45 protein-coding genes, 1 tRNA gene and 12 pseudogenes (2 of these 58 cut by a window edge) are annotated in these 57,671 nt (G+C 67.2%); 37 read left to right on the plus strand and 21 right to left on the minus strand.

The window, feature by feature from the left end; genetic code table 11:
* The 3 genes from cydD to ACRRRO_RS18810 form a co-directional block, all read left to right on the plus strand.
* Positions 1-3,144: the 3' portion of a thiol reductant ABC exporter subunit CydD gene (gene cydD / locus ACRRRO_RS18800; RefSeq protein ID WP_424796323.1), read on the plus strand. It extends 237 nt beyond the left edge of the window; 3,144 of the gene's 3,381 nt are visible here — the last part of the coding sequence; the start codon falls outside the window, past its left edge; the stop codon is at positions 3,142-3,144.
* 27 nt (positions 3,145-3,171) lie between these two features.
* A complete protein-coding gene (locus tag ACRRRO_RS18805) occupies positions 3,172-3,981 on the plus strand; it encodes a class I SAM-dependent methyltransferase (protein WP_424796324.1) in 810 nt (269 codons plus the stop codon).
* Positions 3,982-4,047: 66 nt separating this feature from the next.
* Positions 4,048-4,506, plus strand: a complete 459-nt coding sequence (locus tag ACRRRO_RS18810) for a GNAT family N-acetyltransferase (RefSeq protein WP_424785811.1) — start codon at positions 4,048-4,050, stop codon at positions 4,504-4,506.
* A 44-nt stretch (positions 4,507-4,550) separates the two neighbouring features.
* Here the strand turns inward: ACRRRO_RS18810 and polA are convergent.
* Positions 4,551-7,165 (minus strand): annotated as a pseudogene (gene polA, locus ACRRRO_RS18815) (DNA polymerase I).
* A 68-nt stretch (positions 7,166-7,233) separates the two neighbouring features.
* Here polA and ACRRRO_RS18820 point away from each other — a divergent pair.
* Positions 7,234-7,668, plus strand: coding sequence for a PaaI family thioesterase (locus tag ACRRRO_RS18820; protein WP_424796326.1), 435 nt, complete (start codon positions 7,234-7,236; stop codon positions 7,666-7,668).
* A 35-nt stretch (positions 7,669-7,703) separates the two neighbouring features.
* Here ACRRRO_RS18820 and ACRRRO_RS18825 read toward each other — a convergent pair whose 3' ends face one another.
* Complete coding sequence (locus tag ACRRRO_RS18825; protein ID WP_424796327.1) at positions 7,704-8,351, minus strand: N-acetyltransferase family protein; 648 nt, start codon at positions 8,349-8,351, stop codon at positions 7,704-7,706.
* Between the two features lie 66 nt (positions 8,352-8,417).
* Complete coding sequence (locus ACRRRO_RS18830; RefSeq protein WP_424786266.1) at positions 8,418-9,059, minus strand: ANTAR domain-containing response regulator; 642 nt, start codon at positions 9,057-9,059, stop codon at positions 8,418-8,420.
* Positions 9,060-9,243: 184 nt separating this feature from the next.
* Between ACRRRO_RS18830 and ACRRRO_RS18835 the strand changes: the two genes are divergently transcribed.
* The 3 genes and pseudogenes from ACRRRO_RS18835 (at position 9,244) to ACRRRO_RS18845 (ending at position 10,430) form a co-directional block, all read left to right on the plus strand.
* Positions 9,244-9,317 (plus strand) — tRNA-Leu (locus ACRRRO_RS18835).
* A 278-nt stretch (positions 9,318-9,595) separates the two neighbouring features.
* Positions 9,596-9,983 (plus strand): annotated as a pseudogene (locus ACRRRO_RS18840) (recombinase family protein); the annotation flags it as partial.
* A 60-nt stretch (positions 9,984-10,043) separates the two neighbouring features.
* The gene (locus ACRRRO_RS18845; RefSeq protein WP_424796328.1) at positions 10,044-10,430 is read left to right on the plus strand and encodes a hypothetical protein; all 387 of its coding nucleotides are present in this window, start codon (positions 10,044-10,046) and stop codon (positions 10,428-10,430) included.
* Between the two features lie 222 nt (positions 10,431-10,652).
* Here the strand turns inward: ACRRRO_RS18845 and ACRRRO_RS18850 are convergent, their stop codons facing one another.
* The 5 genes and pseudogenes from ACRRRO_RS18850 to ACRRRO_RS18870 form a co-directional block, all read right to left on the minus strand.
* Positions 10,653-11,936 carry an ISL3 family transposase gene (locus ACRRRO_RS18850; protein WP_424796329.1) on the minus strand — a complete coding sequence of 428 codons (1,284 nt, stop codon included), beginning with the start codon at positions 11,934-11,936 and terminating at the stop codon, positions 10,653-10,655.
* 95 nt (positions 11,937-12,031) lie between these two features.
* Positions 12,032-13,229: pseudogene (locus tag ACRRRO_RS18855) on the minus strand (ISL3 family transposase); the annotation flags it as partial.
* A gap of 112 nt (positions 13,230-13,341) precedes the next feature.
* Positions 13,342-13,755 carry a RidA family protein gene (locus tag ACRRRO_RS18860; RefSeq protein WP_434080710.1) on the minus strand — a complete coding sequence of 138 codons (414 nt, stop codon included), beginning with the start codon at positions 13,753-13,755 and terminating at the stop codon, positions 13,342-13,344.
* Between the two features lie 117 nt (positions 13,756-13,872).
* Positions 13,873-14,145, minus strand: a complete 273-nt coding sequence (locus ACRRRO_RS18865) for a beta-propeller fold lactonase family protein (RefSeq protein ID WP_434080711.1) — start codon at positions 14,143-14,145, stop codon at positions 13,873-13,875.
* A 77-nt stretch (positions 14,146-14,222) separates the two neighbouring features.
* Positions 14,223-15,065: pseudogene (locus ACRRRO_RS18870) on the minus strand (lactonase family protein); the annotation flags it as partial.
* Between ACRRRO_RS18870 and ACRRRO_RS18875 the strand changes: the two are divergent.
* From ACRRRO_RS18875 to ACRRRO_RS18945, 15 genes and pseudogenes are all read left to right on the plus strand, one after another.
* On the plus strand, positions 15,041-15,868 hold the full coding sequence (locus tag ACRRRO_RS18875; RefSeq protein ID WP_424798246.1) for an IclR family transcriptional regulator: 828 nt from the start codon (positions 15,041-15,043) through the stop codon (positions 15,866-15,868). The pseudogene ACRRRO_RS18870 and the gene ACRRRO_RS18875 overlap by 25 nt on opposite strands.
* The gene (locus ACRRRO_RS18880) at positions 15,865-16,722 is read left to right on the plus strand and encodes an amidohydrolase family protein (protein WP_424798247.1); all 858 of its coding nucleotides are present in this window, start codon (positions 15,865-15,867) and stop codon (positions 16,720-16,722) included. The genes ACRRRO_RS18875 and ACRRRO_RS18880 overlap by 4 nt, the downstream gene beginning before the upstream one ends.
* A gap of 40 nt (positions 16,723-16,762) precedes the next feature.
* Entirely contained in the window at positions 16,763-17,740 is a 978-nt protein-coding gene (locus tag ACRRRO_RS18885; RefSeq protein WP_434080712.1) for an aspartate aminotransferase family protein, read from the plus strand.
* The gene (locus ACRRRO_RS18890) at positions 17,727-18,116 is read left to right on the plus strand and encodes a hypothetical protein (RefSeq protein ID WP_434080713.1); all 390 of its coding nucleotides are present in this window, start codon (positions 17,727-17,729) and stop codon (positions 18,114-18,116) included. The genes ACRRRO_RS18885 and ACRRRO_RS18890 overlap by 14 nt, the downstream gene beginning before the upstream one ends.
* Positions 18,117-18,355: 239 nt before the next feature.
* Positions 18,356-19,666 carry a hypothetical protein gene (locus tag ACRRRO_RS18895; protein WP_424798249.1) on the plus strand — a complete coding sequence of 437 codons (1,311 nt, stop codon included), beginning with the start codon at positions 18,356-18,358 and terminating at the stop codon, positions 19,664-19,666.
* A 43-nt stretch (positions 19,667-19,709) separates the two neighbouring features.
* Positions 19,710-20,627: a carbohydrate ABC transporter permease gene (locus ACRRRO_RS18900; protein ID WP_424798250.1), complete on the plus strand. Its 918-nt coding sequence runs from the start codon at positions 19,710-19,712 to the stop codon at positions 20,625-20,627.
* A gap of 2 nt (positions 20,628-20,629) precedes the next feature.
* Positions 20,630-21,550 (plus strand): carbohydrate ABC transporter permease, encoded by a 921-nt coding sequence (locus ACRRRO_RS18905; RefSeq protein WP_434080714.1) that lies wholly within the window; start codon positions 20,630-20,632, stop codon positions 21,548-21,550.
* Positions 21,547-21,906 (plus strand): annotated as a pseudogene (locus ACRRRO_RS18910) (Gfo/Idh/MocA family protein); the annotation flags it as partial. The gene ACRRRO_RS18905 and the pseudogene ACRRRO_RS18910, both read left to right, overlap by 4 nt.
* Before the next feature lie 3 nt (positions 21,907-21,909).
* Positions 21,910-22,611 (plus strand): Gfo/Idh/MocA family protein, encoded by a 702-nt coding sequence (locus ACRRRO_RS18915; protein WP_434081606.1) that lies wholly within the window; start codon positions 21,910-21,912, stop codon positions 22,609-22,611.
* Positions 22,604-24,208, plus strand: coding sequence for an N-acyl-D-amino-acid deacylase family protein (locus ACRRRO_RS18920; RefSeq protein ID WP_434080715.1), 1,605 nt, complete (start codon positions 22,604-22,606; stop codon positions 24,206-24,208). Before ACRRRO_RS18915 ends, ACRRRO_RS18920 begins: the two co-directional genes overlap by 8 nt.
* Positions 24,209-24,216: 8 nt before the next feature.
* Positions 24,217-24,993 (plus strand): IclR family transcriptional regulator, encoded by a 777-nt coding sequence (locus ACRRRO_RS18925; protein WP_424798254.1) that lies wholly within the window; start codon positions 24,217-24,219, stop codon positions 24,991-24,993.
* A gap of 34 nt (positions 24,994-25,027) precedes the next feature.
* Positions 25,028-26,170 carry an alanine racemase gene (locus ACRRRO_RS18930; protein ID WP_424798255.1) on the plus strand — a complete coding sequence of 381 codons (1,143 nt, stop codon included), beginning with the start codon at positions 25,028-25,030 and terminating at the stop codon, positions 26,168-26,170.
* Between the two features lie 54 nt (positions 26,171-26,224).
* Entirely contained in the window at positions 26,225-27,253 is a 1,029-nt protein-coding gene (locus ACRRRO_RS18935; RefSeq protein ID WP_424798256.1) for a zinc-dependent alcohol dehydrogenase, read from the plus strand.
* Between the two features lie 588 nt (positions 27,254-27,841).
* On the plus strand, positions 27,842-28,270 hold the full coding sequence (locus ACRRRO_RS18940; RefSeq protein ID WP_434080716.1) for a cytidylate kinase family protein: 429 nt from the start codon (positions 27,842-27,844) through the stop codon (positions 28,268-28,270).
* Between the two features lie 64 nt (positions 28,271-28,334).
* A pseudogene (locus ACRRRO_RS18945) lies at positions 28,335-28,946 on the plus strand (IS1634 family transposase); the annotation flags it as partial.
* A gap of 109 nt (positions 28,947-29,055) precedes the next feature.
* Here the strand turns inward: ACRRRO_RS18945 and ACRRRO_RS18950 are convergent.
* The 3 genes and pseudogenes from ACRRRO_RS18950 to ACRRRO_RS18960 form a co-directional block, all read right to left on the minus strand.
* Complete coding sequence (locus ACRRRO_RS18950) at positions 29,056-30,045, minus strand: tyrosine-type recombinase/integrase (RefSeq protein WP_424798258.1); 990 nt, start codon at positions 30,043-30,045, stop codon at positions 29,056-29,058.
* A 238-nt stretch (positions 30,046-30,283) separates the two neighbouring features.
* Positions 30,284-30,997 (minus strand): annotated as a pseudogene (locus tag ACRRRO_RS18955) (tyrosine-type recombinase/integrase); the annotation flags it as partial.
* A complete protein-coding gene (locus tag ACRRRO_RS18960; RefSeq protein WP_434080717.1) occupies positions 30,994-32,268 on the minus strand; it encodes a tyrosine-type recombinase/integrase in 1,275 nt (424 codons plus the stop codon). The gene ACRRRO_RS18960 and the pseudogene ACRRRO_RS18955, both read right to left, overlap by 4 nt.
* Before the next feature lie 106 nt (positions 32,269-32,374).
* On the opposite strand from ACRRRO_RS18960, the gene ACRRRO_RS18965 reads away from it, so the two are divergent.
* From ACRRRO_RS18965 to ACRRRO_RS18975, 3 genes and pseudogenes are all read left to right on the plus strand, one after another.
* Positions 32,375-32,533, plus strand: coding sequence for a hypothetical protein (locus tag ACRRRO_RS18965; RefSeq protein ID WP_434080718.1), 159 nt, complete (start codon positions 32,375-32,377; stop codon positions 32,531-32,533).
* Between the two features lie 58 nt (positions 32,534-32,591).
* A pseudogene (locus ACRRRO_RS18970) lies at positions 32,592-33,936 on the plus strand (IS256 family transposase).
* A 114-nt stretch (positions 33,937-34,050) separates the two neighbouring features.
* The gene (locus ACRRRO_RS18975) at positions 34,051-34,614 is read left to right on the plus strand and encodes an MFS transporter (protein ID WP_424797933.1); all 564 of its coding nucleotides are present in this window, start codon (positions 34,051-34,053) and stop codon (positions 34,612-34,614) included.
* Here the strand turns inward: ACRRRO_RS18975 and ACRRRO_RS18980 are convergent.
* The 5 genes from ACRRRO_RS18980 to ACRRRO_RS19000 all read right to left on the minus strand — a co-directional run bounded on the left by ACRRRO_RS18980 (position 34,598) and on the right by ACRRRO_RS19000 (position 38,598).
* Positions 34,598-35,857, minus strand: coding sequence for an alpha-hydroxy acid oxidase (locus ACRRRO_RS18980; RefSeq protein ID WP_424797932.1), 1,260 nt, complete (start codon positions 35,855-35,857; stop codon positions 34,598-34,600). The two genes, ACRRRO_RS18975 and ACRRRO_RS18980, sit on opposite strands and share 17 nt — an antisense overlap.
* A 198-nt stretch (positions 35,858-36,055) precedes the next feature.
* Entirely contained in the window at positions 36,056-36,196 is a 141-nt protein-coding gene (locus tag ACRRRO_RS18985; RefSeq protein ID WP_424797931.1) for a hypothetical protein, read from the minus strand.
* Between the two features lie 28 nt (positions 36,197-36,224).
* Entirely contained in the window at positions 36,225-36,935 is a 711-nt protein-coding gene (locus ACRRRO_RS18990; protein WP_424797930.1) for an alpha/beta fold hydrolase, read from the minus strand.
* Positions 36,936-36,986: 51 nt separating this feature from the next.
* Positions 36,987-37,523 carry a TetR/AcrR family transcriptional regulator gene (locus ACRRRO_RS18995; RefSeq protein WP_424797929.1) on the minus strand — a complete coding sequence of 179 codons (537 nt, stop codon included), beginning with the start codon at positions 37,521-37,523 and terminating at the stop codon, positions 36,987-36,989.
* The gene (locus ACRRRO_RS19000) at positions 37,510-38,598 is read right to left on the minus strand and encodes an FAD-dependent monooxygenase (RefSeq protein ID WP_424797928.1); all 1,089 of its coding nucleotides are present in this window, start codon (positions 38,596-38,598) and stop codon (positions 37,510-37,512) included. The genes ACRRRO_RS18995 and ACRRRO_RS19000 overlap by 14 nt, the downstream gene beginning before the upstream one ends.
* 186 nt (positions 38,599-38,784) lie before the next feature.
* Here ACRRRO_RS19000 and ACRRRO_RS19005 point away from each other — a divergent pair, with 186 nt between their 5' ends.
* Together ACRRRO_RS19005 and speB are read left to right on the plus strand one after the other, a co-directional pair.
* Positions 38,785-40,149 carry an NAD-dependent succinate-semialdehyde dehydrogenase gene (locus tag ACRRRO_RS19005; RefSeq protein WP_424797927.1) on the plus strand — a complete coding sequence of 455 codons (1,365 nt, stop codon included), beginning with the start codon at positions 38,785-38,787 and terminating at the stop codon, positions 40,147-40,149.
* Positions 40,149-41,158: pseudogene (speB, locus tag ACRRRO_RS19010) on the plus strand (agmatinase). The gene ACRRRO_RS19005 and the pseudogene speB overlap by 1 nt, the downstream one beginning before the upstream one ends.
* An 18-nt stretch (positions 41,159-41,176) precedes the next feature.
* Here the strand turns inward: speB and ACRRRO_RS19015 are convergent.
* Positions 41,177-42,079 (minus strand): Lrp/AsnC family transcriptional regulator, encoded by a 903-nt coding sequence (locus tag ACRRRO_RS19015; protein ID WP_424797925.1) that lies wholly within the window; start codon positions 42,077-42,079, stop codon positions 41,177-41,179.
* A 258-nt stretch (positions 42,080-42,337) separates the two neighbouring features.
* On the opposite strand from ACRRRO_RS19015, the gene ACRRRO_RS19020 reads away from it, so the two are divergent.
* The 5 genes and pseudogenes from ACRRRO_RS19020 (at position 42,338) to ACRRRO_RS19040 (ending at position 48,752) form a co-directional block, all read left to right on the plus strand.
* Positions 42,338-43,174, plus strand: a complete 837-nt coding sequence (locus ACRRRO_RS19020; protein WP_424797924.1) for an MFS transporter — start codon at positions 42,338-42,340, stop codon at positions 43,172-43,174.
* Between the two features lie 43 nt (positions 43,175-43,217).
* Positions 43,218-43,718 (plus strand): MFS transporter, encoded by a 501-nt coding sequence (locus ACRRRO_RS19025; RefSeq protein ID WP_424797923.1) that lies wholly within the window; start codon positions 43,218-43,220, stop codon positions 43,716-43,718.
* A 222-nt stretch (positions 43,719-43,940) separates the two neighbouring features.
* A pseudogene (locus ACRRRO_RS19030) lies at positions 43,941-45,517 on the plus strand (amidohydrolase).
* A complete protein-coding gene (locus tag ACRRRO_RS19035) occupies positions 45,514-47,142 on the plus strand; it encodes a thiamine pyrophosphate-binding protein (RefSeq protein ID WP_424797921.1) in 1,629 nt (542 codons plus the stop codon). The pseudogene ACRRRO_RS19030 and the gene ACRRRO_RS19035 overlap by 4 nt, the downstream one beginning before the upstream one ends.
* Positions 47,139-48,752, plus strand: coding sequence for an amidohydrolase (locus tag ACRRRO_RS19040; protein ID WP_424797920.1), 1,614 nt, complete (start codon positions 47,139-47,141; stop codon positions 48,750-48,752). Before ACRRRO_RS19035 ends, ACRRRO_RS19040 begins: the two co-directional genes overlap by 4 nt.
* Before the next feature lie 84 nt (positions 48,753-48,836).
* Here the strand turns inward: ACRRRO_RS19040 and dacB are convergent.
* Positions 48,837-50,428 (minus strand): annotated as a pseudogene (dacB, locus tag ACRRRO_RS19045) (D-alanyl-D-alanine carboxypeptidase/D-alanyl-D-alanine endopeptidase).
* A gap of 91 nt (positions 50,429-50,519) precedes the next feature.
* A complete protein-coding gene (locus ACRRRO_RS19050; RefSeq protein ID WP_424797918.1) occupies positions 50,520-51,323 on the minus strand; it encodes a UbiA family prenyltransferase in 804 nt (267 codons plus the stop codon).
* Between the two features lie 73 nt (positions 51,324-51,396).
* Here ACRRRO_RS19050 and ACRRRO_RS19055 point away from each other — a divergent pair, with 73 nt between their 5' ends.
* From ACRRRO_RS19055 to ACRRRO_RS19065, 3 genes and pseudogenes are all read left to right on the plus strand, one after another.
* Positions 51,397-52,461 (plus strand): type III polyketide synthase, encoded by a 1,065-nt coding sequence (locus ACRRRO_RS19055; protein ID WP_424797917.1) that lies wholly within the window; start codon positions 51,397-51,399, stop codon positions 52,459-52,461.
* Positions 52,458-52,990 (plus strand): annotated as a pseudogene (locus tag ACRRRO_RS19060) (isoprenylcysteine carboxyl methyltransferase family protein). The gene ACRRRO_RS19055 and the pseudogene ACRRRO_RS19060 overlap by 4 nt, the downstream one beginning before the upstream one ends.
* Before the next feature lie 3 nt (positions 52,991-52,993).
* Positions 52,994-54,016 carry an NAD(P)/FAD-dependent oxidoreductase gene (locus ACRRRO_RS19065; protein ID WP_424797916.1) on the plus strand — a complete coding sequence of 341 codons (1,023 nt, stop codon included), beginning with the start codon at positions 52,994-52,996 and terminating at the stop codon, positions 54,014-54,016.
* On the opposite strand, the gene ACRRRO_RS19070 is transcribed toward ACRRRO_RS19065, so the two are convergent.
* Complete coding sequence (locus tag ACRRRO_RS19070) at positions 53,969-54,220, minus strand: CDGSH iron-sulfur domain-containing protein (RefSeq protein WP_424797915.1); 252 nt, start codon at positions 54,218-54,220, stop codon at positions 53,969-53,971. The genes ACRRRO_RS19065 and ACRRRO_RS19070 overlap by 48 nt on opposite strands.
* 20 nt (positions 54,221-54,240) lie before the next feature.
* A complete protein-coding gene (locus ACRRRO_RS19075; protein WP_424797914.1) occupies positions 54,241-55,332 on the minus strand; it encodes an iron-containing redox enzyme family protein in 1,092 nt (363 codons plus the stop codon).
* 165 nt (positions 55,333-55,497) lie between these two features.
* On the opposite strand from ACRRRO_RS19075, the gene ACRRRO_RS19080 reads away from it, so the two are divergent.
* Together ACRRRO_RS19080 and ACRRRO_RS19085 are read left to right on the plus strand one after the other, a co-directional pair.
* Positions 55,498-57,378 carry an acyl-CoA dehydrogenase family protein gene (locus ACRRRO_RS19080; protein WP_424797913.1) on the plus strand — a complete coding sequence of 627 codons (1,881 nt, stop codon included), beginning with the start codon at positions 55,498-55,500 and terminating at the stop codon, positions 57,376-57,378.
* A 93-nt stretch (positions 57,379-57,471) separates the two neighbouring features.
* Positions 57,472-57,671, plus strand: the 5' portion of a protein-coding gene (locus tag ACRRRO_RS19085; protein WP_424797912.1) for an amidohydrolase. 1,045 nt of this gene lie beyond the right edge of the window; 200 of the gene's 1,245 nt are visible here — the first part of the coding sequence; the start codon lies at positions 57,472-57,474; its stop codon lies beyond the right edge, outside the window.

The following is a 57,671-nucleotide window of genomic DNA, read 5'->3' on the forward strand; positions in this document are numbered from 1 at the left end:
GTCACGGGGCAGAAGGTGGCCGGGATCGTGCGTCTCACCGTGCTGCGGCACTGGTTGACCCATCCGGCGGAGCAGCGCCCCGGCGACGATGAGGCGGTGACCCGCGCCGGGGAGGGCGTGACGACGATCGAGCCGTACATCTCTCGGTACCTACCGGCGCTGGTGACCGGTGTGGTGGTGCCGGTCCTGGCGGTGGCGACACTGCTGTGGGTGGACTTCTGGAGCGCCCTCATCGTGCTGCTCACGCTGCCCCTGCTGCCGGTCTTCGCGGCACTGATCGGTCAGCACACCGCGGCCGAAACCGAACGACGCTGGGCGGCGATGGAGTTGCTGTCCGGCCACTTCCTGGATGTGGTCAAGGGCCTACCCACCCTGGTCACCTACGGGCGGGCCCGCGCCCAGGTGGGCGTCGTCGGCCGTGTCGGTGAGCGCCACCGCCGGGCCACCGGGAAGACGCTGCGCACCGCGTTCATGACCACCACCGCCCTGGAACTGTTGGCAACCATCTCGGTGGCGCTGGTGGCGGTGGCGGTCGGGCTGCGCCTGGCCTACGGAGCGATGGACCTGCAGGTCGGCCTGATGGCGATCCTGCTGGCGCCGGAGGCCTATTGGCCGATCCGTCGCGTCGGTGCGGAGTTCCACAACGCCGCCGACGGCGCCACCACCCTGGACCGGTTGCGCGGGAGTTTGCGCACGAACCGACCGCACCGGGGCGGGTCGCCGGTACCGCAGGTGGGGCCCGCATCCACAGCCACAGTCGGGCTCAGCCACGTCAGTTACGCCCACCCGGGTCGCACCCGAACGCTCGTCGACGTCACCCTGAACACCCCGGCCGGCCCCGGCCTGACCGTACTGACCGGCCCATCCGGTGCCGGCAAGACCACCGTCCTGGAACTCATCGCCGGGCTGCGGGAACCCGCCGGCGGCGCCGTGCGCGGCGGTGATGTGCACCTTGCCGCGCAACGTCCGGTGATCCTGCCGGGCACGGTCCGGGACAACCTGGCCCTCGCCGGTGCGAGACCGGACGAGGCACGCGTCGCTGCCCTGGACCGAGTCGGTCTGTGGCCTGCGCTACGTGACCGGGACGGTCTGGACACCGACCTGGGCGACGACGGGTTCGGCCTGTCCGCCGGACAGTTGGCACGCCTCGCCCTGGCGCGTGCGCTGCTGAGCGAGGCCGACCTGGTGCTCCTGGACGAGCCCACGGCCAATGTGGCCGCGGCTGCGTTGCCGGCGCTGCATGAGGCGATCACCGAACTGGCCAGCACCCGGCGAGTCATCGTGGTCACCCATGATGAGGACCTGGCCGGGCTCGCCGACCAGCGCTGGCGGATCGATCCTGCCCCTCATCCGGCCCCGCCGACGACGCCGGCCCGGCCCGTGACCGAAGCCGATCCTGGAGCAGACGCGGAGGGCGCGCGGGCCGCTACCCCGCGCCCCGGGCAGGTCGCCCCGATCGTCACCCCGGACGGCCGGCGCGGCCTGATCCTGGCCTGCGTCCTGGGTGGACTCGCCCTGACGGCCGGGATCGCCCTGACTGCCACGTCCGGGTGGCTGATCGTGCAGGCCTCCACCCAGCCGGTGATCCTGACGTTGCTGGTCGCGATCGTGGGGGTGCGCGCCTTCGGCCTGGCTCGTCCGGTGTTGCGCTACGCCGAGCGCATCGTCTCCCACGACGTGGCCCTGGAGGACCTGGCAACCCGCCGGGCGGACGTCTTCGCCCGGCTGATCCCGCTCACCCCGGCCCGGTTGGGCCGGCGCAGCCGCGGCCAGTTGCTCACCGCGCTCGTCCGGGACCTGGACGACGTGGTCGATGACCAGATCCGGGTCACCGTGCCCGGGTGGTCGGTCGCCATCGCCTCGGTGATCGGTAGCGGCATCGCGCTCTTCCACTCACCGACCGCAGCCGGGGCGGTGCTGGCCGGGTCCGCGCTCGTGGGGATGATCGGGTGGCTTGCCACCCGCACCGAACTGACCGCCCAGCACCAGGCGGTCACGACCCGGGGTGAACTGCAGCATCGCACGACCGCGGTGGCCGGGCGGATGCTTGCGGTCCAGGCGGCCAGCGGCATCCGGCGCCTGCGCCATGACACCTCAGCGTTGCTGGCCCCGGTGGCCCTGTCCCAGCGTGCGCACCAGCGTGCCGAGCGCCGCCTCATCGGGGTGCGCGCGGGTGCCCTGGCCGCAGTCTGGCTCACGCTCGCGGGCACGGCCGCGGTCGTCCTGATGCTGGCGTGGCAGGCGCACTCGGTCGGGTCACTGTCGGCTCCCTACGCCGCGTTGCTGGCACTGCTGCCGATGGCCCTTGCCGACGTGTGGGGGGAGGTGCCGGACATCGCCGGTGCCCGGGCCCGGGCGCGCGCCGCCGCGAGCCGGGTCTCGGCGCTCCTGGACTCCGAGCCCGCCGTCGCCGATACCGGTGAGAGGCCGGTGCCCGGCGACCAGCGCCACGGCCCGGACCTGGCGTTGGACCGCCTCAGCGCGCGGTGGTCCACCGATCCCTTCCGGCCACCCGCGCTGACCGGACTGGACCTGGACCTGCCCCCGGGCGCCCGGGTCCAACTAACCGGGGCGAACGGGTCCGGTAAGTCCACCGCTCTGGCTGTGCTGGCTCGCCACCTCGATCCATTCGCAGGCCGGTACCTGCTCGGTACGGCGAGCACCACCGACCTGCAGACCGAGCAAGTGCGGGTGCTGCTCGCCGTTGTCGACGACGAGCCGCATGCCTTCGCCGGGCCGCTCCGGGCGAACCTGGGCCTGGCCCGACCCGATGCCGATGACGAGGAGCTGGTCGCCGCGCTCGCGGCTGCGCAACTGAGTGACTGGTACGCCACGCTCCCCCACGGGTTGGACACCACCATCGGCGGCCTCTCCGGTGGCGAGCGTGCGCGCCTGGCCCTGGCCCGTGCCGTGCTGTCCCGGCGCCCGGTGGTGCTGCTGGATGAGCCGGCCGCTCACCTGGATGAGTTCACCGCGCAGACCACGCTGCGCACCGTGCTGGAGGCCCTGATGCCCGGGACCACGATCGTGCTGGTCAGCCACCGCAGGGTGCCCGGCGCGCACTTCGATGAGGTGGCCCTGGGCGGCGCTGGATCCGGGACCGGTGGCACGCAGGCGGCGACGTTGGCTGGAACCAGCGGTTGAAGAAGGCCGGCGGTCATACTGGGCTGCATGGGTGAACTCACCGGAGCCGGCTACGTCGAGGTCGACCGCGAGGCGGCAGCACACGCCAACCGGGACTGGTGGAGTGCCGTGGCCGATGACTATCTGGGCGAGCACGGCCCTTTCCTCGGCGACGCCGACTTCTGCTGGTGCCCGGAGGGCCTGCGCGAGAGCGAGGCGCGGCTCCTCGGTCCGTTGGAGCGGCTGCGCTCCGAGGATGTGCTCGAGGTCGGCGCCGGGGCGGCGCAGTGCTCCCGGTGGCTGCGCGGCCAGGGAGTCAACGCCATCGCCACCGACGTGGCGCCGGGGATGATCGCCGCCGCCGCAGACCTGGACCGACGCACCGGGATCGCCGTGCCGGCGCTGGTGGCCGACGCTCGCGCGTTGCCGTTCGGCGACGACTCCTTCGACGTGGTCTTCACCGCCTTCGGTGCCATCCCGTTCCTGGCCGATGCCGACCGGGTGCACACCGAGGTGGCCCGGGTACTGCGCCCCGGTGGCCGGTGGGTGTTCTCCGTGACCCACCCGATCCGTTGGGCCTTCCCCGATGACCCCACGAGGCACGGCATGTCGGTGGTGCGCTCCTACTTCGACCGGACCCCCTATGTCGAGACCGGACCCGACGGGGAGGTGCTCTACAGCGAGTTTCACCGCACCCTGGGCGATCACGTCGGCGACCTGGTCGGCGCCGGGCTGCAGGTGACCGGTCTGGTCGAACCCGAGTGGCCGCCGGGCAACACCAACATCTGGGGCGGATGGGGGCCCGAGCTCGGGGCCTTCCTCCCCGGAACCGCGATCTTCGCCACCACCCTGCGATGAGTGGTCCCATCGGCGGGCGGCGGAAAATGAGGGTGACATTCCGCCGGCGGCTCGTACCGTACTTCCATGGCTTCCACGACATTCATTCCCGTCGGATTCAACCCCCCAACTTCCCTGGTCACCGACCAGTTCCGGCTCGAGCCCCTGGGCCCCCAGCACAACGATGCCGACCTGGCGGCATGGACATCGAGCGTGGAGCACATCCGGAACACCCCGGGCTACCCCGATGGCCGCTGGCCTCCGCATGAGGGGATGTCACCCGAGGACAATCTTCGGGATCTGCAACGCCACGCGGACGACTTCGCCGCCGGAAAGGGATTCACTTTCACGGTCCTGGACCCAGCAGGCGGCGACGTCATCGGCTGCGTGTACCTCTACCCCGCCGCCTCGCCGGACTACGACGTCGACGTCCAGTCGTGGGTGCGGGCCGACCGCGCCGATCTGGACACGCCGTTGGCCGACGCCTTGCACTCCTGGCTCCGCGCGGCCTGGCCCTGGCAGCGGCTGCACCGCTTCGGGCGCTGACACCGGCGCAGGTCACCGGAGCCGGCCCCCGGAGCGGCCGATGCTCAGTGGCCGGCGGTGCGCCAATCGGTGCCCACGCCCACCGAGACCTCCAGCGGCACCGTCAACTCGGCGGCACCGGACATCTGCTCGCGCAGGATCTGCTCGACCTCCTCGCGTTCGCCGGCCGCCACCTCCAGGACCAGTTCGTCGTGCACCTGCAGCAGCATCCGGGAGGCCAGGCCGCGATCCAGGAGGTCACGCTGCACACCGAGCATGGCCACCTTCATCAGGTCCGCGGCGCTGCCCTGGATGGGGGCGTTCAGGGCCATCCGCTCGGCCATCTCCCGGCGCTGGCGGTTGTCGCTGGTCAGGTCCGGCAAGTAGCGGCGCCGGCCCAGGATGGTCTCGGTGAACCCGGTGCTGCGGGCATCCTCGACCACGCCGGTCAAGTAGTCGCGAACCCCACCGAAGCGTTCGAAGTACTCCTCCATCAGGGCCCGCGCCTCGGCGGTGGCGATCTTGAGCTGCTTGGACAACCCGAACGCGCTGAGGCCGTAGGCCAGGCCGTAACTCATCGCCTTGACCTTCGCCCGCATCGGGGCACTCACCTGGTCAGGTTCCACCCCGAACACCCGCGAGCCAACGAAGGAGTGCAGGTCCTCGCCGGTGCGGAACGCCTCGATCAAGCCCTCATCACCGGACAGGTGGGCCATGATCCGCATCTCGATCTGGGAGTAGTCGGCGGTGAGCAGGGTCTCGAATCCGTCGCCCACCACGAACGCCTGCCGGATCCGGTGACCCTCCTCGGTGCGGATCGGGATGTTCTGCAGGTTCGGCTCCGCCGAGGACAACCGGCCCGTGGCCGCGATCGTCTGGGAGTAGGTGGTGTGGATGCGCCCGTCCTCGGCCACGGTGCGCAACAGCCCTTCGACGGTCTGGCGCAGCCGGATCAGATCCCGGTGGGTGAGCAGGTGCTGCAGGAACGGGTGCTCGGTCTTGACGAACAACTCCGCCAGGGCGTCGGCGTCGGTGGTGTAACCCGTCTTGGTCTTGCGGGTCTTGGGCATATCGAGTTGGTCGAAGAGGACCTCCTGGAGTTGCTTGGGTGAGGACAGGTTCACCTCCCGGCCGATCACGTCGTAGGCGCTCTGCGCAGCCTCGCGCACACCGGCGTCGAACTCCGACTCCAGGCCGCGCAGGTAGCCGGAATCGCTGCGATGCCGACCTTCTCCATCTGTGCCAGCACCTGCGCCACCGGCAGTTCCAGGTCCTGCAGCAACCCCGTCGCCGCCCGGGACTCGACCTCCTCGGCGAGCGCGTCGCCCAGCGCCCGCACTGCGGCAGCCCGGGTGGCGCTGAGGGTGGCCTCATCGGGGCCGTCCAGATCCAGGGTCTGCTGCCCGTCGGACTCCTCGGTCCGCAGTTCGCGCTGTAGGTGGCGCACGGTCAGGTCCGCCAGGGCGTAACTACGCTGATCCGGGTAACACAGGTAGGCCGCCAACGCGGTGTCGAATCTGACCCCGGCCAGCGCCAGCCCCCGCCCGCGCAGCCGGTGCCAGGCACTCTTGGCCTCGTGCATCACCTTGGGTGCGTCCGGATCGGCCAACCAGCGCGCCAGTACCTGCTCCTGCTCGGGCGCTACGTCGGCGAGGTCCACCTCGATGGCGTTGCCGTCGTCGTCGGCGATCGCCACCGCCCACGCGTCCGCACCGGCCGGCCCTCCGCTGCCGCGCACATCCAGCCCGAGCGCCTTCCCGGTTCGGGTACCCAACCACTCCCCCAGTGGTTCGGTGGCCAGGGTAACGTCGAAGGCACCGGCGTCGGCTGACTCGGCGTCGGTGGGTTCCATCGCGAACAGCCGGTCCCGCAGCACCCGGAACTCCAGGGCATCGAAGACTTGGTGCACCTGTTCCCGCTGGTACGCGCGCCGGGCCAGATCGTCCAGGGTGTAGGGGAGCTCGAGATCCCGGCGCAGTTCGTTCAGTTCCCGGTTCAGCATGACCTGATCGAGGTGGTCGCGCAGCTTCTCCCCGACTTTGCCCTTGATCTGCGGGGCCTGGGCGATGATGCCGGCCAGGTCCTCATACGCCCCGATCCACTTCGCGGCGGTCTTGGGGCCGACGCCCGGAACTCCGGGCAGGTTGTCACTGCTCTCCCCCACCAGGGCGGCCAGGTCGGAGTAGCGGCCCGGGGGCACCCCGTACTTCTCCTGCACCGCCTCCGGGGTCATCCGCACCAGGTCCGAAACGCCCTTGCGCGGGTACAGCACCGTGGTGGCGCCATCGACGAGTTGGAAGGTGTCCCGATCGCCCGAGCACACCAGCACCTCCATCCCCGCCCCCTGGGCCCGGGTGGCGTAGGAGGCGAGGATGTCATCAGCCTCGAAACCCTCGATTCCCACCGTCGGCACGGCCAGGGCGGCCAGCACCTCCTCGATGAGGGGAATCTGCCCCCTGAACTCATCGGGGGTCTCATCGCGGGTGGCCTTGTAGTCGGGGTAGGTCTCCTTGCGGAACGTGGCGCTGGAGACGTCGAAGGCGACCACCACGTGCGTGGGGGCCTCATCGCGCAACAGGTTGATCAGCATGGAGGTGAAGCCGTACACCGCATTGGTGGTCTGCCCGGTGGTGGTGGCGAAGTTCTCCGCCGGGAGGGCGAAGAACGCCCGATAGGCCATCGAGTGGCCATCGATCAACAGGAGCCTGGGTCGCGCGTTTCTCACTCACGCCTGACAGCCTATGACCCATGACCGACACCGACGCGGACAACACCATCTACACGCCCGAGGAACTGGCCCACACGCTGATCGTCCGTCTGGGCATCGAACTGGACCAGATCGGTGCCGAGCGCGCCACCGGACGGATGCCGGTTGCGGGCAACACCCAGCCGGCAGGACTCTTGCACGGCGGCGCCAGCGCGGCCCTGGCCGAGACACTGGCGTCGGTTGCCGCCCACGCCCACGCCACGGCCGGCGCAACGGGCGGCCAGTCCCGCAGCGCCGCAGGGGTGGACCTGAACATCACCCACCACCGGGCGGTACGCAGCGGCTGGGTGCACGGGGAGGCCCAGGCGTTGTACCTGGGCGGGCGCACCGCCAGCTACGACGTGGTCATCACCGACGACGACGGCGCCCGCGTGGCGACCGCGCGCCTGACCTGCCAGCTGATCACCATCCGCTGACCGCCTCGGCCCCCCCGAGCGCCTACGCCCGCCGTCTACTCGCGGATACGTGCTCCGTCGGCGAAGTGGTCCTCGGCCCGGTCAGCCAACTCACTCAGCGACACACCGGCCGGTGGCGTGGGCGGAAGCCCCCGGGAGCGCCGCCGTCGGGCGATCAGTTCGTCGATACCACGCCCGCGCCGCTCCCGACCCTTGGCCTGTTGCTCCAGGCGACGTAGCAAGGCTGCGGTGGGGGTCATCCGGCGCGCGCCCACCACGGTGAAGCCGAGTCCGGAGAGGAAGCGCTGCTCGCTACGTGAGCCGCTGATCGGCATCGTGACCACCTGCTCGGCACCCGCCCGGGCGCCCACCAGGCCCAGTTGACCCATCAGCGCCCGGCCGGCACCCCGGCGTCGGAACGCGGTCTGCACGTAGAGGGCCTCCATCTGCAAGTAGGCCACGTCGGAGAACAGGTTCGCCTCGATCACCTGCGCCAGGGCGACCCCCACGACCTGGTCGTCGGCTTCGGCGAGGACCAGGTAGGCGTTCGGCAGGGCGTACCAGGCACGCAGGTGCCCGTCCAGGTCCGCATCGGGGTTGACCAACTGCGCACCCAGCGGGGAGTCCGCACGCACCGAACGCAGCACCGGGACGACGGCATCCAGGTCTGCGGGCTCAGCGAGCCGGGCGTGCACTACGCGCACCAGTAGTTCCCTTCGACGACTTTCGGCACCTTAGCGCAATTTGTTGCCGAATTGTGACCTTCGACCTCAGTCGTCGGAACGGCCGCCGACCTGCTCGATCACTGCGTCGGCCACCTCGCGCATCGTCAGGCGCCGGTCCATGGAGGTCTTCTGGATCCACCGGAACGCCTCCGGCTCGGTCAGACCCATCTTGGTCATCAGCAGTCCCTTGGCCCGATCCACCCGCTTGCGGGTCTCGAACCGATCGGTCAGATCGGCGATCTCGGACTCCAGGGCGGTGATCTCCTTGTGGCGCGACAGTGCGATCTCCAACGCCGGGAGCAGGTCCTCGGGTGTGAACGGCTTGACCACATAGGCCATCGCGCCGGCGTCCCGGGCCCGCTCCACGAGCTCGGTCTGGGAGAAGGCGGTGAGCAGCACCACCGGAGCGATGCGGGCCTTGGTGATGCGCTCGGCCGCGGAGATGCCGTCGAGCTGGGGCATTTTGACGTCCATGACGACGACGTCGGGCTCCAACTCGGTAGTCATCGTGACGGCGGTCTCACCATCCCCGGCCTCACCGACCACCTCGTAACCGGCCTCCTGCAGGGTCTCCACCACATCCAGGCGGATCAGCGCCTCGTCCTCGGCGACCACGACGCGGCGCTTGGGCCGATCCGGTTCGCCTCCGCCACTGCGCTCAGCAGCGGGGACCTGGATGTCGTCCAGGTCCAGGGGCTGGTTGTCCTTGGTGCTTTCCGGGGCCGCAGCGCCGTTCTGATCCTCACTCACAGGGACAAACTCTATCCCTCTCGGGCGTCCGAGCGCGCGGCTGTTGCTGCGTGGGCTCGTGTGAGACTGGCGACAGTGTTCTCGCTAGGCTGTCCGGCAGCGGTAGGCTGGTGCCGCATCCGCCCCGATAGCCCAACCGGCAGAGGCGTTCGGCTCAAACCCGATCCAGTGTGGGTTCGAATCCCACTCGGGGCACCTCCAGCTAGCAGCATCTGGCTTCATACAGATGCGTTTAGCGCGAAATTCTGCGGACTTCTGGACCTTCGTTTCGCATCCCACGACATCTGGTTGCATCCAGATACAGGCTACGTCGCACATGAACATGCACAGAAGTCGCGGGAGCCGAGTAGTTGGTGGTCCTGATCTCACCGAGTGGCCGCGGTTGCCTTACGCCACCGACTGACTCACCAGGGATCTATAGCCTGTCCGGCTCATCCTGTCGAGCCGATCGTGGTTGAGGTCAGCGCCGATCCGGTGTCTCCTTCGACCGGACCTATGTCGACCACGGGCTGACCGGCACCAACCGGGACCGTCCCGGTCTGCCTGAGGCGATGGCGGCCTGCCGGTCCGGCGACACGCTGGTGGTGCAAGTTGTTGTTCAACGTGCTGTCGATGGTGGCTGAGTTTGAGGCCGACCTGATCCGGGCCCGGGAGGGCATGGCGATCGCCAAAGACAAGGGCCGCCTGCGGGGCAAGAAGCCCAAGTTATCCCCCACCCAGGAGCGGCTCCTGGTGTCCCTGGTGGAGGCCGTGGAGCACAGCCAGGTCGAGGTAGCCGAACGGAGGGGCGTCTCCCGCGCGACGGTGCACCGGGCGATGCGGCGGGCCAAGACACACCAGGCCAGAGGCTCTAACTTGTAACTCTCGGCGTGTCCTGTGTGGGGGTGGCCCCAGCGGCCTGGTTCCGCAGACCTAAAGGGCATGAGTTGCTGCCGTTGGTCCACCGATGATTTCCACTGCAACATCTACGCCTACCCCTCCAGTGAGGGGGTCGTGATCCACGTGGCTGTCCGCCGTACCCACTTCACCGCACCGCTGCCCGACCCGGTGCCCCTGACGCCCGCCACCGCGTTTGAATGGGCCGAGCGCCACACCCGGGTGGCCCAGATGCTGCAGCATGCTGAGCGGGAATGGATCGACCTGCCCCACGCCGGACGCACCATCAATGAGCCCGGCCAGGCGCACCCTGCCCGGCAGTTGCGCCGGTTGGCCAACCTCGGGTTCCGAGCTCCCCAAAGAGTTTCGAGACGCTCGAAGAAGAAGCGAGCCTCGGGGCCTGCGAAACCGGCGCCGATGGAGCGAACGTGAAAGGCTTTGGTGGCGTCCGCTGGCTCTCCGGCAGGGACCATAGAGTTCCTGCCAGTTAAGTGGCTCTTCACAATCGAGGGTGTAGCCGCGGCCTGAATCCGCCGGTCGCCAGGAGCGCTCTGGCGATGTAGTTGATGAGGTTGCGGAAGCCGAGGGCGGAGCCGCGCAGATGCTCGAGTCGACCATTGATGGCTCTTCCACTTTCAGCGTGGTGAGGGGTGTTCACGCCGCCTTTGGTGACGTCGTGTAGGCCATTATGCGGCAGCGGTAGTTGTCATGATTGCGATACCCGCGTCCGATGCGTTTGAAGGTCTTGGCGGTCAGGTTCGCCGCCTCGGTTCGGGCGTTGGTGGTGCGGGTGCGGCAGAAGGTGAGCAACTCCCGGCGCCACGCAGACAACGTCTTGAACAGCCGGCGCGGCTCGGGCAGGCGGGTGGCCCGCACCGCCTTCTCCAACTCCGACCAGGCCCGTTGGAACGCTGCGGTGTCGCGGGTGGCCATCAACTGGCGCACGTGTTCCTTGATGCCCCAGGCCACGGCCAGTTCGATGTCGGCCTCCAGGATCTCCTGGAGACGTTCTCGCTGGCGCACCGAGAGTCGGTCCCCGGCGCAGGTGAGCAACTTGCGATACCGCCAGGGCGGGTCGATCAACCGGCCCCGCCGGCCATGAACCTCCCAGGCCCGGCGTCGGCGCACGTCGGTGAGCATCTGGTTGGCCAGGCGGATCACGTGCCAGTGATCGACACTGATCTTCGCTTTCGGCAACACCTCGCGAACGGCGGAGCGGAACTCACTGGACATGTCGATGGCGACTGTCTCCACGCGTTTGCGCCACCACCGCGGCCGGGCCCGCAACCAGGACTTGACTGCGGCCGCCCGGGGTCCGTCGACGACGTCGAGGATCGCGCCGGTGTCCAGGTCGGTGAATACGACCGACCACGGCTCTACTCGCACCGTGGCCCCGATGTCGGCGTCTCGGACATAGCGCACCTTGCGGAAGCGGTGCTCATCGATCCCCAGCCGGCGCACCAGGCGCGAATCGGCGTGCCCGTCTACATCCAAGGTCTGGGTGGCCAGGCGCATCACTGTGGTCCACGACAACCCATGCTCCCCGGCCACCCCCAAGACCGCCCGCGGCTCGGTGCGCAGCGCCCCGGCCACCGTCGCAGCCAAGCGCGTAGTCACCCTGGCCCGGGCCGGCAACTCCTCGGTGACCTCGGTGAACGTGCCCCGCGGGCAAACCTGCTCGGCGCACAGGTATCGGCGCTTGCGCACCCGCACCACCACCGGCTGCCCGCCGCAACTGACGTCTCTGACCTGCTGGACCGGGCGCGAATGCACCCGGTTCGACATCACCCCACACGAGGGACACCCGTCCTCGCCGGCAGTGGTTTCGATCAGCACCACCCGCTGCCCATCGGCACGCCGCGAGGCGGTGATCACCCGGTAACCGGGCAGGTTGAACAGAATCGACGCAGCATCGCGCCGGTGCGTATCGTGGCACACAGGCTCGTGGTCCCTTCTCCAACTGGATGCTTTGACAACACCCATGTTGGATCAGGGCCACGAGCCCCTACCTCAACGGCACACCACGCTCAAAGTTGAAGAGCCCCATTGATCGCCTCGGTGGGGCCGTTGCTGTGCCGGGCCGGTCGAAGTAGGCCAGGACGTCGGCGGCGCGTGTTTTCATGGTCCGGCCCAGGGTGCGGACCTCCTCCAGGGCGGGGGAACGCCGGAGCTGAGCGAGGTGATGAGCGTGGCCATGACCGCTCGGCCAGCCTTGCGGTCCGGTGCGCGGTAGGCGGTGATCATCTGCTGGTAGAGGCCCCAGGTTGCCTCGACCTCCACGTGCTCCTCGAGGGCGAAGAGCGCCTCGATCCGCGCCTTCTGCTTGTCGGTCAGGAGGTCGGCGCCAGTGTGCAGGGTGCGGCGGGCACGATAGAGCGTATCGGTAGCTCGTCCGCGGTGGCCGTGGAGCTCTTGCTGGACCCGGCGCCGGCACCGGTCCACGGCGTCGCCGGCGAGGCGGACCACGCGGAAGGGATCCATCACCGCCACGGCCTCGGGCAGCTCTTCGCTGGTGGCGGTCTTGAAGCCGGTGAAGCCATCCATCGCCACCACCTCCACGCCCTGCCGCCACGAGGCGCCGCGGTCGGTGAGCCACTGCTTGAACGCCTGCTTCGAGCGGCCCGGGACCATGTCCAGCAGCCGTGAGGGGCCGGTGCCGTCGCGGATCGGGGTGAGGTCGATGATCACCGTGACGTACCTGTCGCCCAGGCGGGTGTGGCGCCACGCGTGCTCGTCCACGCCGACGACCTGCACGCCGTCGAACCGGCTCGGGTCGTTGATCAGCACGCGGCGGCCCTCGGCCAGGACCGCGGCGCTGACCGTGTTCCACGACACCGACAGGCCCACGGCGACGCGCGCGACCAGGTGCTGGCACACTAGGGCCTCCAGCGCCCAGCGCACCCGCCGCGGCAGATCTTTCGCCCGCGGCTCCGCCGCCGCGGTGGTGTCCTGTCGCCACACGTGCCCACACCCGGTGCACCGGTAGCGGCGCACGGTCACCAGCAGGGTGGTCGGGCGCCAGCCCAGCGGCTCGTGCGCCAACCGCCGCGTCACGGTGTCGCGAGGCACGCCCTCGCAGCCGCAGCGGTGGCACCACTCATCGGCCTCGACGACCCGGCAGGCAAGGACCGCCCGATCGGGCCCGAGCCGCTGGCCGCCGACTTTCAGGCCGAGCTCGTCGAGGCCGGCGAACATGGTCAGGTCGGGGCGCGTGAAGGTAGCGTCAGGCACGTCGAGGTCTTCCAGATGGGCGGCGTGGGAACCTCCATCATCGGAAGACCTCGACCCCTACCCGGCGAGCGACGCGCTGACGGCCTCTACACCCTCATCTGCGAAGTGCCAGTTAAGACGCGACCGTTGCCACTACGTCAATTTCGACGAGCAAACCAGGAATCGCAAGTTCGATACCTATGGTGGTGCGTGCCGGGAAGGGCGTGGAGAAATACTCCCGATAGATGGAGTCGAACGTGGTGAAATCCTCCTGGATCCGGGTCAGGTAAGCCCTGGACTGCACCACGTCGTCGAAGCCAGTGCCCGCCTCCGCCAATATCGCACGAATATTCTCCAACGTTTGATGGGTCTGACTCGTGACGTCGTCACCAACAATTGATCCATCCGGACCGAACGCTACGGCACCGGAGACGAAAAGGAATCCATTCGAAATAATTCCAGGGGAAAGCGCGGCTTTGAGTTCCGGCGCCCCAGCAGGCTGTACCAACGTTTTTCTTGACATGTCAATCGCTTCCTTAAGTCTCATCTAATGGAACGTGCTATGAAAGCCAACGCATGTACCGCGTTGGGTGCGTTTGTTCGCTGTCCTACACCACCCCTGTTCGCAGACGCTAACGTCGGCATCGGTGACGACGACCCGTAATCATCGGTCGGTCAGGAGCCAGCCGGGCGTCGAGACCGAGAATTTCACCCGCGCTTCCCCGAGGTAGCCACCGTCGGTAGCCAACGAAACAACCTGGGAACTGTCCCAACCTGCAACCAGGATTTCTCCTTCCCGCACGAGGATGTGCTGTGGCCAGCGAACGCCCGAGTCCCGCTCAACCACAAGGACCGGGGCTTCTCCTGACACATCGAACAGTGAGATCGTGTCGTACCCGCGGTTGGCGAAATACACGAAACGCCCATCCAGTGACAATCGGATATCCCCCGGGTAGTTCCGCGAATGCCGGGTACGAGCCGGTCCCGTTCGGCGGTGCTGGGCACGTCATGCACCGCCCCATCCCGAGGGTTCAACACCAGAAGGTTCGACCCGAGTTCGCCGGCGATGGCCAGCCGGCCGTCTGGCATCTCCACGAGGTGGCGGGGCCCGGCACCTGCCGGGACGGCGAGTGCGCGCGATTCCTCCAGGTGCACGGCCCTGGAGTTCGCGACGATCTTGAACTCCCGAATCAGGTCCGCGCCAAGATCCACCACCCAGGTGCGAAGGCCATCCCCGCGGTCCTTGAAGACCACCTGATGCGGGTGTGCCGAATCTTGCCGCTCAATCTCGGGGCCTGAGCCCTCCAACTGCAGGTGGTGCCCCTCGCCGGCCAGCGAGCCATCGGGTTCCAGCAACCAGCACGCCAACTGGCCGGAGGTGTAGTTCGTCACGACAAGAACCGAGCCGCTGGGATCGACAGCGAGGTGGCACGGTTCCAGTTCGGTAGGGCCTGCGAGTTGGTCGCTCATCAGCCGACCGGTACCGTCCGACACCGAGATCGCTACCACCCGACCTGGCGTCGCGACACCGGCCGTGCCGTAGACCACGGGCAAGCGTGGGTGCCAGGCCAGCGCGGAGAGTTGCTCGACGGTGGTCAGGGTAGTCATCACCCACCCCCCGTCCCGGTATGCGCACCGGACGAGGCCGTGCTCAACGCCCCCTCCACGGGAGGCAACGAGTAAGGACTCAGCATTCATAGGAAACACCCTTTCGATCAACTGTGACCGCGAACGTGCGCAGCCTGCGGGTCGGCCGGCTGCACGCGATTGTGAGTTTGGAGCCCTCCACATCGCCGCTGGACACCTGCCGACGCTCACCCTAGTATGCCTACATGGAACCGCGTTCCACGTCGTCATACCATTCCCAGGGTCTCACCCGGGCGCTCCGCATCCTCCGTACGCTCGGCGCACATAACGAGCCCATGACACTTGCGCTGTTGTCGCGCGAACTCGACCTGCCCAAACCGACTTTGGTGCGACTCCTCAGCGTGCTGGAAGCAGAAGGGTTTGTACGGAAAGCCACCGATGCGCCGACCTTCGAAGTCGGCGACGCGGTGCTCGAGATCGCCGACAACGCGCTGCAGCGCATGGACGCCGGAACAGTCGCCACCCCCCATCTTCGCCACCTCGCTGAAGCGACCGGGTTCACCTCCAACGTTGGTGTCCTTGCCGGAGAGTCGGTCCTACACCTTCGAGTGGAAGAACCTCAACGCGCACTCCGGTTCAGGTCAAGCAACGGGTCGATCGACCATCTGCATTGCACTGGTCTGGGCAAGATGCTCCTCTCCATGCTTCCACCGGAAGCGCGGGGCGGCCACCTGCCGCCTGAACCCTACCCCGCATTCACACCGAAAACCCTCACCACCTCGGCCCAACTGGAGGGCGAGCTCGCCCGCATCCACAAGGAGGGGTTCAGCGTCGACGACGAGGAGAGGGACCACGGAGTGGTGTGCCTCGCCGTTCCGGTGCCGAATGATCAGCGGGCCGTGTGTGCTGTCAGCATCAGCGGCCCTGCCGGCGAACTGACGCCCGCCCATCGGCAGGACGTATTGCAGATTCTCACCCAGACCGCCGCCGCTCTCGGCAAGGAAAGTCGCTTCCTCAGCGCGCTGCGCGCGTTCAGAGATTCCTACCCCGTGGCCATTGAAGGAACTTCATGATCGTCGACGTCCATACCCATAACCTGCTGCCCGAGCATTGGGGGCCGGAGCACAAGGAGAACTGGGAACCCGCTTACGGTGAGCCGTATCCGGACATCACCCCGTACCAGTACGACGTAGCCATGCGAGCGGCCGGTATTGACGTCGCGATCGTCTTCGGGCTGGCCGCGTCACGCGCAGGGGTCCATACCCCCAACCGGTACGTTGCCGACTTCTGCGCCAGCGTCACCACGCCCACGATCGCCTTCACAGCCATCGACCCGTTGGACACGACCTGGCGTGAGCAACTGGAGGAAGCTCACAGCCTGGGCTTCCGGGGCGTCAAACTGTACCCCGTCCTCTCCCTATTCGACCCGCTCGCACCGGAGTTCGAAGACTTCTACCGCTTCCTGCTCAAGCAGCGGCTCGTCGTGCTATGGCACATGGGCGCTACACCGAGCCCGCAGGGACGCCTGGCGCTGAGCCAACCACTCATCGTCGAGGAGGTTGCCCGGCGGTACCCGGACCTGGTCCAGATCATGGCGCACATGGGACACCCCTGGCAGCGCGATGCCAATATCGTCCTGCGCAAGCACCCGAACGTATTCGCCGACGTCTCGGCAAGTTGGTCACGGCCAATGGACGGTTTCCTGGCTCTGGTCCACGCACAGGAGTGGGCCGTCACCGACAAATTGCTGTTCGGCAGCGACTACCCACTCTGGGAGCCGAAGGCGGCGCTCGAACAATTCACCGCCCTGGCGGAACTGCGCGCAGGGAATCTCCCCTATGTCCTTGAAGAAACGGTGCAGAACATCATCCACCGCGATGCGCTGCAACTGCTCGGCCTCGACGACCCACGTCCCAAGACTTCTTAACCCACCTCACAACTGATCACCACTTCCTCAAAGGAGAGCCATGCCATCCCTGAGTACAGCGACTCCCGTTGCCACGGCGGGCGAGGAGAAGCGCAGGAAAGCCGTGCGATTGATCCCGGGCGGGGTCAATTCGGCTACCCGCAATGTCGGTTATCCCGCCGCATTCAGCCACGCCAGGGGCTCGACGATCACCGACTCCGATGGTCGCGAGTTCGTGGACTACCACTGCGCCTTCGGCGCCACGCTGCTGGGGCACAACGACGAGCGCGTCAACGCCGCTGTGGCAGAAACCTTCGGCACGATCGACCTCATCGGCCTGGGAGTCACCGAACTCGAAATACAAGCAGCCCAACTCGTCCAGGACCTCATCCCATCGGTCGACATGTCGATTACGACGATGAGCGGCACGGAATCCACGTTCCAAGCGGTGCGATTAGCCCGGGCTGCCACCGGACGCAAGTACGTACTGAAGTTTCAGGGTTGCTTCCACGGGTGGCACGACGCCGTTGCTCGCAACGTCGCATCCTCAGCAGAAGGCGCATGGGGTCGCGACCCATTGTCGGCAGGCATCCTGGACGATGCGATCGACGCCACCCTCATAGCCGAGTTCAACGATTTGGGTTCGGTGCAGGAGGTGTTCGACCGCTATCCCGATCAGATCGCGGCCGTCATTCTCGAGCCGGTCCCGCACAACGTTGGCGCTCTGCTGCCGATCGATGCATTCTTGCGCGGCCTTCGCGAACTGTGCACCACGACCGGCACCGTGCTCATCTTCGACGAAGTCATCACCGGCTTTCGGCACGCCCCGGGCGGCTACCAGGAACTGTGCGGCATCGCCCCGGATCTGACTGCCTATGGCAAGGCCATGGGCAACGGTTTTCCGGTCGCCGGCATGGGCGGACGGCGCGACCTCATGGAGCGGTTCAACTCCGCCGGCGGGGACGTGATGCTGGCCGGAACCTACAATGGCAACCCCCGCATCCATGGCAGCCGCCGTGGCCACCATGACAGCGATTAGCGATCCTGAGGTCGGCTTCCACGACCACGTCACCCAACTCGGGGACCGTATGCGTGCCGGATTGTCCGAGATCATGAAGAGCCACGATGTTGCCGCCGTGGTCACCGGGCTCGGTTCCGTCTTCGTCACGTACTTCCTGAGCGGCACGGTAAGCGGATACCGGGACCTGCTCCGGAACAATGACGTGGCGTACGCGGAGTTCCATCGGCGAATGATCAACGAGGGCTTCATGATGTACCCGATGGCGCTCAAGAGGAATCACATCACCCTGGCACACACTGCGGACCAGATCGATGAAACCCTAGCGGCCGCCGATGAAGTGATCCGCTCGATGGTCCGCGACGGACTCTTCGACCAGGCGCCGGCCACACCCTAGATAGAAACGCGTCGGGAGCGCGCGCCAGCCCGGCTACGCCCTAATCGTTCGGCCACGGAGCCATCGGCGTTCAACACGGATCGTCGAGGACGTCCATCGCCCCTCCCGCGTGACCGCGGCTGCTGCCGCCCGCGCGCCCCACGTGCTTGACCGGCTGAGGCCGGCAGCCTACAGTTCGATTCACCCCGATGAAGTGGAGTTCACATATGCGAAATCAATCAGCCTTGAAAGGCTCTCCCATGAACCGACGTAGTTTCCTCCTAGCCGCGGGCGGCACCGGCCTCGCTGCCGCGATGGGACTTGGCACGTTGACGTCTTGCAGTTCCGGCGGTGGCGACTGGGACGGCCAACTGCGGATGCTCGGATGGGACTTCCAGCCTGAGATGATCCATCAACTGGTCGGCGAGTGGTCGGACGCGGAAGAGACCGACGTCGAGGTCTCCATCATCCCGAACCTGGGATACTCCGCCGCCCTGCAGACACGGCTACGCGGCGGTGATGTCACCGACCTCTACTACAACTTCGCCTACAACTCACAGAAGTTTATCGACCAGGGCTGGGCATCGACGCTCAACGACTTGCCCGGTGCCGACGACCTCGTCGCAGACCTCTTCCCAAGCGCCCGCAGCACCTACGTCAACAGCGATGGCGACCTCATCAGCGTCCCCTACTTCTCAGCCGTGCACATGTTGCACTACAACGAGAGCATGGTCGCCGAGGCGGGGTTCAATTCGCCCCCGCAAACGCTCCAGGAGATGTATGACCAATCCAAGGCGCTCAAGGACCAGGGCATCGTCTCTGCGCCCTACGTGGCCTACTGGGTCAAGGAGTTCTGCGAGGAGTACCTGCAGACCTACCTGCTCAATGAAGGCATCACCGCGTTCGACGACGACGGCAACCCGGTCTTCGCGGATGACCCGAAGACCGAGGGTGTCTTCGAGTGGTGGCAATCGATGTACACCGAAGGGCTTGCGCCGTCGTCGCTGCTCAATGACGATCCCGGCATCCTGTCCAACCACATGGCACAGGGCGATGCGGCCTTCTTCGTCCTGCACCACTACTTCTTCACCTCGATCCGCGACCTGGAGGGCCCCGAGTCGACCAATGTTCAGATGGCGCCCATCGGCGGCGCGAACCACACCTTCCAGATGGGTGAAGTGCTTCAACTCGGCGATGTCCAAAACGACGACGCCCGCGCCGCCGCTTGGGAGTTGATGAAGTACTACGGATGGAAATCACCCGAAGGAGAGTTCACCGTCTCCAATGCCTGGGCGAACGCCGGGGGCCTTGCCGCCCCCTATCCGGGGTTCTTTACGGACGAAAACGTCCAGAACTCGTTCCCCGATTACTACGACCTGTCGATGCTCTCGGAGACATTCGAGACCGGTTCGAAGGTCGTCGCCGCCCGGACGCTCCCCTGGTACCCGGACTTCCAGGCAAAGGTCGGCGACATCATCCATGCACTATTGCTCGGCCAGATCACCCCGGCCGACACCGTCGACCAACTGACCGAGGCCGCAACGTCCGCGCAAGAAGGTGGCGGTCTGTAGTTCGATGGCTCCCATTGCACCCTCCGTTCGCAGAGGCGTGTCGGTGGCCGAGCGCCGAAGCGTCGGCCCGCTCGAAAGTTCGGGCCGACGCTTCGGAGTCCGCCTAGTCGCGCCGGCCGCTGCGCTCCTGATCGTCCTCCTGCTCATTCCCACCCTCCTAACAGTGCTCTACAGCGTGCACAACGTCCCGGCCGATGGGCGCGGACTAGGGGAATTCACGGGCTTCGAGAACTTCCTCATCGTGTTCAAGAGCGATGTCTTCTGGCACTCGATGTGGATAACGTTCATATTCTCACTAGGATTCGTGCTTCTTTCCACGCTGATCGGCCTCGGCTGTGCGGTACTCCTCAATCAGGAGTTCATTGGCCGTGGCCTCGCGCGTACCTTGCTCATCATTCCGTGGGCCACCCCATGGCTCGTGCTCGGAATCCTCTGGAAGTGGTACGCGGACGGTTCGGTCGGAGGCCTTAACGCCCTTCTGACCGCACTCGGAATCACGTCCGAATACCACGACTTCCTTTCCGACCCCACAGCGGCACTGATACTCGCCATCATCGCAGCCGTATGGCGCCAGGCCAGCTTCGCAGGGATCCTCTTCCTCGCCGGTCTGCAGACACTCCCGGGCGAACTCGCCGAGGCAGCCGCGCTGGACGGAGCCGGGGCAATAAAGCGCTTCTATCACATCACCATTCCGTGGCTACGGCCGGTGCTCATCACCGTCACGGTACTGAATGTGATCTACGCATTCCTGCAGTTCGATGTCATCTTCGCCATGACGCAGGGCGGACCCGGCGATGCCACGCAGGTGCTGAGCATCCTCATCTACCGCCAACTCTTCGTGGTCACCAACATCGGCCTGGGTTCTGCGCTCGCGGTGATCCTCGGGGCTCTCGCCCTCATCGGGGGTCTCGCCACGGTGAAGTTGCTGTACAAGCGCGAAGAGCAAGGAATGGCAGGGTGATCATGGTTCAACTGACTCAGCGTGAATCCATGGCACAGCCCCGCACTCGACGCACGAACCGATCTGGTGGCCGGCGGCGCAGCCCCTTGCTCACAGCGTTCATCTACCTTGCCGTGGTGATCTTCGCCCTATGGATCATCCTGCCGGTCTGGTTCCTTCTCGTCTCCAGCCTCATCACCCCGAGCCAGATGGGGTCGAGGTCATTCCCTCTAATTCCGGACTCCATCACCTTCAACAACTTCCTTGAATTGCTCTCTGGAGCCGGTGCCAGTGTCGGCGCGAGCACGGCCGGCACCAGACTGCTCGACTCTATTGCCAACAGCCTGCTGGTGAGCACGGTCCTCGTTGCCCTCAACCTCACCTTGGCTGGGTTGGCTGCCTACGGGTTGTCCCGCTTCCCGTTCCGTGGATCTCGGAGTTTTGAGCTCGCGGTCATCGCTACGCGGGTGATTCCTGCGATCGCGATCATCGGCCCCTTCTTCGTCGCCTTCCGGCTGATGAACATTCTCGATACGCCGTGGGCCTTGATCATTAGTTACAACGTCTTCACGTTGCCCTTGGCGATCTTGGTGCTCAAGAATTACTTCGACCAACTCCCTAAAGAGATCGAAGAGGCAGCAATGATCGACGGCGCTGGCCGGATGCAGACATTCGCCATCATCATCCTGCCGATCGCCAAGCCTGGCCTCGTGGCGGCCGGCGTACTTATCTTCCTGGAGGCATGGAGCGAGTTCTTTTACTCGCTCGTGCTGACGAACCAACTGACCGCTCCCCCGCTCCTCGTCGGTTTCCAATCCGTGCAACAGTTCAATTGGAGTTCGCTAGCGGCAGCCACGGTGCTCACCCTGATCCCACCGGTCCTGCTCACCCTGATCTTCCAACGGCACGTCGTCGGTGCACTAGCGGCAGGACACGACAAATGAGCGGGGAGATCACCGCCGCCGTCATCAGCGCCGGGGCCTGGTCACGATCCAGTCACCTTCCCGCCCTGCGGGGAGATTCACAAGTCGACGTCACGATGGTCACAAGCCAGAGTGCTGACCGAGCCCGCGAACTCGCGGAGGAATTCGCTATACCACATTGGTCCTCGGACTGGCGCGACGCCCTGAAGAACGCTCCGTCCATCGCGATCGTCTCCAGCCCTCCGGTTGCCCATGAGGAGCAGGTCACAGCCGCGCTGAGAGCCGGCTCCCATGTGCTCGTCGAGAAGCCCTTTGCGGTGGACTCCGCTAGTGCTCGACGCATGCACCTAGCGGCGCAAGAAGCCGGACGAGACCTCCTAGTGGGGTTCGGGTGGGTAGCGGCCCCGACGTTCGAACTGGCACGATCCCTCGTCGCCTCAGGCGAGATCGGCGATGTCGAACTGGTCGATTGCCATCTGGATGTCAACACCCGTGCCTTACTCAGTGGCGGCACGGATGGCGGTTGGGGCGCTGCGGACGTCTCCGAATCACGCACCTACACCGACGCCGCCACGTCAGGGGGCGGCGCCGTCGCGGTTTCGATGTCGCACCAACTGGGTCTCGTGCATTGGATCACCGGGAAGCGGTTCGCTTCGGTCGACGCCCACACATTCCCGCCGGGAGTCGACATCGATCTGCACGCCACCACGAACTTCAGCTTCGAGCACGGGGGCTCGGCGAGCCTGAGTTGCGCCTCCACCCATCCCTATCTCGCACGCCCGCAATGGTTGCTGCGCATATACGGGTCGAAGGCACAACTCGCGATCGACTCCGTGTCCGATGCCGCTCGGATGGTCCAGGCCAACGGCAATGTCACCGACTTCACACCTGAGCAGGCCAGCGGACTCTACGACGCGGGCGCACCGACGAAAGTGCTCATCGATTGCGCGCGCGGCTACGACGCGCCCACTGGCATGTCTGGCGCTCTGGCCGTCCATGTGGTCGAGGCATCGGACGCGATCTACCAGAGCGCACGAACAGGTTGTCGCGTAGCCATAGCGGCGGAGGGTGCACATGACTGAGGACCAGACCATCATCTTTCGAAATGCGTCTGTCCTGGACGGCACGGCCCGGGACGCCTTTACAGCCGATGTGAGGATCGACGGCGACAGCATCACCGGAGTGCGGCCGGGAATCGTCGTCGAGAACGCGGAGACCTACGACCTAGGCGGCCTTGCGCTCGCTCCTGGCTTTATCGACATGCACTCGCACTCGGATATCCAGATCCTGGCCAACCCTGATCATGAGGCGAAACTCTCCCAGGGAGTCACGCTGGAGGTCCTCGGACAGGACGGGCTGAGTTACGCACCCGTCTCCGATGAGGTGCTGCGTGCGTTGCGCAAACGTATCAGGGGATGGAACGACGACCCCACGGACCTGGACTGGAGTTGGCGCAGCGTCGCTGACTACTTAGACCGGCTTGACGACGATACCGCTGTCAACACGGCCTATCTCGTACCGCACGGGACGCTGCGGATGCTCGTCATGGGCGATGCGGCGCGTGCGGCGACGCCGACCGAGGTCGCACAGATGGCGGCACTACTTCGACAGGGGCTCGAGGACGGCGCAGTCGGCCTCTCCGCCGGCCTGACCTACGTGCCGGGTATGTACTCCACCACAACCGCCGAACTGGTGGAACTATGCCGCGTCGTCGCCGAGCACGGTGGCTACTTCTGCCCCCACCACCGCAATTACGGTCCGGAAGCCCTCGAGGCATATGCGGAGTGCATCGACATCGCCAAACACTCCGGCGTCGCCCTGCACTTCGCCCATGCCCACCTCTCCTTCGATGTGAACCGAGGAAACCTACCTGAACTGCTTCGGCTGTTCGATGATGCGATTGCGGACGGGGTAGACCTCAGTTTCGACAGTTACCCCTACCTGGCGGCGATGACGACGTTGAGTTCACAACTACCCGGTTGGGCCCAGCGCGGCGGGATCGGTGAACAGATCGAGCGGCTCCGTGACCCGGGCAGCCGCGAAGAGATCATCACCGCTCTCGACGTCACCGGGTCTGACGGGCATCAGGGCCTGACCATTAACTGGTCGAATATCCATCTCTCCTCCACACCGAATGCTCCGGAGTACGAGTGGGTGACGGCAGAGTCCCTGGGGGCGGCCGCCGCCAAAACCGGGATCAGACCCGCTGAACTCTGCCTGGACATTCTTGTCGCAACCGAACTCGGAGCCTCCTGTGTCATGTTCGTGGGCATCGAGGAGCACGTGCGCGCCCTCATGCAGCATCCACGCCACATGGTCGGGAGTGACGGAATCCTCGTGGGCGATCGTCCGCATCCCCGTTCCTGGGGGACCTTCCCCCGGGTCCTGCACACCTATGTCCGCGAGGAACGAGTCCTCAGTCTTCCCGAGGCCATCCGGCACATGACGCACTCTCCGGCCCAACGACTCCGGCTCAGAGATAGAGGCAAGATCGCCCCGGGATACAAGGCCGATATCGTGATATTCGATCCCGCAGCGGTGAGCGCCGAAGCCACTTATGTGAGTCCCCGCCGGCCCGCAACGGGGATCGAGCACGTGCTCGTCAATGGTCGATTCGCGTTGAAGAACGGGAAGGTGACCGGAATACGCACCGGACGCGTACTCAGGGGGTCGCAATGAGCGGAGGAGTGAAATCAGCACGCCGGACCTTGGAAATACTCGAAGCAGTGGCCAGGCGTCCGGACGGAGTGACGTTCAGTGAACTCGGTGACATCCTCGACATCCCCCAGAGCAGCCTCCACGGACTGCTCCGGACAGTAGTCGCCTCACGTTGGCTCGTCTTCGACGATGAGACGAAGCGCTATTTCGTCGGCGTCAAGATCTGGGAAGCCGGGCAGCGCTTCAAGCGCAGCCGCGAAGTCACGATCAGGACTCGGCAGTACCTGCTCGCAGCGCAGCGTACGTTGGGCGAGACCATCCAACTCGGGATCCTGGACGATCTCGACATCGTGTACATCGACAAGGTCGAAGGGACTCGTCCGCTGCGGCTCGTCTCCGAAGTGGGCGGCAGGCTGCCCGCCTACGTCACCGCCATCGGCAAAGTGTTGCTTGCCGAACTTCCGGCGCAACAACTCCTCGACCGCTTCGCTGGCGAAACCCTCGAAGGGTACACCGAGGAGACCATCACGTCGGGCGATGAACTCATCGAGCATCTGGGTACAGTGCACCGCTGCGGCTACGCCACCGATCACGGTGAGTACTCCCCCGGGGTGTTCTGCGTCGCCGTACCCATCCGCGACGCCAACGGACGCGCCGTTGCCGCGATGAGTTGCTCGGTGCCGCAGACGCTCATCGACCTTGGCGAAACTGATGAGGACGAGATCGCAGCCGTGCTGCAGCAACAGGCGACGAACGCGTCAGTTGCCCTCGGTATGCCCGAGCCCATCGCCCCCGCGCGCCGCTAACCGTCGCCGTCCGGGCGCAGAAAGGATGAAGTCGATGACGTTTCGCACCCAGGTACCTGAGGTGGATTGGCTAGCGATCGATGTCCCTACTCCGGCGCTGCTGCTGGATCTCGATATCCTCGACCACAACCTCGATGAGATGGCGGCGATCAGCAAGGAATCCGGGGTCTCCCTAGTCCCGCACGCCAAGACCCACCGCATTGGCGCAGTCGGGATCCGACAGGTCCAACGGGGAGCGTCCGGCCTCACGGTCGCAAGTGTGGCCGAAGCAGAGGGATTCGCAACTGTCGGTGTTGACTCGATCTTCATCGCCAACCCGGCGGCCGATGATAGCAAATTCCGCCGCTGCCTGCGGTTGACCACCGGTTGTGAACTGACACTCGCTGTTGACACCTTCGCGGGGGCTGAGGCGCTCGCGCACTTCTTCGCCTCTCGTGGAGCCAGCATCAAAGTCATGATGGCGATCGACAGCGGGCTACATCGCGAGGGGGTCGCTCCCGAGGCTGCGCCAGACCTGGCAAAGCGTGTCGCTCCGTTGGACGGTATCGACCTAGTTGGAATCTACACGCACGAGGGCACGGTATATGAAGCGCGGAACGCTGCCGACGTGGCACGTCGATCCCGGGCCGTTGCACAGGAGATGGTGGCGACTGCCGAACGTATCCGTCAGTTGGGAATAGACCTTCCCATCGTCTCCATGGGCGCCTCCGCGAGCGCCCGGGTCTGCGCGACCGTCCCCGGAGTCACCCAGGTCCGCCCGGGGATATATGCCTTCAACGATTCGGGTCAAGTGGCGCTCGGGAATGCGTCGCCGGAGACCGTGGCGGTGCGGGTGATCGCCACCGTCACCGGTCATCCTGAACCCGGCCGTGCGTATATCGACGGGGGTTCCAAAGCGCTCTCCGCTGACCTGCTGCCGGCAGCAGCCCTCCGCGAGCAGTACCCCGGGCACGGCATCATCGTCAACGCGCCGGGATGGGTGATCGAACGTGTCTCGGAAGAGCACGGCTGGTTGCGCTGGTACGGAGACGGAGAACCGCAGCCGCTACCGGTTGGCACCCGGTTGGAGATTATTCCCAACCACGTCTGCATGGCGTTTGCCATGCTCCGGCGGGCGCAGGTGATCCGTGCCGGTGAAGTCCAAGGCCAATGGGAGATCTTCGGTGCGGGCTCATAGGTCCGCCCCCAAAGTGGTGCAGTCCTATCTGAGTGATGTATTGAAAGGAAAGTAATGATTTCGCTGGTCCTTGAAGAGATCGGTCGGCTCGTCGTCACGGACGACGTCAAACCCACGCCGGGGCCCGGCGAAGTTCGAGTCCGGGTGGCCGTCACCGGGATCTGCGGCTCGGATATCCATGGCTACACGGGCGAGAACGGGAGGCGGTTTCCCGGACAGGTGATGGGCCACGAAGCCTCCGGATGGATCGACCAGATCGGGCCCGATAGCGAGAAATGCGGGTTGCGCCTCAACCAGCCGGTGACGTTCAACCCCCTCGTCGTACCACTCGGACAAGCCGAGGAATACCGGGGCCGGGAGCAACACTGCCCGGATCGCTACGTCATCGGCGTCAGAACTTCTGTGCCCGCGGCCTTTGCGACGTACGTGATCATTCCAAGCCGCAACATCGTGCCCTTGGCCCCCGACGTCCCAATCGAGCACGGGGCTCTGGTCGAACCGCTTGCGGTCGGCGTCCACGCCGTGCGGAGGGTGCTGGCAGAATCCGACACCCGCTCCCTCGTCATCGGGGGCGGCCCAATCGGTCAGGCCCTGGTGCTCGCGCTAAAAATGGCGGGCGTCGAGCAGATCTATGTGAGCGAGGTGGATCCCGCCCGCCGGGATCTCGTCGAGCGACTCGGCGCCCGCGCGCTGGATCCCCACACCGAGCCTCTCCGGGGCGCACTCGATGGTCTGGGCGGGCCGATCGCCGTTACCTTCGATGCGGTCGGCACCGACCAAACCGTTGCCGACGCGCTCTCTGTCACCAGCCGCGGCGGAAGGGTCTGCCTCGTCGGCATGGGCAGCCCTTCCCTCACGTTGGATGCGTTCGGAATCAGCACCGACGAACGGTCCCTGGTGGGCAGTTTCACTTACTCCGCCCAAGACTTCCTTGATGCGGCCGACTACGTTTCGCGGGCGGGCGAGGAGATGCCGTTGCTCATCAGTCGAGAGGTTTCCCCGAGTGAAGCAGACTCGGCGTTCCAGGCCTTGGCCAAGGGGGACGGCACGCCCGGAAAGGTGCTCGTCCGTTTCAACCACTGAGCGGCTCACCCCGGCGAAGGAGCGCCACCACACCAGCGCTCAGCCCGTGGGCATGGCGCTCGATGGCTCTACGTCAAGGGGCCATCACACCCCACGTTGTTTAGCGGGAGGAAGGCGAGGAGCTCATGGCAGCAGAGAAGTTCCGGGCTGTGGGCACGGTCGATCTCAGCCTGGCCAGGGCATCTGATGCCATCCCCTCCCCTGCCGCCCTACCCGGGCGGACTCGGTATGAGAAGAAGTGGGATGGGTTTCGTATCGCCGCGGTGCACACCGAGGAGCAAACCGCGTTGTGGTCCCGGCGCGGGGTGCGGCTGGACTCTTCGAGTCGCTGCCACCGCCCGACACGACCGGGGCCCGGTGCGCCTTCGGTCACGGGCTGACCGCCTTCTCAGCCTGCCCTCCGCGCCGCCCTGCCCGGATTGTCCGGACCCACCCCCAACGGCGCGACCCAACATCCCACCCAGAATGAGACCCACATCACATGGGCGGGCTATTGTGGACGGACTCGACGGGGAGGTTGATATGTCCACGCACTCAGCTGCTGAGAGTGGCCGGGGTGGTGCCGACGACACCAGTCCACGACCGGTCGTGACCATCTGGGGACAGTACGGCGCCGGAGCCGAGGCCATAGGAAAGGTCGTGGCCGAGCGGCTCGGACTGCCGTACCACGAGCAGGCCTTCAGTTCCGAGGAGATCGAGGGTGGTACCGATGCCGGATCGCTGAAGAACCGGGCGACCCTGGCCGAGGTCTTCTCGGCGATGGGCGGGGCCTACGGGGGCTTCGAGGGGCGGGACGTCGTCACGACGCAGAAGGAGAAACGTGACCTCGTCGCCGACAACAACGACACCGTGTGGCGCTACGCCGAGGAGGGCGGGGTGATCATCGGGCGTAACGCGACGGTCATCCTGGCCGCGCGATCACGCACTGTGCACGTCCTGCTCACCGGCGACGTCAAGGACCGTGTGCAACCTGAGTTTGGTCACCGGGTTCGGCTGAGTGGTGATGGACCGCGCTGACCTGCGGTGATGGGTGAGTTGGTTGCCGTTTTGAGGCACTAATTGGTGCCCTACTGTGGGCGGTATGGCGTGGATTCGGCGGGTCCCGACGGCTTCGGGGGCGACGGCCGTGCAGATCGCCGAGTCCGTGAACGGTCGGCGGCGCATCATCGCGCACGTGGGTTCGGCGCATACCGAAGCCGAACTTGGCTTGCTGATCGAGCGGGCGCGGCAACTGTTGCAGAACCCGGCGCAGGGGGAGTTTGAGTTGGGGGTCGAGCCGTTGGCGCCCAGGACGCCACTGATCGGTCCGGCCGGTGAGGCGAGCCTCTTTGAGGCCCCCGGCTCACCGAGTCGTGAGCGGGCCACGGTCGCCGCGCCGCGGGTGGTGGGAACCTCCTCGCGGGTGCTGTTCGATGCGCTGGCGGCGGTATTCGCCGATCTGGGTTTTGAGGCCCTGGGTGACCCGGTGTTTCGTGACCTGGTGATCGCTCGGATCGTGGAGCCGACATCGATCCGGGACACCGGACGGGTCCTTGCTGATCTGGGGCGACGGCCGGCCAGTGACAAGACGATGCGCCGCACCCTGACCCGGGCATACCAGGGCACCTACCGCGACCAGGTCGCCGAGTTGTGCTTCACCCACGCGTTGGCCAGCGGAGACGTCTCGCTGTGTCTGTATGACGTGACCACGTTGTTATGCCGACATCGGCATAACAACGTTTATGCCGACCTTCTGGTTATGCCGATGTTTGGGGTATCGGCCCAGGTCAGGGCCTTGTCGGTGGCCTGAAAGGTCGGCATATTCATAGGGTCGCGAGCCAGGCGAGGATGTCGGGTTCGGGCTGGTAGGTGCCGGGGTCGGTGTTCGGCGGGCGGGTGCGGTCGATCGCGGCTTGCTTGATGGCCATGTCGGCGTGCAGGTAGGCGTCGGTGGACTGGGTGTGTTGGTGTCCGAGCCAGAGAGCGATCACGGAGATGTCGACGCCGTGGGTGAGCAGGGTCATCGCGGCGGTGTGCCGCAGGGTGTGCATCGTGACGTGCTTGTCCGCGATGCTGACGCACTCGGCGGCTGCTGTCGCGACGTGGATCTTGAGGCGGTGTTCGAGGGCATCGGGTGAGAGGTGCTGGCCGCGGGGTCCACAGAAGAGCGCCTCACCGGGGCGGGCGCGCCGTTCGGCGAGGTAGCCGGTCATGACCGCGACGGTGGTCGAGGTCAGCGGCGTCGATCGGGTGCGCCGGCCCTTGCCGGTGCAGGTGACATTCGCGCCGACACCGAGCCTGATGTCGGCGTAGGTCAGCGAGGTCAGTTCGCTGATGCGTAGCCCGGTTTGGATCGCCAGGACCAGCAGGGCATGGTCGCGCCGGCCGGTCCACCGGGTGCGGTCGGGCGCGGCGATCAGGGCGTCGGACTCTGCGGGAGTGAGGAACTCGAGCATCGGTTTGGGATGGCGTTTGGGTGGGATCGCCAGCACGCGGGTGATCGTGCCAGCGTGCTCGAGGTGAGCGGGTAGGGCGTGGGCGAGCACGGCCCGGATCCCGGACAGGCGGGTGTTGCGGGTGGCAGTGCTGTTGCCGCGCTCATCCTCGAGGTAGTCAAGGAACGCGGTGACGTTCTCGGCGTCGATGTCACCGATGTCGATGCGCTCGATTCTGGTGCCAGTCCTGGCGGCGAGGAAGGTGATGAGCATCCGCCAGGTGTCCCGGTAGGTGCTGATGGTGTGCCCGGACAGGTTCCGTTGGGCGTGGGCGAAGGTGGTGAAGTACGTTTGCAGCTCGATGGCCAGGGCGTTCATGACAGGTCTCCTTTCGGGCTGGTCGCCTCGAGGCGTCCGGCTGCGGCGGCGAGCAGGTCCGGGACGGCGCTGAGGTACCAGTAGGTGTGTTCCGGGCCGGTGTGCCCGAGCCAGGTTGAGAGCAGCCCGAGGGTTCGGGCGGGGTTGGTGCTGTGGGTGTCGCGGCGATCATGTGCCCGGTGGCGAAGGTGTGGCGGAGGTCGTGCAGGCGAGGACGGCGCTGTCCGGTCGGGACCAGCTCGAGGGCGTCGACCAGAGCACCAAAGTGCTGCTCGATCGTTTCGAGGACGAAGCCGCTGCCACGGTTGTTGACGAAGATCGGCCCGGTCGGTGACGGACCGGTGGCCAGGCGCTCGGGCATGCTCAAGTACTCGACCAGCGCTGCTGTCGTTGACGGGTGCAGCGGGATGAGCCGGTCCAGCGGGGTCTTGGTGCCATGAACCTGCAACAGGTTCTCGGCCACCTCGAGGTCGTTGACTCTCAACCGGAGAGCCTCCCCGATGCGCAGCCCGGTGGCAGCGAGCAGGCCGATGATCGTGGACATCGTCGTCGCCACCCGCACGTCGGGGAAGAACAGCGGGCACGCCGTCAGCAGGTGGTCCAGGTCGGCCTGGGAGTAGATGAACGGTGCCGGCCTGGTCGTCCTGGCCGGGAGTAGCCCTGGCGGGATTCGCGGGACGTCGGCTCCGCGCGCGTTCAGCCAGGCCGCGAACGGGCGCACCGCAGTCAACCGTTGTGACCACCACACGGGCGCAGCATCAGCAGGTTCACGGGCCCACTGCACGGCGTCCTCGATCGTGAACGTCTCGCTCTTGCCGCGCTCTTGGAGCCAGTTGAGGAACTGTCGCAGCAGGTACTCGCTGGTCTTGAGCTGGAACCCCAGCCCGCGACGCTGAGCAAGGTAGGTGTCGAGCTCGTCGTGAAGGCACAGAGTGGACGGATCGCTGCTCATCGTGGCACCTGCCCGAACGGCACGGTCAGTGTCCGTAGCGAGGCCAGGTCGACCCGGGCGTACACGCTTGTGCTGGCGGCGTTGGAGTGGCCGAGGAGCTCTTGAGCCTCGATCAGGCTTCCACCGGTTGCGATGACGTTCATCGCTGCGGTGTGCCGCAGCCGGTGCGCATGCACCACTCCGAGCCCTGCCGCTTCGGCGCGGTGCTTGACGATGTCGGAGATCCCGGCGCTGCTCAACGCGCGGATCGGTGGCCGGACCCGCACGAACAGTGCCCGATCCAGTGCGTCAGGGCGCGCTTGCAGCCAGGCGATCAGCGCCTGGCCGACATCGACCGGTACTGGCAGCGTCAACCGCCGCGGTCCTTTGCCGATCACGCTGACCCGTCCGACGGCCCAATCGACGTCGTCGAGTCCCAGGGTCGCGGCCTCTCCGGCGCGTAGCCCGAGCCGCCACAGTGTGGTGATCACCGCCCGGTCTCGAAGGCCGACAATCGTGTCCAGGTCGCACGCGCTCAGCAGACCTTCGACCTGCCCGGGCGACAATCCCCGGGGCAGCATGGCCCGTGTGGCCCGGGCACGCAGGATCCCGCCAGTCAGGTCGCGCTCGATTCGACCGGTCGCCAGCGCCCACCGCAGCAGCGACCGCATCGCATCCACGATCGCGGCACGCGAAGCCGACGCGAGGCCTTCCGCACGGTCGACGATGAACGCGTTCACGACCGTGACGTCACACGCGCTCCAGTTGATCACTTCATCGGCAACGGGCAGTGAGTCGACCAGTGCGCCAACCCAGCCCCGACGATGATGGATACATGCCTGGCTGATCCCGCGAGCCTCGCGCTGCCAACGGCCCCACGCATCCAACTCGCCCACAGCGGCTGACCCCAACGGCGGCGCCTCCCTCGCGCTCGGGCCACGAACTCGCTTACGTACCAACTCCTCACCGGGCAGGTACCCACACTCGACGAGGAACCGGCGCACGGCCGGGGACCTCACCTTGACGATCACATGTCCCGGGACACCGGGGGCATACTTGGCCTGGAACGCCTCAAGCACATCAAGGCTCAGCGCTGCCAGCGACACATCGTGATCGTCCATCCAGGCGCTCAACCCGCGAGCCACGCCGAGAACTTGCGGGACCATCGTTCGTGAGTACCGCTCCGCTGCCAACCAGGCCGCCAACTGCTCCATCACCACCCCCTCCAGCGGACCACGAGCCACAACGGGCATCACCGGCAACACGACGACCACCTCCGAGCACACGAACACCTTGGAGGATCAGCGTGTCGTTATGCCGACCTTTCAGGCCACCGACAAGGCCCTGACCTGGGCCGATACCCCAAACATCGGCATAACCAGAAGGTCGGCATAAACCTTGTACTTCGAAGCGGAGAAGGAAGATGATCTGCGCAAGGTCGGTTACTCCAAGGAGCGCCGGGTCGATCCTCAGATCGTCGTGGGGGTGCTGGTCGACCGGGGCGGGTTTCCACTGGAGATCGGCTGCTATGAGGGCCCTGTCAGATGGTGTGTGTAAGGGGTGTGGCTCCACCCCCTGAAGGAGACACGCTGTGACGATTGACGCCATGTCGAAGATGAGCGCCGAGGAGCGCGCTGAGCGTCGTAGGAAACAGGCCGAGTTGGCCGATGACCTCAAGGCCACCGGGGCCTTGGATGAGGTGTTCGCCCGGATCGATGCCGGAGAGAGCGCTGACCGGAGACGGTGGCGTGCTGGGCGGGATGCTCAAGGCCGCCCTGGAACGAGGCCTGGAGGCCGAACTGAGCGAGCACGTGGGCTATGAGAAAGGCGCACCGGATGCCACCGACCACCCCAACTCCCGCAACGGGCACTACGCCAAAACGGTGACCAGTCAGGTCGGGGACATCGAACTGGCCATCCCGCGGGATCGGGCCGGGACGTTCACCCCGATGCTGGTGGGTAAGGGCCAGCGCCGCCTGGATGGGGTCGATGGAATGATCATCTCCCTATACGCCGGCGGGATGACGCTACGCGACATCTGTCACCACCTGGCCTCCACCGTCGGGGTAGACCTCAGTCACGAGACGATCAGCAAGGTGGTCGACTCCATCGGTGAGGAGGTGCTGGCCTGGCAGCGCCGCCCGCTGGAATCCCTCTACCCGGTGATCTATCTCGATGCGATCATGGTCAAAGTCAAGGACGGGTCCCACATGGTCAATAAGGCCGCCCACATCGCCATCGGGGTGGACATGGACGGCATCCGCCACGTGCTGGGAATCTGGGTCCAGACCCACGAGGGCGCCAAGTTCTGGGCCCAGGTCTGTGCGGACCTGGCCAACCGCGGCGTCCGCGATGTGCTCATCGTGTGCTGCGATGGACTGACCGGCTTTCCCGAGGCGATCGAGGCGACCTGGCCCCTGGCCACCGTGCAAACCTGCGTGGTCCACCTGATCCGGGCCGCGATGCGGTTCGTGTCCTACTCCGATCGCAGGGCAGTGGCAGCGGCGCTCAAGCCGATTTACACCGCCCCGAACGAGGACGGCGCCCGCGAGGCGCTGGAGGCCTTCGAGGCCGGCCCGTGGGGGACGAAGTACCCCGCCGCGGCGCGTTCGTTCCGGGCGGCCTGGGACCGGTTCATCCCGTTCCTGGCCTTCCCGCCGGAATTGCGCCGGGTCATCTACACCACCAACGCGATTGAGTCGCTGAACTACCAACTGCGTAAGGTGACCAAGAACCGCGGCCACTTTCCCAACGACGCTGCCGTGGTCAAACTGCTGTGGCTGGCGATCTGCAACATCGAGGACAAACGAGCCCGAGAACGCCAGAAAGAACGCGGGCTACCGGCCGCCCAGCGGCGAGCCCCCGGCCGGCTGATCGAAGGATCGGTGACCACGAACTGGAAGGCCGCCCTGGGCCAACTCGCCCTGATCTACCCCGAACGAATCGAACCCTACCTGTGACCCCCGCCACACCCCTTACACACAGAGATTGACAGGCCCGCGGGACTCTCCATCATGCTCCCCGCCCAGGCTCGAGGCAGGTTCACGCTCGCTTCGGTCCGCAATGTAGGGGGAATGGCTGCGCCGATCGGCCTCCTTCTACTCACCGCCGCCGCCTTCGGAGCAACCACAACATTCCTTCCCATCTCCGGTCCGAGCACAGCAGAAGCCTCCGCCGCCTTGCTCGTCGCCTCCGTGATGCTGATCGTCGGACGCCTCGGGTCCGGCATCATCGGTGACCGAACTCGACCGGGAAGACTCTTGCTGACCTCCGTATTACTAGTCGCGGGAGGGCTGGCCCTGACCGCAGAAGCCCTGCACGACACCCCATCCGTTCTACTCGTAGGGGCGGCAATGATCGGGGCCGGGTTCGGCGCCAGCCAGAACGACTCTTTCGTGCTGACAGTCCACCGCCTCGGACCTTCTCGATCCGGCACGGCTAGCACCCTGTGGAACATGGCCTACGACGGCGGGCTCGGAGCCGGCGCACTCATCCTGGGTTGGACTGTCGGCAACACTGGCTACGTCGGCGCATTCCTGTTGATGAGCATCGCCATCGCCGCCATCGCAACCACGACGGCAGGGCTACACATCCGCCGTCGTCACCGCACTGCAACTGTCCTCAACCCACCGAACTGACCTGGTCCTGCCCGGACCAGCGGTCCCAGGATGCCGGGATGGACAAAAAACTCGGGTCCAACTCGTGGATCGAGTCCGCACCCAGGAACGTCATGCCCTCACTGATCTGGCGTTCGAAGAGTTCCAGGATGTGGTTCACCCCGGCCTCACCTGCGGCCAGCAGCGGGTACACATACCCGCGGCCCAGCAACACCGCGCGCGCCCCCAGCGCCAGGGCTTTGAGCACGTCGGTGCCGCGGCGGACCCCGGAGTCGAACAGCACCTCCACCCGGTCCCCCACCCGTTCGACGATCTCGGGAAGCACCTGCAGGGTGGGCACCGACCCATCCAAGACGTTGCCGCCGTGGTTGGACACCACAATCGCATCGGCGCCGGCACGCACCGCGCGCTCGGCGTCGTCAGCGGTGAGAACGCCCTTGATCACCAGCGGCCCGTCCCAGTGCTCACGGACCCAGGGGATGTCGTCCCACGTGGGGGTCTTCTGGTAGATCTGGCCGATTCCCTCCCAGAACCCCATGGGTGAGCCCGCAGCGTCCAGGGCCATGGCGATGTCGGGCATCTTCACCCCGCTGGACCCGGCGATGTCCAGGGCCCACCCCACCTTGGTGGCAACTTGCGGGACGAACTTGATCAGCTCCGGCGGGCTGGTGTCCATCGGCACGTTGCGCCGCGTGGTCCACGGCGCGTCCTTGGGTCGGGCGATGGTCGGGGTGTCCACGGTCAGCACCAGCCCGTGCACCCCGGCGCGTTTGACCCGTTCGATGATCGGGGCCGAGGCATCCCGTCCGCCCACGTAATACAACTGGTAGAACACCGGTCCGGTGGCGTTGTCCATGATCGTCTCGATCGGGGCATTGGTCACCCCGGAGACGAACTGGATCGTGCCCGCCTTTCCCGCCGCACGGGCGACCCCCGCCTCGCCGTCGGAATGGCCCACCCCCAGGAAGCCAACCGAGGACAGGATCACCGGCATCTCGATGCGATGCCCCAGCACGGTGGTGGCGATGTCCGGTTCGGGCTTGAACACCCCGTTGCGCGGCCGGAAGTGGACCTCCTTGAAGATCTCCTCATTGCGTATCGCGGTGATGTTCGACCCCGAGCCGGCCTGGAACATCTGGAAGACGCTGGCCGGCAGTCGCCTTCGGGCCAGGTCCTCGGCATCGGCTACCGACTGGATCTTCTCCAGGCGGCTCTTGGTGCGCATCGCGGTGAGGTTGGAGTGCAGAGACTGCAGAACGGACATGGCAGGTCACCTATTCTGTTGGGCGGGATCGCTCACCGCACGACGGCGAAGCGGCCGGGCCATGTTGCCCCGACCGATGCTGCTGACGTGCGCCATGAGTGACTCCTTGCTCGCGGATCAGGGAGGCCTCCAGTCTGATCCTGCGTGCTCGATCACGCACGACGAGCAGTGGGAACGTCTCGGTGGACCGAGAACGCATCACTGTGCCAGTTCGGCGAGGAAGGCGAGCAGCAGTCTGTTGAACGCTTCGGGGTCGTCCTGGTGCGCTTGGTGACCAGCCTCCGGGATCTCCTTGTAGTGGAAGCGCCCACCGTCGACCGGCCACCGCCTCGCGGTCATCGCTGTGAGCCGACCGGCAGCACTGGCGTCAAGCGCCCCTCGGGTGGCAAGGACGGGCACAGTGAACTGCTTGCCCTGCAGTCCGTCCAGCGCCGCGAGAGACATCGACAAGCCTGCCAAAGTCTTCCCGGGTGACCCCCGATGTAGTGGCACGCACATACTCCCGGGCCTCTGATGTTGTTGCGGTGCCCTGTGGCAGTTGTTTGCGGATCAGCCGGGTTGGCAGCAACGTGCCGATCATCCCGGAGAGCCGCCAGGCAAGACGCAGTCGTGCCTTGACGCCTCGGCCGGTGGGGTTGATGCACGGGGCGCCGATAGTCACAAGACCGGCGACTCGTTCGGGACTCTCCAGGACGAGTCGCTGAGAGACCATCCCACCCAACGACTGGCCTACCAGGACAGCACGTTCCGAGCCGTTGACCGCGTCCAGCAGTGCCAACAGATCCGCGCTCATATCATCGGCAGTCGGTCCGTACAGGCCGTGCGGGACGGACGCGCCATGGCCCCTGAGATCCCACAGCAGGACCCGACACCCAGTTGCGACCATGGCCTGGACCTGGCCGTCGAACATGCGGCGATCCATCCACCCGCCATGGGTGAAAACAACCAACAGCCCGCGCGACGGTCCGTGCACCTCGGCCTCGAGCACGGTGCCGGCCCTGGGCACCTGCACCGGCTCAATGTGCGGGAAAGCGTCCATGTCTTCCTTCCACTTCTGAGGTTCTTCGATAGTCGTCATCGCGCCTTGCACCAAGCACCACCACGAGAGAACGGACGGGTGTGGCTGCACTCAGGTCAAGCACGCCCGAAGTGAGGCCTCGACCTCTTCGGGACCGGCGTCCGGGCCGAATGCGAGGTGATGCAGGATCGCGCCTTCCACCTGAGTGAGGACGCGGCGTGCGGTGGCAAAGGGCTGTGGGAAGCCCAGTGTTTCCAGGACCCTGGCTGCCGCGCTCTCGACCTGGCTTCGACCCTCCGCGAGCACCGCTCGTACCTCTGGGTCGTGGAAGGCCTCGGTGAACAAGGCGAGGCGCGCTGCGGTCAGGGTGCGCTGTGGTCCGGTGGCCTCGCGGATGAAGGTGCTGAGTGATGCCACGAGATCATCGACGTTCTGCGGCGGGCCCTCTGCGGCGAAGGTGTGCTGCTCGGTCTCCACGAGATGGTCGACGACAGCGTGGAGCAAGTCTGCGCGGGTACGGAAGTGGTTGGAGGCGGAGCCCCTGGGTAGGCCAGCGGACGCATCGACCCGCCCATGAGTGAGGGCACGTATTCCCTGGGTGCCGAGCAGTTCGACGGATGCGTTCAGCGCTTGGTCACGAGTGCCCATGGCGCCCCTCGTCGTTGCCGTTGTCGTCTGCTGGCCTTGTTGAGACGAAACGCGAAAGTACGTTCATGGCACGATACCTGACCGCCGGAAGGCGTCTGGCCATCGATATGCGGCTGAGGACCCGGGAGGTCCTGACCATGCGTTGCCCAGTCCGGCGCCGTCGTCGATCGAAGTCCTGCAGACCTTCCGTGGTCGAACCCGCCGCGCGCAGGCTCTCCGCGAGGGTGACGGCGTCGACGATGGCCTCGCAGGCGCCCCGGCCCGCGTTCGGAGCCATCGCGTGGGCGGCATCACCGAGGACGACCGTGTGGTCACGACTCCAACAGCCAATCGGAGGCATGTCGTAGAGCACCCGCTGGTCGATCTCGGCCGGATCAAGTCTGGTTACCACCTCTCGCACGATCGGGTGCCAGTCGCCGAAGAGGGCGGTGAGAAGCTCGGCGACATTCCGGTAGCTGGGCCGCTCGGCCAGAACGTCCTCGCGCACGGAGGCGAACCAGTTGGTCATCCCTGCCTCCTGGGGTGTGACACCGAAGATCCGGCCGTCTCCCCAGGTCTCGCACGCTGCTTCGACCCGACCGGGGACGACACCCCGGAAGGCCACCGCACCCAACGGCCGCGGATCCACCGTTCGGCCGGCGACCACGGTTCGAAGGCGACTGTTGATGCCGTCGGCTCCGATCACCAGGTCGGCCTCGGGCAGGTTGGCCGCGTCTTCCACGGGCGTGGCCCAGCGGACTGCGTCCTCAAGTGCGCCCTCATACAAGATGCGGTGCAGTGCCGGCCGCGAGATGAGATAGGCGGGTTCACGCGAGGTGATCCGGGCGAAGGTGGTCCCCTCCGGGCGTCGGAAGGTCGCACCGTGCTGGGCGACGCCCGCCTCGCGCACCCGATCTCCTACGCCCAAGCGGTCCAGCGCGGCGATGGCCTCGGGCCACATCCCCAGGGCCGTTCCGGCCTCCGGTAAGCCGTCGGCCCTCTCCAGGATCTCCACCCGCCACCGGGTGTCCAGCAACGCCCTGCCCACGGCGAGCCCGCCGATGCCAGCCCCGACAATGATCGCCCGTCCGGTCATGCCCCAACAGTACTATGTTTATAGTGCGCATTAACCTAATCAGTAGTGTTAGGTGCTGGGGCGAGTTGGTACCGGGCGCTGACGCGGGCATCCCGACGGATGGCCGTTGGCGCGGCTCCCGCCACGACTGAACTGCGGACCCTCGGTACAGTGACTGCGTCCCCATCGACGGAATCGGAGCCCGTGATGAGCCAGTATCAGGTGATCAACCCAGCCTCGGGTGAGCAGGTGGCTTCGTTCCCGGCATTCACCGGTGAGCAGGTGGAGGCGGGGATCGCTGCTGCCGCTGAAGCGCACCGCACGTGGAGGGCGACGCCGGTGGCTGAGCGCGCCGCCGGGGTGCGCCGGGCAGCACAACTGCACCGCGAGCGTCGGGAAGACCTGGCCCGCATCATCGTGCAGGAGATGGGCAAGCCCTACCTGCAGGCGATCGAGGAAGTCGACTTCGCAGCCGACATCAACGACTTCTATGCCGACCACGCCGAGGCGATCACCCGGGAGGAACCGGTGGACATCCTCGGAGAAGGCAGCGCGGTGGTGCGACGTGCACCGCTGGGCGTGCTGCTGGGGATCATGCCGTGGAACTTTCCCTATTACCAAGTGGCCAGGTTCGCCGCACCCAATCTGGTGGTGGGCAACACGATCCTGCTCAAGCACGCCCCGCAGTGCCCCCAGTCGGCCGCGGCGATCGAGCAGATCTACCGGGAAGCAGGTCTGCCTGAGGGAGCATACGTCAACGCCTACCTCACCAACGACCAAGCCGCCGAGGTGATCGCCGACGACCGGATCCAGGGTGTGTCGCTCACCGGGTCGGAGCGGGCTGGGGCCGCGGTCGCGGAGGTTGCCGGGCGGCACCTGAAGAAGGTTGCCCTGGAACTGGGTGGATCGGACCCGTTCATCCTGTTGTCCACTCACGACATGGACGCCACCGTGCAAGCGGCGCTACTGGCGCGGTTGGACAACTCCGGGCAGGCCTGTTCGGCCGGCAAACGGTTCATCATCATCGAGGACTTGTATGACGGATTCCTGGAGAAGTTCCGGGCGGCGATGGCGGCGGTAGAACCGGGTGACCCCACATCGGTGAACACCGAACTGGGCCCGTTGTCCTCCGTGCAGGCGGCCCGGAACCTGCAGGACCAACTCGACCGTGCGGTAGCCGACGGCGCCACGTTGCGGCTCGGCGGCCAACGTTCCGGGGCGTTCTTCCCCCCGGCGGTGCTGACCGACGTCACCCCGCAGATGAATGCCTACAGGGAAGAGTTCTTTGGTCCCGTAGCCATGGTGTTCCAGGTGAGCAGCGAGCGAGAAGCCATTGACCTGGCCAACGACACCGGGTTCGGCCTGGGTTCCTACGTCTTCACCACCGACCAGCAGCAGGCGGACCGAGTGGCCGACCAGTTGGACGTGGGCATGGTGTTCATCAACATCGTGGCCGCCGATAGCCCCGAGTTGCCTTTCGGCGGTGTGAAACGCTCCGGGACCGCGCGGGAACTCGGCCTGCTGGGCGCCGAGGAGTTCGTGAACAAGAAGTTGATCCGTAAGGGAGTCTGATGAACGCCTCGCAAGACCGGCTCGGCCCCGCTGACTACAGCGCCACGCCTAGGTTCGCCGGCCCGCCCACATTCGGGCTACTGCCCAGGTTGGATGAGGTGCAGGCCGCCCGCCCCGGGGCGCCGATCGAGGTGAAGATCCTGGGCGTGCCCTTCGACTCCGGGGTCAGCTACCGCCCCGGCGCCAGGTTCGGACCCGCCCACATCCGCCAGTCATCCAAACTGCTTCGTCCCTACAACCAGGCCACCGGTGCCGCCCCGTTCGCCGCCCAGCAGGTGGCCGACTGCGGAGACCTGGGCGTCAATCCCTTCGACATCGACGAGGCAATCGCGGCTGTGCAGGCGAACGCCGATGAGTTGCGCGCCGACGGTGCCAAACTCCTCACCCTCGGTGGCGACCACACCCTGGCGCTACCGAACCTGCGCTCGGTACACCGCAGTCACGGCAAGATCGCAGTGCTGCACCTGGACGCTCACCTGGACACCTGGGACACCTACATGGGCGCCCCCTACACCCACGGCACCCCGTTCCGGCGCGCGAGCGAGGAAGGGTTGCTGACCTGGCCCGGTGTATGCATATCGGCATCCGGGGTCCCGTATACGGAGCGGAGGACCTCACCGACGACGAGGTGCTGGGCTTTCAGATCATCAGAGCCGATGAGTACGAGTTCACCTCGGTGGCCGCGATCGTGGAGCAGATGCGGCGCCGCCTGGGGAATGCGCCGGTATATCTGTCGGTAGACATCGATGTGTTGGACCCCGCGGCCGCGCCAGGCACCGGTACCCCTGAGGCTGGGGGGTTGACCAGCCGGGAACTCCTCAACACCATCCGCGGCCTGCAGGGCCTGAACCTGGTGGGCGCCGAGATCGTGGAAGTGGCCCCGGCCTACGACCACGCTGAGATCACCGGAATCGCCGCCGCTCACGTCGGGTACGAGATCCTCTCCCTGTGGGCCAACCGCGAATCCGCGCCCAGCGGGCCTGCGGGGGCGTTCCTCACCGCTGACTGAGCAAGCCCGGTCCGGGGACTACAGGGCACTGGTGTAGTCCTCCTTCACCGACCGCAAATGCGCCCACGCCTCCAGAGCGGTGACCTCCGGGAAGGACCGCAGCCGTTCCAGCGAGGCATCCAGGTCCACCGGGCTGGCTCCGCGCAGTGTGACGACCGCATCGAAGCGTCCGATCGTGGCCGCGGCGAACTCCACATCCTCCTCATGACGCAGCCGTGTGAGCACCTGTGTGGCCTCCGACCGCAGGGTCAACCCCACCCCCATGGTCAGCAACCTGCCGAAGTGACCCCGCTCCTGGACTACCACCAGGCGGGCGATCCCCGCCTGCAACATCCGATTGACCCGCACACGAACCGCCGAGGAGGACCGGGCTACGCGCACAGCCAGGTCCTGCCAGTTCGCGCGTCCGTCGCGCTGCAATTCCCTTAGCAACGCCCGGTCGGTGGCGTCGATGCTCATCGGCTCATACGTATCGTGCTCCAGGAGCCCTTTGAACACGCCGGTGTAGATGACCGTGCTGGTCCGCACCACGGCCGGGTGGCGCCGGACCTGGGCGAGCAGTGCCTGGATGTCGGTGTGGGTGGGCACCCGCACCTCCATGATGAGATCGTGGGCTCCCGCCACGATCGACACCAGGACCGTCTGCGGCCATGAGGCGACCAGGGTCGCCGCGTCCGCCACCGGACCCCTGGTGGCCACCGACACGTGCGCGGTGACCTGCAGCCCGGCGAAGTGCGGGTGCACCGCAGCCACCACCCGGATGGCGCCGGAGTCGATCAGTGCCCGCAACCGCTGCCCCACGACCGCCCGTGGTTCGTGGATCGCGTGCGCCAGCGCCACCACACTGGCCCGGGGGTTCTGCTGCAAGGCGCGCACCAGCCGGCGATCCAGGTCCAGCCCGTAGCCACCGTCGGCGCTCATCGGCCCTGCCATGCCTTTCTGAACGGATCTTCGTCAGTTCGTCAGCAGTCCGGCTGCCTGCTGCGCGTGTCACGAACGATTCTGCCATCCGCTGCCACCAGGTCTGCGGAATTCCCTTGAGTTCACAACAGACCTGTGTTGTAGGGCGCGCGGCAGGCTCGTATGCTCACACCCACAATCTGGCGCGGACCACAACGATGTCCCGGATCGGTGACCCCGGGGTGCCGCGACTACTCCTCCTTCGCAAGGCGGTATGTAATGAGCACCGGAACTCCCAGCGGGCAGAATTCCAGCCCTCAGCCCGGCGACGGGCAGACATTCAGCCATCGGCGGGCCCTGCGGGCCGGGATGGCCTCCTTCGTCGGAACGTCGATCGAGTTCTACGACTTCTATATCTTCGCCACGGCCGCGGCGCTGGTCTTCGGGCCGTTGTTCTTCCCCGACGCAGCCCCGATCACCGGTGTGCTGTACTCCTTCGCCACCTACGCCGTCGGCTTCTTCTTCCGGCCCCTGGGCGGAGTCATCTTCGGGCACGTCGGTGACCGGTTCGGTCGCCAGCGGTCCCTGGTCATGACCTTGGTGCTCATGGGCGTCGCGACCACCGCCGTCGGCGTGCTCCCGACCTATGAGTCGGTGGGCGTGCTCGCCCCGATCCTTCTGATTGTGCTGCGCGCGCTGCAAGGAATCGCCGTCGGTGGTGAGTGGGGCGGTGCGGTGCTGATGTCGGTGGAGAATGCTCCGAACCGGTTCAAGGGGTTCTATGGCGCATTCCCGCAGTTGGGTAATCCGATGGGTGCCCTGCTGGCCTCCGGGATCTTCTGGCTGCTCACCGTGAACGATTCCCAGTTCCTGTACGAGTGGGGCTGGCGGATCCCGTTCCTGCTGTCCGCGGTGCTGATCGCGGTGGGTTTCTGGGTGCGGTACACCGTGGAGGAAACCCCGGTGTTCACCAGCGAGATCGAGCAGGACACCAAGGAGGAACTGCCGGTCAAGGCTGCGTTCCTACGCAATTGGAAACTGATCCTGTTGGGCGTGGGCCTGATCCCGATCTCCACCGGCGGGTACTACATGGTCACCACGTTCGCGACCGCGTAACGGCACCGAGCCCGCGTTCGGCATCGGCATCAGCGAGAACCAGATGCTCACCATCTTGTCCGTGGCGGCCTTCGGTGAACTGGTCTCCTGTCTGCTGATCGGGTGGCTTTCGGACAAGATCGGCCGCAAACGGGCCATGGGTGGCGGGTTGATCCTCACCGCAGCGCTGGTGGTGCCGATGTTCCTGACCATGGCCCCGGAGAACGTCGCACTGATGTACGTGCTCTTCACCGCGGTGCGGATCGGGATGAACTTCGCCTGGGCCCCGATGGCCTCGATCCTGGCCCAGGTGTTCCCTCCGCACTCCCGCCAGACCAGCCTGTCCATCTCCTACTCCATCGGTGCGGCGATCTGGGGCGGGCTGGCACCGGTGACCGCCACCGCGTTGTACCAGGCCACCGACACCATCTGGAGCGCGATCATCCTGTACTTCGCGCTGACCGCGATCAGCATCGTCTGCCTTGCCCTGGCGCCCCAGCGCATCGATGAGGTGTTCGAGGAGGATGTCCTCACCGCGCGGGCGCTCCGGGGGGCCAACGAGTAGTTGGGGCCACGAGTAGTTGGCGCGCACCGTCGGCACGCAGCCGGTCCGGGCCTACCCTCCCCGGCCCCGACCAGGAAGCGACACCGGGGGGTGGGCAGAGTGGAAGTGAGGGAGCCGATGCGAACGCTGCGGAGTTTCGACGGGACGCCGGAACACTGGGCGCCCACCGTGGTCACCGCCGAGAGGATCCGGACCCTGGAGCCGGACGGTGTGGTGAGCGCGATGCTCATCGCCGGCGGACGGATCGTCGCGCTTGGTGATACCGAGCGGTGCCGGGCAGCGGCGGACGACGCCGGATTGGGCCGGCCGCGCACGGTTGACCTGGGCGCGACAACCGTGGTGCCGGGGTTCATCGACCCCCACGCCCACCCGCTGATGCACGGGCAGATGCGATCCTGGGTGGACTGCAGCCCGGGTAGGGCCCGCACCATCGACCAGATCGTGGAGCACCTACGCGAACGGGCTCGGCTGTCACCCGGTGAAGGACCGATCCGTGGCTACGGGTACGAGCACCGCAACCTCGCCGAGCGCCGTCACCCCACCCGGTTCGAGCTGGACCAGGTCGCCACCGACCGGGAGGTGTACCTGATGAACGCATCCGGGCACGGGGGCGTGGTGAACTCCTACACGCTCGCCAAGTACGGCATCACCCGGGACACCCCGAACCCGCCCGGCGGGGAGTTCTTCCGCGACGCCGATGGGGAGTTGACCGGTGAACTCTCCGACGCCGCATGCAACATCCTCACCGGCGCCGACGGGGTGAAGGTGGGCAACCACGGCCCCAACCTGCACCTGGGTGACCCTCCGCAGGAGCACCTGGATCAGTTGCGGACCGCGCAGCGTTCGTTCCTGGCTGGCGGGGTCACCGCGGTGGGTGATGCGCAGGTGACGCGCCGGGAGTTCACCACCTACCTGGATCTGGCCGAGGCCGGCGATCTGCACGTGCGGTACTCGATGTACCTGCTCTCCGCCTTGCTGGACGAGGGCCTGGAGATGGGGCTGCACGGCCCATTCGGCAACTCCAGGCTGCACTTCGCCGGATTCAAGTTCTACGCCGACGGCACCCTGGGCGGGTGGACCGCCTACTTCCCCGACGGTTACGTCGGCGACACCTGCCGCACCGGCATGCTCTACCACGAGCCGGCCGAGTACGCCCAGATGATCGCCCGCGCCCATCGCGCCGGCCTGCAGACCGCCACGCACGCCCAGTCTCCGGACGCGATCGCGATGGTGCTCGATGCGGTGGAAGCCGCCCAACGCGACGATCCCCGGACCGACGCACGGCACCGGATCGAGCACTGCGGGCTGCCCACACCGGAGCAGGTCAACCGGATCGCCGCAGCCGGGATCATGCCGGTGAACCAGACCCAGCACTACTACAACTGGGGTGAAGGGGTGCTCGACGCGATCGGCAGCCCCGGGGAACGGTTCAACCCCTTGGGCGAGTTCGCCGCCGCCGGGGTGCCGGTGACGCTCAGTTCGGACGCACCGGTGGCCGACCCCTGCCGTTGCAGGCGATCCAGACCGCGGTGACCCGCCGCACCGCGCAGGGTGCTGAACTGGGCCCGCCGCAGTTGCGGATCACCGCCGAGCAGGCGCTGCACGCCCACACCCTGTCCGGGGCGCGCGCACTGGGACGGGAGGCGGAACTGGGTTCCCTCGCCGTAGGCAAGTTCGCCGACTTCACCGTGCTCGCCGAGGATCCGCTCGCAGTGGATCCGCAATCCATCGCCGACATCCCCGTGGTCTCCACCTGGGTGGACGGGGTACCCCGCTACGAGTCGGAGCAGTCGGCATGACGACCGAGAGTGCCAGGAACGTGGGCCGGGACGTGCTGACCGTGCTGCACGCCTACGGGGTGGACACCGTGTTCGGCATCCCCGGCACGCACAATCTGGAGTTCTACCGTCACCTTCCGGAACTGGGTATCCACGCCGTGACCACCCGCCACGAGCAGGGCGCCGGGTACGCCGCCGACGGGTGGTCGCTGCAAACCGGTCTTCCCGGTGTGGTGGTCACGACCTCGGGCCCCGGGTTGTTGAACGCGCTGTCCGCGGCGGCCACCGCCCACGCCGAGTCCCGCCCGATGATCATCCTCACTCCCGGCCCGCCGCTCGGCCAGGAGTTCGCCGACATCGGGGCGCTGCACGAGACCAAGGACACCCGCGCCGCCGCCGATGCCGTGGTGCAGTGGGCCCGGCGGGTGGAGTCCGGCCGGGAAGCCGTCCAGGCCGTCCATGACGCGATGGACCTCTACCGCGCCGGCCGCCCGCGTCCGGTGGTGATCGAGGTCCCCCTCGACGTTCTCGAAGGGGAGAGCGACTGCCCTCCGGAGATGCTGCGACCCCACTCCGAACCGCAGCCGGCCGCCGGCGACGACGAGCACGTCGCCCGCGCTGTCCGGTTGCTCACCGGTGCCACCCGTCCGGTCATCCTGGCCGGTGGTGGCGCGGTCCGGTCCGGCGCCGAGGTCACCGCGTTGGCCGAACGATTGGGCGCACCGGTGGTGACGACGTTGAACGGACGCGGTGTGGTGCCGGAGTCACACCCACTCGCGGTGGGGTCCACGCTGCGGTTGAAGGCGGCCCACGCGCTGGTCAACGACGCCGGTGTACTGCTCGTGCTGGGCTCGAAGGTCGGCGAGGCCGAGTTGTGGTGGGGGCCGCTGCAACCGTCCGGCCAGGTGATCCGCGTGGATCTGCTCAGCACGCAGATTCATAAGAACCTGCCCGCCCACATGGGCATCGTGGGAGACGCCGGCGTCGTGGTCGAGCAGTTGCTGCAGGCGCTGCCCGACGGCGACCCGAGCGAGACCACCGGAGCACGCCGCGCCACTGTGGCCCGCGCCGAGATCGAGCGGGAGAGCCGGGAGTGGGCCCCGGCCACCGCCGCCTGTTGCGACGCGATCGCCGCCGGCCTTCCCGCGGACGTCATCCTGGGGGCGGACTCCTCACAGATCTGTTACTACGGCACCGCCAACATGGTGCCGGTGGAGCATCCGAACTCCTACCTGTACATGGCCACCTACGCGACGCTCGGCTACGGGCTACCGGTGTCCATCGGCGCGAAGGTCGCCAGTCCGCACCGCCCCGTGGTGTGCGTGCTGGGCGATGGTGCGTTGATGTTCTCGGTGCAGGAGTTCATGACCGCCCTGGAGCAGCACCTGGACCTGGTCGTGGTGTGCGTGGACAACGGTGGCTACCGGGAGATCGAGGAGAACGAAGCAGACCGTGGCATCCCTCCGATCGGGGTGCGCCTGGACCAGCCCGATTGGCCGGCGCTGGTCACCGCGTTCGGCGGCAGCGGGGCCTCGGTCCGCGTCGCGGGCGATCTGCCCGGGGCACTACGGGCGGCGATCGACGCCGGCGGGGTGCATCTGCTGCACGTGCCGTTGTCACTGTTCGAACCCAAGGAGCAAGGATGACCGCTGACATGTCGAGCGGGTCGGGCGCGGAACTGCCGGGGGCGGCCAAGGCCACCGCCCGGGCCTGGGTCGATGAGCACATGAGGGCTCTGTCCCGTTGGCATCAGCACATCTGGGAGTTGGCCGAGCCGGCCTGGCGCGAGCACGAGTCCGCATCCTGGTATGTGCAACGGTTGCGCGCCGAAGGCTTCGACGTGGAGGAAGGCTCCGGTGGGATGCCTACCGCGTTCTGTGCCGAGTGGAGCAACGGTCCCGGCCCAACCCTGCTCACCTATGCCGAGTACGACGCCGTGCCGGGCAACAGCCAGGAGGCGACCACTCGGCGCCGGCCCCGCGAGGGCCTGGGTCCCGATGCTCCCGGGCACACCGACCCGCACTCGGTACTCGGCATCGCCACCCTCGCCGGGTTGCTGGCCACCCAGCACGCCATGATCGAGCACGACATCCCGGGCAGGTTGCGCTACACCGGGGAACCGGCCGAGAAGATGCACGGGTCCAAGGTGGTGCACGGGCTGCGCGGGTACTACGACGGCGTGGACGCCATAGTCAGTTTCCACCCGTTCTACATGCTGCCACTGTGCAACACCGCCCGGTGGGACACCCAGTGCGGGGCGTACTACTCCAAGGTGTATGAGTTCGTCTGCGACGAGCCGCAGACCTGGCAACTGGGCGCCGACCCGAACTCCCCGATCCCAGCCTCCCATTCGGCCGCGCGCGCACCGGGGGCGAACATCGCGTTGATGCAGATGCACTCCGCGTCGCGCACCATGCACGACGCGATGCTGCCCAGTGTGGGCGGGTGGAGCCTGTCTGATGCCATCCTGGCGTCCGGGCAGGCCACCGCGGACAACCTCCCGGCCCAGGTGGCACGCATCCAGTACTCCTGGCGCACCCCGGACGTGCCGATGGCCGAACACGTGCTCGCCGTGCTGGATCGCAATGCCGAGCACGCCGCGGCGATGGCCCACTGCCGGCTGGCGAGCACCTGGGTGGCCCGGTCCCGGCCTGGGTTGACCAACCACACGATGGCGCAGGTGCTCTATGACAACCTGGCCGAGGTGGGCGCCCCGAGCTACGGGCCCGAGGCGATCGGAGCGGCACAGGACATTCAGCGCGAACTCGGCATCGACCCGATGGAGCAGCCGTTCCTGGCCGAGTGCGAACAGGTGACCAGTCCGCAGGAGGCCGAGGCCGCCCTACGCGAGCAGATGCCCGCCTGGCAACGCAACTGGACCAGCGACGACTACGTGGAGATGACCCACTACGCCCCCACGGTGCGCTTCTACGTCGCCCGCCCGGCCTTGCGCCCCGCACCCGGGCGGGGGGCCTACCCACCGTGGGTGATGAACGCCCTCGGCGGCATCCCGGCCGCCATCGACCCGACCATCGCGGTCACCGGAAAGACCGTGGCCGGCACCTTCATCGACCTGCTGTGCGACGAGGACGCTCGCGCCCGGGCCGCGACCGAGTTCGCCGAGCGGTCCGAAACCGAGGGGATGGAGCCGTTGCTGCCGGCGGACTTCCAGCCGCCGACCCACCTGCCGTGGCCGGAGTACGTGCGCGACCGGGAGGGCAACCGTCGCTGGCTCGGTACCGGAGCCCACGGCTGAGACGGTCCCGCGCGGTTCGCATCCGAGAAGTCCGCAGGTCCGCCCCGGCACGTATGCCGGGCCGGACGTGCTGCCCGGGAGTCCTCAGCAGGTCAGCGCGGCCGTCTCACCCTTCTGCCACGAGCACTCCAGGGCCGGGTCGGACTCGTTCGCGGGATCGATCGCCATCGGGGCAACCGCTGCGCCACCGTCCTCGGAGTGCGACGCCAGGGTCACCGCGATCTGGTCCTCGATGTCGCCGATGCCCACCAAATGGTTGTTGAACAGCATCGCGAACACCAGGTCACGCCCGTCGGCGTCGGTGACATAGCCGCTCAGGGCGGTCACCCCGGTCAGACTCCCGGTCTTGGCGTGCACGTTCCCTTGGGCCGGGGTGTCACACATCCGCGAGTTCAGGGTCCCACCGACCATCCGCTCCCCCGCGCAGGCCGACGGGAACTCGGCATACCAGTGCTCGAACCAGTCGCCTCCTGCACCTCGTACAGGAAGGTGGCGAACTCACCGGCGGGGATCTGGTTGCCGCGGGACAGGCCCGAGCCGTCCACGAGACGCAACTCACTGGTCACCCCCAAGGACTCCAGGTAGCCGCGAAGCACCTCGGCGCCGCTCGCCCAGTCACCACTGCCGGCGACCTCATCGCCGAGGGTCTTCAGGAGCACTTCGCCGTGGCCGTTGTTGGACAGCTTCATGAACGGGTTGAGCAACTCCGTCAGCGTCATCGACTCGTGCGTTGCCACCACCTCGGCACCGCTCGGTGTGGCCACGCCCGTCCGGATGTCACCGGAGACCTCGACGCCCTGTTCCTGCAGTGCCCTGGCGAACACCGCCGCCGCCTTGCCGGTCGGCTCCCACACCGCGCGCCACACCCGCCGGGCATCGGCGTCCGCGGCAATCGTGCCGCTGACCGTCCAGGTGTTCGAGCCCCGCTCACGCGTCACGCTGATCGAGGTCGCTCCGCCCGGCGCCACGGTGGTGGCTTGGTTGTCGATGGTGATGTAGTCGGATTCGGGGATGACCGAGACCTCGGCGGCCTCGCCGGCACTGCCCGGAGCCGTGTTGATGATGACCGTGCCGGCGTCGTAGTCCTCGTTCGGGCCCACCGACAGTGCGGAGATCTGGGCGGAGTAGTAGAAGTCCTCATCGCCCCAGGACCAGAACGGGCCCAGTCGTTGACTGTCGAACCGGGTGTCGTCGGCAACCAGGTCCCCGTGCACCCGGCGGATTCCGGCGTCGGCCACTTGCTCCGCCAGCGCGGCGTAGTCCTGCTCCAGCATGGTGGGGTCGCCGTCACCCTTGAGGTACAGGTCCCCTGCCACCACCTCGGAGTTCCCGCGCCGCTCGCCGTCGGTGAGCACCGTGGTGGTGTAGGTGTAGTCCGGCCCGAGCAACTCCATCGCCGCCGCCGATGTCAGCATCTTCACGTTCGAAGCGGGCATCAGTCGATAGCCCGGGTTGTGCTCGTACAGCCGCTCCCCCGTCCGGGCGTCCTGGACCACCACCCCGGCCAGCGCCCCGTCCAACCGGGAGTCCGCCAGGATCCGGTCGACGTCCTCGACCCAGGCCGGAGCATCCCCGCTGGGCATGGTGCCGTTGCCGGTCATCGGTGCCTGTGCGGCGATCACACCGGCCGCCAGCGCCACCACCGCGCCCAGCGGTGCCTTGTATCCACGCAACATCGAGTGCCTCACTTCGTCGTAAGAAAAGGACGCCCGGACCGTAGCGCGGTAACCAAACGTCGTCAACCGTGGTAAATGCCTTTCGGCCGGTTCAGGCGGACCTGGCCAGCAGCATCACCACGTTCAACACCGCAATCGCCATCGCCCCGTAGAACGGAAGCCGGCGCGGTGCCGCCACCGAGGCTGCTGCCAGCACCCCCGCGACGACGAGCACCCCCCAGGCCCACCAGGGCACCGGTCCCGCAGGCCCGAGCACACCCACGGCCGTACCGGCGAGAAGGACGACGACGGCAAGGCGCCCGCAGGTAGGTCCGCCGAGCCGGTGGCCCAGCCCGCGCACCCCGGTGGCGGCATCATCGCTGAGGTCCGGCAGCACGTTGACCAGATGCGCTCCGACTCCGAGCAGCCCACCGACGGCGAGCATCCACCAGGGCGGCAGCAGCGCGGGAGTCAACGCCAGCCATGGAACGGCCGGCAGTGCAGCGAATGCGGCGGCATAGGGCACCCATGACCACACCGTGGCTTTCAGTCCGGCGTTGTAGACCCAGCCCGAGCCGACCAGCACCAGGTGCGCCAGCGCCGCAGCCCAACCCAGCGCCAGGCTCGAGGCGAGACACACCAGCGCCGATGCGACAAGAGCCGCCACGACCGTCGCTTTGGTCAACTCGCCCGTGGCCAGCGGCTTGTCCGTACGCCCCACAGCCCGGTCCCGATCGGCGTCGAGCAGGTCGTTGGACCAGCCGATCGTGAACTGCCCGGTCAGCACCGCCAGCGCCACGACGACGATGGTCCCGGCGTCGTGACCTGCCTCCAGAGCCAGCAGCGTCGCCAGGGCGGTGACCACCACGGTAGGAGCGGGATGGGTGGCACGCAGCAGAGCGATGACGATGCGCACCCCCTGAGGCTACGCGGTCCCACCGGCGTCGGCACAGGACGCGAACCCCGGCGAATATCCGTACGCTCGAGAAATGACACAGGTGCTCGCCGTCGCGCCGGTGCTTCCTGCGCACCGGTACAGCCAGAGCCAACTCACCGATGCACTGGTGCCGATCATCGGAGTGGACGCCCCCGGCGAACGCATGCTGCGGCGCATCCACGGCGGTTGCGAGGTGGACTACCGACACCTGGCACTGCCCCTGGAACGTTACGCGGCACTGTCCGATTTCGGGCAGACCAACGACGCATTCATCGAAGCCTCCGTCGAGTTGGGTGCCCTCGCCCTGACCAACGCCCTGCGGGAGGCCGGCCTGACCCCGCAGGATGTCGACCTGGTGGTCTCGGTCACGATCACCGGGCTCGCCGTGCCCTCGCTCGAGGCGCGGATAGCCGAACGGGTGGGGTTGCGCCCCGACGTGGTGCGGCTGCCCATCGTGGGCCTCGGGTGCATGGCCGGCGCCGCAGGCACGGCGCGGCTGCATGACTTCCTGCGGGGACGGCCCGACGGCGTTGCTGCCCTGATCAGCGTGGAGCTGTGTTCCCTGACGATCCAGCGTGGTGACGACTCCGGTGCGAACCTGGTGGCCAGTGGGTTGTTCGGCGACGGCGGTGGCGCGCTCATCGCGACCGGAGCGGATCACCCGAGCGTGCCGAGCAGCACCGGCCCGCGGGTGCTGGACTCGGCCAGCCGCCTCTACGTCGGAACCGCCGAGGCCATGGGCTGGGACGTGGGCAGCACCGGTCTGCGCATCGTGCTGGGAGCGGAGGTACCCGATCTGGTTCGCGACAACGTGGGCGACGACGTCGCGGCATTCCTCGCCCGCAACGGCCTGTCCATCGCCGATGTGGGCTGGTGGGTGTGCCACCCCGGTGGACCGAAGGTGATCGACTCCCTCGCCGAGACCCTCGGCCTGCCGCACGAGGCCCTGGAACTGACCAGCCGGTCCCTGCGGGAGGTGGGCAACCTCTCCTCGGCCTCGGTCCTGCACATCCTGCGGGCCGCCTTGGACCGCTCGCCCGATCCGGGTACCTTCGGACTGATGATGGCGATGGGTCCGGGATTCAGCCTGGAACTGGTGCTGTTGGAGGCCCGGTGACCTCCCAGATCCTGTTCACCGTGCTGATCGCGGCCGTCGGGCTGGAGCGGGTGGCTGAACTGATCGTCGCGCGCCGCAACGCCGCGTGGGCCTTCGCCCGTGGTGCCTGGGAGGCCGGTGCCGGCCACTACCCGGTGATGGTGGTGCTGCATACCGGGCTGCTCGCCGGTGCCCTGGCGGAGGTGTGGTTGACCCCGGTCCCGTTCGTGCCGGTACTCGGGGTGACGATGCTGGTGCTGGCGTTGGGCTCCCAGGGGGATTGCGCTGGTGGTGCATCTCCTCCCTGGGGCGGCGCTGGAACACCCGGGTGATCGTGGTACCCGGGCTGCCCTTGGTCCAGGGCGGCCCGTACCGGTGGCTGCGCCACCCCAACTACGTGGCCGTGGTGGTGGAGGGATTCGCCCTGCCGCTGGTGCACTCTGCCTGGATCACCGCGGCGGTGTTCACGGTGGCCAACGCCGCGCTGCTCACCGTGCGCATCCGGACCGAGAACCGCGCGCTCGTGGCCGCAGCACCGGCACAGGGCTGAGGCGTGGCCGTTGACCTGGTCATCGCCGGCGCCGGCCCCGCCGGTCTGGCCGCCGCACTGCACGCGGTCGCGGCCGGAATGTCGGTGGTGGTGCGTGAGCCGCGCGAGGGCGTGATCGACAAGGCCTGTGGGGAGGGCGTGATGCCCGCGGGGATCGCCCACCTGGAGCGACTCGGTGTGCACCCGAAGGGGCAGGACCTCAAGGGAGTGCGGTACTGCGCTCCGGGCCGGCAGGCCGAGGCGCACTTCCTGGGCCCGCCCGGTCGCGGGGTGCGTCGCACCGAGTTGCACCGCGCACTGCTGCAGGCCACCCGCGAGGCCGGTATCCCCATCGAGCAGACCCGGGTACGGGCCGTCGAATCCCAGGCCAGGGGCGTCGTCGTCGATGGCACGGTGGCCGGGTACCTCATCCTGGCCGACGGCCTACACTCCCCCGGGCGCCGGATGCTCGGGCTGGACCGGCCCACCCGTGGGCCGGGACGGTACGGGTTGCGCCAGCACGTACGCCGTGCGCCGTGGACCGACCATGTCGAGGTGCACTGGTCCGCACACGCGGAGGCCTATGTGACCCCGGTCGCCGAGGACGAGGTCGGCATCGCGATCCTGACCAGCCAGCGGGCACCCTATGAGACCCAGCTGGCCGAGTTCACCGACCTGCGGGCGCGCCTGGCCGGGGCGGCGCCCGCCTCCTCGGTGCGCGGCGCCGGACCATTGCGCCAGCATGCCCGACGGCGAGTGGCCGGCCGCGTCCTCCTGGTCGGCGATGCCGGGGGGTACCTCGATGCGATCACCGGTGAGGGCGTCAGCCTGGCGCTGGCCCAGGCCCAGGGTGCGATCGAGGCGATCGTGCAGGACCGTCCCGGCAACTACGAACGGACGTGGCGGCGGATCGTGCGCCGCCACTCCATCCTGACGCGGGTGCTCATGGTTGCGGGCGCCTCCCCGCTCCGGCCGCACCTGGTACCGGCAGCCCAACGCCTACCATGGTTGTTCTCCGCCGCCGTCAACGAGGTCGGACGCGCCTGAGCAGGGCTCGGTCCGGAAGCCGATCGCCTTGTGGCTGCCGTCGCAGAACGGCTTGATGGCCGACGCCCCGCAGCGGCACAGTGCCACGGTCCGGCGCTCCATGGGGATGGGCGTGCCATCGGCCGCGACGATGGTGACACCACCCCGGACCAGGAGCGGTCCGTTCGGATAGGCGGTGATGCTCGGTTCAGCGGGCTGGTTCATACAGTTCCTCCGTCACGGGGTCAGGCATCGGTCAGCGGCTTGCGCAGGGAGGAACGACCCTGCTGCCAAGCATCCAGCAGGTGCGCCCCGACCCAGTCATCGACCCTCAGGCAGGCCAAGGCGCCGAACATGATGTCCTCAAGGAGGGCCGGCTCATCCTCGGCGAGCGAGCCGGCCATGTCGTGCCCGGCGATCTGTTCGTGAACGGCGTCGGCCTCCACATGCTCATCGAAGTACCAGGTCATCTCCGGTCCGAACCCGAGCCGGCGGAAGCCGTCACCGTAGTGCCGGTTGGGGATCGAGGAGGTCATCTCGAAAGCCGCGAGGTGCCCGACCACGGCACCCCGCAGCCTGCGGTTGATCCCGAACATGGACATCAGGTTGTGCGAGGCCAGCGTGACCGCCGGGACATGGTCCACGTAGTGCCCGTAGTGGTCGCAGAGGCCGGCCCCACGCACCGTGCCGGCGAAGATCGCCGAGTGCATCCGTCCGGGATTGCCGCCGCCGTACTCATCGGCCTGGATCTCCACCAGGGCGGCCTTGGCGCGGCCGGTCAGGCGCGGGATGGCCCAGGAGTGCGGGTCCGCCTCCCGGAGGGTGTAGATGCTGCGGTGTACCAGGAACTCCCGGACCTGCTCTGCGGTGGCGTGCTTGGCCACATAACGCGACAGACTCGGACCGCTGGGGGCGGGAGCGGTCAGGTCGAACAGCGCCTCGGCAACCGCCCCCGCCGTGGCCGCCGGCAACTCAGGAGGCCGGATCCGCTCCCGCAACGCGGACTCGAAGGCGTGCTCGAGGTCGGTGCGCAGCCGGATCAATTCGGGGGACCACTCCCACCGGTCCCCGAACGCGTCGAAGGATCCGTAGGCCAGGCTGTAGAGCGCGAACAGGCTCAGTTGCACATCGTCGTCGGTGATGACCTCACCCGCGCGCCCGAGCGCGTGGTCCCCGATCGTGGCCAACTCACCGACTCCGTCCATACCAGGACCGCTGAGGAGATTGAGCAGGTACGAACTCAGTTCCCCGCGGGGTGAGAAGGGGCTGAACGGTGCTGAACCCGGCGGGAGTGCGGCCACGGTCCGGACCTGCTCGCCGAGGGTGTCTTGAGTCATGTTTGCGCTCCCGTATCGGGCCGCGCCGCGGTGGCGCGAGCCTGAACGCACTTTCTCACCGGCATGTGCGGTGTGCATCTCGGCTCGGGGCCCACATCACCACCGTTGCCGCCGCCGCCGGGATACCCGAGACTAGGGGTACCCGCGTCGATGCAGGAGGCCGTCATGGTGCCGAGACCCGAAGTGGACGAACGCGAGGCCCGACGGGTCGCCGAACAGTCCCGGGACACCCGGTGGGACCAGCCGAGTTTCGCCAAGGAACTGTACCTGGGCCGCTTCCGACCGGAGATCCTCCAGAACCACCTGGCCCCGGATTCCGACCCGGATGAAGGCGGCGAGGCCTTCCTGGGGCGACTGCACGAGGTTCTGGCCGGCATCGACGGCGCCGCGATCGAACGCGAGGCCAAGGTCCCCCAGGGCGTCCTCGACGCTTTGGCGCAGGCCGGGGCCTTCGGGATGAAGATCCCGACCGAGTACGGTGGTGCGGGCCTGGGGCAGGTGTACTACAACCGCGCGCTGATGCTGGTGGGAACGGTCAGCCCCGCGCTCGGTGCGTTGTTGTCGGCGCACCAATCGATCGGGGTACCCGAGCCGGTACGCCAGTTCGGCACCGAGGAGCAGAAGGCACGGTTCCTGCCCAGGTGCGCCGCCGGTGAGATCTCCGCATTCCTGCTGACCGAGCCCGACGTGGGCTCCGACCCTGCCCGTCTGCACCTGAGAGCCACCCCCGACGAGGACGGCAACTACGTGCTCGACGGCTCCAAACTGTGGGCGACCAACGGGTCGATCGCCGATCTGCTGGTGGTCCTGGGCCGGGTCCCGGAGCAGGACGGACACCCCGGCGGGATCACCGCGTTCGTGGTCGAGGCGGACTCCCCCGGCATCACCATCGAGCGGCGAAATGCGTTCATGGGTCTGCGCGGCCTGGAGAACAGCCTGACCCGCTTCAGCAACGTCGTCGTTCCGGCCGCGAACATGCTCGGCCAGGAGGGCCGGGGCTTGAAGATCGCGCTGAGCACGCTGACCACCGGGCGGCTGTCGATCCCGGCAATGTGCGTCGCGGCCAGCAAGTGGTCCCTCAAGATCGGCCGGGAGTGGGCACGGGAGCGGGTGCAGTGGGGCCGGCCAGTGGGCGAGCACGCCGCAGTGGCGCACCGGATCGCCTTCATGGCCACCAACACCTACGCCCAGGAGGCGGTGCTCGAACTCACCTCCCGGCTCACCGACGCCGACCGCGCCGACGTGCGGATCGAGGCAGCCCTGGCCAAGCTCTTCACCTCCGAGCGTGCCTGGCTGATCGCCGACCACCTCGTCCAGATCCGTGGGGGCCGCGGGTACGAGACCGCCGACTCCCTACAAGCCCGCGGCGAGCGTGCGGCGCCGGTGGAGCAGGTGTTGCGCGACCTGCGCATCAACCGGATCTTCGAGGGATCCACCGAGATCATGCACCTGCTCATCGCCCGGGACGCGGTCGACACCCACCTGTCGGTGGCCGGTGACATCATCGACCCCGAGGCCACCGGGCAGGACAGGGCCCGCGCCGCCGTCCGGGCTGCGCGCTTCTACGCCGCCTGGCTCCCCGGTCTGCTCGCCGGCCAGGGGATGGTGCCGGGGTCCTACGCCGACTTCGGCCCGCTGGCCACGCACCTGCGTTTCATCGAGCGGGCCAGTCGCCGGCTGGCCCGGTCCACCTTCTACGGGATGGCCCGCTGGCAGGGCGGGCTCGAGCACAAGCAGGGCTTCCTGGGCCGGGTGGTGGACATCGGCGCCGAACTCTTCGCGATGACCGCGGTGTGCCTCCGCGCGCGGACGCAGCAGGAGGACGGCAGCGCCCCGAATTCTGCTCGGTTGGCCGCGTCGTACTGCCGTCAGGCGCGGCGCACCGTGGCCCGGCTGTTCCACGAACTGTGGATCAACACCGATGCCTCGGATGAGCGGACCGCCCGAGCCGTACTCCGCGGGGACCTCAGCTGGCTGGAAGCGGGAATCCTGGACCCCTCCGAGAACACCGGGCCCTGGATCGCACCGGACGAGGCCCTGCGCTAGCAACCTGGGGCCCAGCATGCGGACGCCGCCGGCATGCCTGTGTCCGCACCGACGCGACTCTGCGAGGCTCAGGTCACCAGCGAACGGAGGACTATGCCCACCAGCGAGACGCAGAGCCCTGAGACGCCCTTCGATCCCGTGCTACGCGAGCAGGTGATCGAGCGTGCCACCAGCCTGCTGGACGAACTCGACGAACTGGCCGGCGCCCTGCACGCCGACCCCGAGACGGCATTCGACGAGCACCGCTCCGTTGCCCGGATCGCCGACCTGCTCACGCGCCACGGCGCGGACGT

It is taken from the genome of Sanguibacter sp. Z1732, assembly GCF_051020515.1.
Classification (GTDB): domain Bacteria; phylum Actinomycetota; class Actinomycetes; order Actinomycetales; family Beutenbergiaceae; genus CALKWS01.

Excerpts from the sequence above, each read along its gene's own strand:
- ACRRRO_RS18845 (WP_424796328.1), top strand. The coding sequence starts at position 10,044 with ATGAGTTGCTGCCGTTGGTCCACCGATGATTTCCACTGCAACATCTAC.
- ACRRRO_RS18980 (WP_424797932.1), bottom strand. The coding sequence starts at position 35,857 with ATGTCCGTTCTGCAGTCTCTGCACTCCAACCTCACCGCGATGCGCACC.
- ACRRRO_RS19015 (WP_424797925.1), bottom strand. The coding sequence starts at position 42,079 with ATGAGCGCCGACGGTGGCTACGGGCTGGACCTGGATCGCCGGCTGGTG.
- ACRRRO_RS19020 (WP_424797924.1), top strand. The coding sequence starts at position 42,338 with ATGAGCACCGGAACTCCCAGCGGGCAGAATTCCAGCCCTCAGCCCGGC.
- ACRRRO_RS19025 (WP_424797923.1), top strand. The coding sequence starts at position 43,218 with ATGCTCACCATCTTGTCCGTGGCGGCCTTCGGTGAACTGGTCTCCTGT.
- ACRRRO_RS18990 (WP_424797930.1), bottom strand. The coding sequence starts at position 36,935 with ATGACGACTATCGAAGAACCTCAGAAGTGGAAGGAAGACATGGACGCT.
- ACRRRO_RS18860 (WP_434080710.1), bottom strand. The coding sequence starts at position 13,755 with ATGAGACTTAAGGAAGCGATTGACATGTCAAGAAAAACGTTGGTACAG.
- ACRRRO_RS18905 (WP_434080714.1), top strand. The coding sequence starts at position 20,630 with ATGGTTCAACTGACTCAGCGTGAATCCATGGCACAGCCCCGCACTCGA.
- ACRRRO_RS18895 (WP_424798249.1), top strand. The coding sequence starts at position 18,356 with ATGAACCGACGTAGTTTCCTCCTAGCCGCGGGCGGCACCGGCCTCGCT.
- ACRRRO_RS18890 (WP_434080713.1), top strand. The coding sequence starts at position 17,727 with ATGACAGCGATTAGCGATCCTGAGGTCGGCTTCCACGACCACGTCACC.
- ACRRRO_RS18950 (WP_424798258.1), bottom strand. The coding sequence starts at position 30,045 with ATGAACGCCCTGGCCATCGAGCTGCAAACGTACTTCACCACCTTCGCC.
- ACRRRO_RS19005 (WP_424797927.1), top strand. The coding sequence starts at position 38,785 with ATGAGCCAGTATCAGGTGATCAACCCAGCCTCGGGTGAGCAGGTGGCT.
- ACRRRO_RS18810 (WP_424785811.1), top strand. The coding sequence starts at position 4,048 with ATGGCTTCCACGACATTCATTCCCGTCGGATTCAACCCCCCAACTTCC.
- ACRRRO_RS19080 (WP_424797913.1), top strand. The coding sequence starts at position 55,498 with ATGGTGCCGAGACCCGAAGTGGACGAACGCGAGGCCCGACGGGTCGCC.
- ACRRRO_RS19035 (WP_424797921.1), top strand. The coding sequence starts at position 45,514 with ATGACGACCGAGAGTGCCAGGAACGTGGGCCGGGACGTGCTGACCGTG.
- ACRRRO_RS18885 (WP_434080712.1), top strand. The coding sequence starts at position 16,763 with ATGCCATCCCTGAGTACAGCGACTCCCGTTGCCACGGCGGGCGAGGAG.
- ACRRRO_RS18985 (WP_424797931.1), bottom strand. The coding sequence starts at position 36,196 with ATGACCGCGAGGCGGTGGCCGGTCGACGGTGGGCGCTTCCACTACAAG.
- ACRRRO_RS18920 (WP_434080715.1), top strand. The coding sequence starts at position 22,604 with ATGACTGAGGACCAGACCATCATCTTTCGAAATGCGTCTGTCCTGGAC.
- ACRRRO_RS18875 (WP_424798246.1), top strand. The coding sequence starts at position 15,041 with ATGGAACCGCGTTCCACGTCGTCATACCATTCCCAGGGTCTCACCCGG.
- ACRRRO_RS18880 (WP_424798247.1), top strand. The coding sequence starts at position 15,865 with ATGATCGTCGACGTCCATACCCATAACCTGCTGCCCGAGCATTGGGGG.
- ACRRRO_RS19075 (WP_424797914.1), bottom strand. The coding sequence starts at position 55,332 with ATGACTCAAGACACCCTCGGCGAGCAGGTCCGGACCGTGGCCGCACTC.
- ACRRRO_RS18930 (WP_424798255.1), top strand. The coding sequence starts at position 25,028 with ATGACGTTTCGCACCCAGGTACCTGAGGTGGATTGGCTAGCGATCGAT.
- ACRRRO_RS18995 (WP_424797929.1), bottom strand. The coding sequence starts at position 37,523 with ATGGGCACTCGTGACCAAGCGCTGAACGCATCCGTCGAACTGCTCGGC.
- ACRRRO_RS18820 (WP_424796326.1), top strand. The coding sequence starts at position 7,234 with ATGACCGACACCGACGCGGACAACACCATCTACACGCCCGAGGAACTG.
- ACRRRO_RS19070 (WP_424797915.1), bottom strand. The coding sequence starts at position 54,220 with ATGAACCAGCCCGCTGAACCGAGCATCACCGCCTATCCGAACGGACCG.
- ACRRRO_RS19040 (WP_424797920.1), top strand. The coding sequence starts at position 47,139 with ATGACCGCTGACATGTCGAGCGGGTCGGGCGCGGAACTGCCGGGGGCG.
- ACRRRO_RS18975 (WP_424797933.1), top strand. The coding sequence starts at position 34,051 with ATGGCTGCGCCGATCGGCCTCCTTCTACTCACCGCCGCCGCCTTCGGA.
- ACRRRO_RS18805 (WP_424796324.1), top strand. The coding sequence starts at position 3,172 with ATGGGTGAACTCACCGGAGCCGGCTACGTCGAGGTCGACCGCGAGGCG.
- ACRRRO_RS18935 (WP_424798256.1), top strand. The coding sequence starts at position 26,225 with ATGATTTCGCTGGTCCTTGAAGAGATCGGTCGGCTCGTCGTCACGGAC.
- ACRRRO_RS19000 (WP_424797928.1), bottom strand. The coding sequence starts at position 38,598 with ATGACCGGACGGGCGATCATTGTCGGGGCTGGCATCGGCGGGCTCGCC.
- ACRRRO_RS19055 (WP_424797917.1), top strand. The coding sequence starts at position 51,397 with ATGACACAGGTGCTCGCCGTCGCGCCGGTGCTTCCTGCGCACCGGTAC.